Below are 57,671 nucleotides of genomic sequence, written 5' to 3' on the forward strand. Positions count from 1 at the left end.
CTGTATCTAAATTGTTACCTTGATCATCGCCGTTAACCGTACCACCGTCACCCAAAAAATGTTTAACTGTACTTATCACACGATTATCCGCTAAAAAGTCTTCCCCTGCTTTACCTTGTAACCCATGCACAATAGCTTTTGCATAGCTTTTCACAATTTCAGGATCTTCAGAATATCCTTCATAAGTTCGCCCCCAACGATCATCTCTCACCGTGGCAACAGTTGGTGCAAACACCCAATCAATACCTGTTACCATCACTTCTGTAGCGGTAATTTGGGCAATTTTTTCAATCAATTCTGGGTTGTTTGCCGCTCCTAAACCTATGTTGTGCGGAAATAGAGTTGCGCCAATAACATTATTGTGACCATGTACCGCATCCGTTCCCCACATAGTTGGAATAGTGCTGCCATCGAGACTGTCATCAATCGAGGCTTGATACATTTGCTCGGCTAAATTAATCCAATCTTGCGGGGTTGAGTGTTTATTGTTATTTGGAAAAGCACCGCCACCATTGAGGTATGATCCAAAACCATATTTACGCATATCCTCTGGGGTGATATCACGAATTTCAGGCTGTATCATTTGCGCAACTTTTTGCGCTAAGGTCATGGTTGACATTATTTCTTTAATCTTTAGCTCAACTTCAGCCTCTTTTTTGACATCAAAGTTTAAGGCAGGCCAAGTATCCGCCATCGCTTTATCAAGTTGTGAAGTTGTTTCTGAATTTTCATCTGTACGGTTTTCAGACTGCATACAGCCAAACATCGCGATGGGTAAAAGTAGCACTGATAGTGCTTTTACTGAATTGTTTAAGTATTTCATTATGATCTCGCTTCTAAACAGTCCGTTGGTAACCTGCTACCTTTAATGCCATAAAAAGCGATATATAAGTAACAAAATAAAGGTAATATAAAGGCTAGTTGAACACCCAGCCAATCGGCTAAAACACCTTGTAATAAAGGCACTATAGCGCCGCCCACTATAGCTAAACATAAAATACCAGCACCTTGACTGGTATGCTTCCCAAGGCCGTTCAACGCTAAGCTGAAAATGGTTGGAAACATAATAGAGTTACACAAGCCGACGAGAAGAATACTCCACATAGCTAAACTGCCCGAGCTCACAACAGCAATGCTAATAAGTACAACGGCCATAATTGCATTGAAACCTAACACTTTTCCAGCATCAAACTTTTGCATAACAGCCGCACCAATAAAACGTCCAACCATAGCGCCACCCCAAAAATAAGTTAAGTACTTCGCCGCATCTGATTCAGCTAACCCTGCAATATGTTCTTCACCTATAAAGTTAACTAAAAAACTGCCAATGGAAACCTCTGCGCCTACGTAAACAAATATTCCCAAAGCCCCTAAAACTAAATGACTATATTGCCAAGCTGAGCCCTCAATAACTTCATCTTCCTTAGGCTCAGCACTGGCTATTTTAGGTAACTTTAATACCGCAAAAATTGCCGCTAATATTAGTAACATTGCTGTTAACGCTAAGTACGGCATTTTTACGCTGTCTGCTGAAGCCGATGCAGACATTGAATGAGCAGCTTCATTAAGAATAAATAATGCACCTAGATATGGGGCCACAGTTGTGCCTAAAGCATTAAAAGCTTGAGTTAAGGTGAGCCTTGATGATGCTGTTTCACTTGAACCTAACAAGGTCACATAGGGATTTGCCGACACTTGTAATACCGTAATACCACTAGCTAAAACAAAAAGTGCCGCAAGAAAAAAGTTATAGCTATGATAACTTGCTGCCGGATAAAACATTAAACAGCCTAGTGCTGAAACCACCAAACCAATAACGATACCCTTTTGATAAGAGACTTTTTTAACTAAACGCCCAGCAGGTAAAGACACTAAAAAGTAAGCGCCAAAAAAACAAAATTGCACCAACATTGATTGTGTATAAGTTAAGTCAAAAATAGCCTTTAAATGTGGGATCAAAATGTCATTTAAACAGGTAATAAACCCCCACATGAAAAATAATGAAGTCAGTGAAACAAGGGCAAAAGTATTTGCATTATCTTGCTTAGTTCCTTGACTGCTTGGTTGCTCTAAAATAATCGAAGTACCAGCCATGCGGTATACTCCTAGTGTGCTAATTTGGGTAAAACAAAGCATGTGAATGACAAAAAATAATCAAGTCAGCCACATAATCTTAAACGGGAGAAAGTGAATACTTCACAACGCATGAAGTACTCACTTTTAATGCTAAGTATTAAAAACTATAACGACCACCTAAGGTGTAACGAGGGCCATATTGTCGAGCATATAAGAATTGCTCTTCATAACGACCAAACCCTTGCTCTGTTTCATCATTAAGGTTAATGCCCTCAAAGAAAACAGTGAAATTGTCTGTGATGTCGTAGTTAACACTCATGTCTATTTGACCAAACTCTTTGGCAAACTGCGGCGGATTATCCGAAGAGCCTTGTGACTGACCAACACCTATTAAGTATTCATCACGCCATGCATAAGTTAACTTAACTGACAAACCATGCTTCTCGTAAAACAATTGAAGGTTAGCCGAATCACTCAAGCCTGTTAATGGCGTTTGCTGATCTAAACTGTCTACGTCAAACTCAACATCACCATCAACAACCGTTGCATTGACGCCAACACCAAAGCCACTTTCACCAAATACGTGTTGTAATGCGACCTCAAAACCATCCACCGTTTTTTCATCCGGCGCGTTGAACGGTCGAGTAATGTCCCAAATCATCAGCGGATCATCAGCAGTAGGCTCTAAATAACCTTGTTCGTTTAACGCTGAGCCATTCGCTTGAATTTGTGCAAAAATTGCATCGTTAGTAGCCTGATCACCGCGTGCTTCAATATCAGCTACAGCTTGGTTCCAACGAGGACCTAAGTACATATCATGGAAACCATCGATGGTTGTCGACGTAATCTGGCTACCGATGAAATTTTTTACATCCTTTCTGAAGTAACCGACAGAGGCATAACTCGATTCGCCGTAGTAATACTCAATACTGAAATCAAAGTTCGTTGACTCGTAGGGCAGTAAGTTTGTATTCCCTTCACTACCATTTCTTGAGCCAATGCGTGGGCTACCAGACAAGCTTCTGCCACCCGCTAAATTCCCTAAAGGCGCACGAGAGATAGTTTTACCCCAAGAAAGGCGCGTCACTAAATCATCGGTAATATCAACTTTAATATCGACCATAGGCAATAACACATCGTGCTCACCTGTCATTTCAAGAAAGTTATTATCTCCGGGTAAATACTGGGTATGCCATTCACTACCGCCTTGCCACCAAACTTCGGTAGGCACAGGCTGCAATACTTCACTCGTAACATCTGTTTGCTCATACCTAACACCAAGATTCATTTGTACTGGGAAGTCGTAAACATCAAACTCCAATGAACCTTGCAAATAAATACTGGTAGTATCTTCTTTTACTGAACCCGCCGATTGAGTGCCCATATCGTGATAGGCTGTGGTAGCAAAATAATCATCGCCCCCTAGCACTTCATTAGTTAAAAAGGCTTCCGATCTTGCCACCAATTCATCAAAATCAAAGGTGTAATAATAGTGAGGATTTAAATCGCTACCGCCACCGTCAAAAGCATCTAAAAAGTCACTGGTATCATGGCGCGTAAACATACCATCAGGTAGCATGGCGGTAAAATTAGGGTTAAATAAGAAGCCACCAATTAAGCCACTCCATGCACTAGAACCACTCATGGTTTGCTCTGTTCTAGCAATACCAAATTTAATATCCACAAGCGGGATATCAAAAGCATCATTTTCCCAAGTGCCATCAATTTGCACTTGTTCAACTTCTGATTTGCCCGGTGAGTGAATAAACTGACTAAAATGCGAATCAATTTCGCTTGTCGCTAATTCATTAGTACCATTATTCCAAATAATCTCTCCATGAGGAATTTCACCAGTACGGTAATCATAAATTTTGGTATTGAGTTGATCTGACCCTAGCACTAACGAGCCAAAGCTATCCATTCCTTTGTCTTTACCATTATCCGCTTCGTTAGTGGAGTTATGGTAATCAACGCTAAAGTACAAGGTGTCGGTTGCAATCCAATCAATATTGAAACCTATAGACTCTGCATCTACTTCCGTAGTGCCACGGTTGGCACTGAATGATCCATCATTGCCACTGATATCAGCATAAATAACCGTACCATTTTCATCTATTTCATAACCATTGATGTTGCCACCATAATCATTCCACATGCCCCAACCAATAGCATTACTACCTGTTACCGCTTTTGAGGCGGTGTAATCAACAGTAAAGATTAGATCGTCAATTGGCGCATATTGAAAAACTACATAACCATTGGTTCTTTCTCTTTGTATATCAGAAAAACCATAGTTCATGTCTCTTGGAAAGAAGTGATTACCAATTCGATTTCCTTCTTCGTCAAGCGGTCTTGGATCAACCACCATGTCTTCATCAAGGTTATCAGGTAAAGCAACATTGGCTTGCCAGCCTTGAATATTAGCACTTTGCTGTTGAAAATCTCGTCGTTGATGATTAACAGAGAATGAAAAACCTAAGCTTTCATCTGCAAAAGTATTTGAATATAACGCAGAAAACTCTGGCGTTATATCATCACCCGCAACATTTGAACTGTCATGTATCGCCTTAGCAGATACTGACATTTTTTGTCCTGGGCTTGATAAAGGCTTAGTGGTAACAATATTTACTGTTGCCCCTAAACCACCTGTTGGCTTGTCAGCGCGCGCTGTTTTATAAACTTCTAACGCTGAAACGCCATCTGAGGCTAAGTTTTCAAAATTATATGAACGACTATTACCTGTACCTGGCATTTGTCTGCCATTTAAAGTAACAAGGTTAAAGTCTGGACCAAAACCACGGACAGTAATTTGGCTACCTTCACCATTACTACGGCTTACCGATACACCAGTAATACGCTGTAATGATTCCGCTAAATTACTGTCTGGAAATTTACCCATTTCTTCAGATGAAATAGCGTCCACCACACCAGACATATCACGTTTAATATTCATCGCTCGCGTTAAGCTTCCACGAATACCTTGTACTTCAATAACTTCGATTTCTTTTTCATTTGCTTCCAGTGCAGCTTCTTCTGCCATAACACTGGTATTTAAACCTGCAGTAATCGCTGCAGAAATATAAACGGCTAAGCGTTTTTTTGAGAATTTTGAATGTTTCATGATTACCCTACTTTCTTAAATTAGTTTTAATAACGCTGACTACTTAAAGCGAACGTTGTCAATTTGCGCAATAAAGCCGTTCATATTTCCCCATGTTGGGAAAAATGCTAACGGGGTATTCACAATGCTTAAATCTAATACCGAACCATCGTTTGAGACTAAATCTGCTAGCGGAATGCTATAAGATGTCCAAACACCCTGAGCTGGTTTGGCTACGGGGAAATCACCTGAACTACAAGGGTGTACGCAGTCCATTTTAATAATAAAATCTGCAGCGCCATTATCGTTAACAACAAAGATGTCAAACTCAAGCGTACTGTGGCTACTAGCATCAACCGTGTCAGCACTTTGGAAATAAGCTAGGCCTTCATCAGTGTTAAAGGTAAATTGTTTCACAGCGCCATTATCGCCACCAACATCTACGTCTTCGATAGCAATGTCACCACTGGCAGCCCAAAAACCTGCCGCGAAATCAGTGTCTACGTCAGTGAAAACATCGATTTCAGGTACTACAGCTGGCGCGGTAAAACGCACATTATCAATTTGCGCAACAAAGCCATTCATATTTCCCCACGTTGGGAAAAAGGCTAACGGGGTATTTACTATACTTAAATCAAGCGCTGAGCCGTCATTGCCGACTAAATCAGCTAATGGAATACTATAAGATGTCCAAACACCAGCTGCAGGTTTCGCTATAGGGAAGTCGCCCGAACTACAAGGGTGTACACAATCCATTTTAATAATGAAATCTTCTGCACCATTATCATTAACAACAAACACATCAAACTCTAGGCTAGTGAAACCACTAACATCGGTAGTATCCGTGCTTTGAAAGTAACCCAAGCCTTCGTCAGTGTTAAAGGTAAATTGCTTCACTGTGCCGTGTTCGTCACCAATAACAACATCTTCAATAGTAATATCACCACTAGCTGCCCAAAAACCTGCTAGAAAGTCTGTATCAGTATCGATATAAACATCTAATTCAGAAACGGTAGCCGGTGTCGTAAAACGAACATTGTCAATTTGCGCAACAAAGCCATTCATATTTCCCCAAGTCGGGAAAAAGACTAAAGGTGTATTAACCAAGCTTAAATCTAATACTGAACCATCATTACCCACTAAGTCTGCTAACGGTATTTTATACGATGTCCAAACACCTGCCGCCGGCTTAGCAACCGGGAAATCACCTGAGCTACACGGGTTGATACAGTCCATTTTGATAATAAAATCTTCGGCGCCATTATCATTGACGACAAACACATCAAACTCTAGGCTAGTGTAACCACTCACATCGGTTGTATCGTTGCCACTTTGAAAATAAGCAACCGCCTCATCCGTATTAAAGGTAAATTGTTTGGTAATACCGTGATCACCGCCAACATCAACATCTTCAATAGTTACGTCACCATTGGCAGCCCAATGACCTGCAACAAATTCAGTATCGGCATTTTCGAAAACGATTAAATCTGGTAAACCGCCTACAGGTGGTAAAGTCGCTACAGGAGGATTTGGAGCACCACCAATGACTAATCCACCAGTGGGAAATTCTTCACTGGCTTCAATATCGTAACCTGCACGAACTGTTTCACAGCCTCTGCCTGTTTCAAAGTTTTGGCTACATTGATAAACACGTACATAATCGATTTCAAACTTGTTATCCGCATGAAAGGCTGTTTCATCAATGCCTGTTTCATTAACATTTTCTGACCAATCCCCACCTACAGCAAAGTTCAAGATCATGAAGAATTTTCTATCAAATGGTGCACTATCCCAATGCACGGTAAGTTCTCCGGTTACTTGATCATAATATTCAGTGTACCAACCTCTATGCTCTAACGCGGTAACTTCACCTTTACTGTTATAACGAAGTTCAGATTGGCGTTGCGTGGCAAATAAGTAATCATCCATATACCAACGAATTTCACCTTCTTGCCACTCTATGGCGTAAGTATGAAAATCATCAGCTGGATTAACCCCTTCTTGTCGATAAGCTTGACCAGAGTGTGCTTTATTGTTGGTGCTTTCACCGTAATGTAAGGTACCGTAAACATGGTTTTCCGCTGTACCATCATCTCTGGCAACACCCAAGTTGACAGTTTCAAGAATATCTAATTCACCAGAGCGAGGCCAAATACCATATTCACTATCAGTGGGCATCATCCAAAAAGCAGGGTGACTACCTTGACCTGAAGGCAACTTAGCGCGTAATTCCATACGGCCATATTTAAAGTCTGCTTTATATTGAGTGATCATCCGTGCAGAAGTATAAGGCAATGTAGCGCCTTCTTCGGCAGGTAAGGCTACAATATTTAAGATGCCATTTTCTATGTATGAGTTCTCAGCACTATCGGTGTAACACTGCTTCTCATCATTACCGCCTCCCCAACAATTGACTTCATGAGTCCATTTATTGTCATCAATTTTTTCACCATCAAACTCATCACTCCACACTAACTGCCAGTCACTCACCGGTTGTTGCGGGTCAATTTTGCTTGAGTCTGTATTTGTTGCAACATCGCCGCCACATCCGGCAAGTGACATTGCTGAAACCAACACAGCAAGCTGTGTGATTTTGTTCGTCAATTTTTTCATGTTTTGAATCCCAATTACCTGTTTAGGCTTCACTTATGTTTTATAGTTTTTGTACATGAAGTAAAGCAAAGGATAATTAAATAGCTAAACACGCGTTACCTTGTATATAAGCTATCCCCTAGCTTCATAGTGTGTCAGTGACGACAGGGTTACAATTGAAATGCGGCATCAGGTGTCATTAACGCGGCATGCGAATTATTTGTTAAGACAATACGATAAAGCGAAACAAAACCACGTCAACCGGTTATAACTGCTTAGATTCGAGCAACGTTTGGATAGCTGAGCTGAAATTACGGCTGACTTTTAACTGAATATCGTCACCTAATTCCACAATACTTTCACTGTTTCGCAACGCGCGAATACTTTTAATGCAGTTGATATTCACCAAAGTAGACTTATGTATCCGCTTAAAGACTCGCTCATCAAGTTGGGTCTCAAGTTTCTTCATAGTTATACGCACAATATGGGTTTCTTTTTCAGTATGAACACACATATAGTCACCCGCAGCATCAATCCATTTAATGGTATTGACGGGTAAGAAAACTTTTTCGTTATCGCTATTTTTTATGATTAACTCTTGGCAAAAAGAGGTCGGTAGTGGTTTGTCAGATTCAAGCCAGTTTTCTAACTCAGAAATAGAAATACCTGACGTTTCACCAAGGGCATGTAATAACTTAAATTTATCCTTTCCTTTATCAGCTTGTTCATGACTGTGCTTTTGTATTAATCGTTCTACCGTTTTTTTTAAGCGGCCTAAATTAGCCGGCTTTAATACATAATCTATAGCATTTAACTCAAAGGCATCAATGGCATATTCACCATATGCACTAACAAAAACAACCATAGGCAATATATCGGTTTGTAAGGTTTGTACAACTTCAATGCCGTTTAAGCCGGGTAATTGTAAATCTAAAAATAAAACATCAGGGCTGAGCTCTTGGCATAACGCGATTGCTTGATCACCATCACTGCCTTCAGCAATTACATCAATCTCAGGAATTTTTTCCAAGCGTAACCTTAAACCTTCAAGGGCAAGGGGTTCATCATCAACAATAACAGCCGTTAATACTTTTTTATTCATGATAATTTCTCAAAGGGAACAGAAATAGACACTGTGGTACCTTTTAATTGATTTTCAGTAATCTGAATTTCAAAATCGCCATTAAACATAGCATCTAATCGTGCTTTAGTGTTACTCATACCAATGCCAAAGCCAGCACTGACGGCTTCATTTTGTCCATCACCGTTATCTAAAACATCAATAATTAAACGCTCTCCTTGCTTGGCGGCTTTAATGATAATATTGCCACCTACCTTCCTCGGCTCAATGGCGTATTTAATTGAATTCTCCACTAATGGCTGCAATAGCATACTCGGCACTTGGCACGTTAATACTTCAGAACTAATATCAATATCTACCGTTAACCTATCAGCAAAACGTACTTTCTCTATCGATAAATACAGTTCTAATAGCTGTAATTCTTTATCTAAACTGGTCTTGTTTTTAGCGTTATTATCAAGGGAGTAGCGGAAAAATTCACATAATTTGTCCAACATTTCATTGGCAGTTTCATTGTCATTTTTATAAATTAACGTTGAAATAGCATTGATGGTATTAAACATAAAATGTGGATTAAGTTGGTATCGGAGCATTTGCAATTGCGCATCTTTAGCCGACGTTTGGGCTCTCAATAACATTTCATGCTCTTTTTGCAGCTTGGTGTTATATAGCATAATAAAAAAGATAGACGTCCAAGCAAACATGGTGGTGAGAGAAAACAATAGCCAGCCACCAAATTCCAACATGTTCCAGGCATGATTCCATTGCTGTTCGTGTACTATCACTTTAAAAGCACTCAATTTAATCATGTTATAAAGCAAGCCAAGTACGACAGCGAATGAAAAACTTAAGAACAGCATTTTTTTCAGTGGTAAGTGAATAATGCGTCGAATAAACAGCCACTGCGAATAAGATAATAAAAAGCCACTTACCGTTTCAACGATAAGGTTGATTATTTGTCCAGACAAATTAAAGTTTGGATCTACAAATTGCGGCCGGATAATAGCGATAAAGACGAAAAACGCATAGCCGAGCCAACCGGCAATTTGTAACGTCCAAAATTGATGGCTTTGCTTTGAGAATGCTTGCGGCTCTAATTCAAGAGAGCTTTCACTGTGGTATTCTTCCATTATATTAATCATAGCAACCTAAAAGGCAGTTATCACCAGTATTGATTATATTGTGCGTTAGTGTCTATAAAACATTTTTGCGACAAGGCGTGCCAAAGTTGAGACAACTCATTCACATCTAAGTAACGTTACCGCAATGAACCACTTTCACCAACAGCACTAGTGGTTGTGTAATATCCACAATACTTATGTTCAATTTAGACGATTTATTCTATAGTTAAAAAACTGACGTTGTTTTTATCTGAGCTATTTTGAAATTGAAAATACGCATTAACAGCGTTTTCAACAATGTAGAAATAAAAAACGAGTACACTCAATTTGTAGAGGAAACCGCCATGATAAAATCAATATCTCCCTTATTGATACTTATCCGCGCAATATATATTACTGCAGTAATAGTAATACTGTTATCTAGTAAGAGCTGGGCTAAAGACATTATCATCATGAATGAAGGTGAGTCTAATGAAATAGATAAACGCACCGAACATAAAACTGAAGTCGTATTACGTGCCCTCGACTTAACCATACCTGAATTTGGTCCCTACGAATTTACCACTCTAAAAAACTCAATGAACCGCAAAAGAGCCCTTCCAGAAATAGTTCGCGGCACTAACATCAATATTTATGTTTCTGCTGCCACTGATGAGTGGGATAAAAAAACCATCGCGATTAAAATCCCTATTAGACGAGGCTTGTTAAATTATCGCTTACTGTTAATACACAAAGATGTTGCCGAGCAATTTGCCCAAGTCAAAACCCTCGAAGATTTAAAGCTATTTACAGCTGGACTTAGAAATGGTTGGGCCACAACAGATGTTTTTGAAAAGCATGATATGAAAATGCAAAAAATACAAAATTTCGAAGGTTTATTCCCTTTACTCAATAACCATAGATTTGACTATATCCCCCGTGGTAGCTACGAGATTTTTGATGAACTAGAAGCTCGTAAACATTATTTAGACAATATAATTATTGAACCTACCCTCGCCCTACACCTACCAATGCCAACCTATGTTTATGTCTCACCAACAGCTCCTCGTATTGCACAGCGGATAGAAACTGGTTTGAAGCTCATGATAAAAAGTGGTGAATTAGAGCAAATATTAAATAAATATTATGCTGATGATATCCAACGAGCCAAACTTAATGAAAGAAGATTGATTAAAATGGATAACCCTAATTATTCTGATAGCTCCTTGTTAAATAATAAAACGCTATGGTTTCAACTTGACTAAATAGCAATATATCTCAAATTTACTGCAAGACAACTTCATATACGCTATACCAACGAGTGTCATTACATAGAAGCAAACGCGCTTCATGTGATAGGTACTTCGAATCATATTAACCAATACACAGTAAACAGGATCAGGTTATGACAAAAAATACTATAATTAACTCATGCATTTTAGCGTTTAGTTGTTGTGTTTCTTTTACTGGTTTTAGTAAAAATACCAGCAATGGATTTATAGACGATAGCGCCAATGCACAAGGTAAAGCATTAGTAGAGCAACACTGTATCGCCTGTCACCGTGCCAATTTAATCACTAGAAGCTCAGGCTATAGTTATGAAGATTGGAAAGCATTAACGCAAACCATGATTGATTTATCAAAGACACCTGATATTCAACAACAAATATTGAGCTACCTTGCTAGTAATTATGCGCCCAATACTCATCGAGCAGCAAAACTTATAGAGGGTGACAGTAAAATCAGTTTTACTCAATGGCAACCACCTACACTCGGGCAACGCCCTCGCGACCCAATAGAAGGTCATGATGGTGCAATTTGGTGGGCAGGACAACGCGCTAATCTTATAGGTAGACTTGATCCTAAATCAGGGGTGATGACAGAATACATACTGCCCCCAAATGCTATGCCACATACCGTTACAACCGATAAAATGGGCAATATTTGGTATACGGGAAATAAAAATGGCAGTGTCGGAAAATTAGACATTAACACTAAGAAAATTACCGAATATAAAATGCCCGACAAGCAAGCTAAAGACCCTCACAGCGCTATTTTCGACAATAATGGCATACTCTGGTTCACCCTCCAGCACAGCAATATGATTGGTCGTTTAGATCCCACAAACGGTGACATAAAACTAGTCACTATGAATGCACCACGTTCTAAGCCTTACGGCATAAAAATCGATGATAATGGGGTTCCTTGGGTTGCTTGTAATGGCAGAAATTGCCTCGTCAAAGTTAACCCCGACACCATGGAGTTAACCGATATTATGCTCCCTGAAAAAAACAGTAGAGTACGCCGCCTTGATATTGCCGATGACGGTATGATTTGGTTTGTGAATTCGGCTTTAGGGCGGATAGGAAAATACGATCCAAGTACAGGCAAAATAAAAGAGTGGTCCTCACCAAGTGGCAGTAAATCACACCCTTATGCAATCGCCGTGGTTGACGGTGTCGTTTGGTATAATGAATCAGGCATGAGACCTGATCCGCTCGTGCGATTTGATCCAAAAACCGAAACATTTCAAAGTTGGGCAATCCCTTCAGGTGACGTTTTTGCAGGAATAATCAGGCACATGCGCCCCACACGTGACGGTGATTTACTAATTCACCAAAGTAGCAGCAACAAAGTGCTCAGGGTAAATATTCATTAGTAACTAACTTTGCTCCCCAACCGCCTCGTTAATAACCAAGGGGAGCGCTAAATTACTCAGATGAAATAAAGAACTATGGCTATATGGTTTTACTTGAATACTGAAGTAAGGCTTTCACCGCAGGTAAATCCACCACTTTATCGTCAACCTTTAAATAGGCAATAATTTGACTAGTGTCGATAGCGTTTTCAACACCGCCATCTTGTACTAATGTGGCTTCGATGACTCCAGGCATATTGATTAATAATTCAGCCACTTCATCCGCTTTTGCTTCATTCTCGATATTGGTCGCAAAACTAAAACTTTTAGATTTTTTCAGTTGTTGCATGCCAAAACTCAGCCCTAACCAGATAAGACAAATTATAGCCATGGTTAAGAAAATAGCTTTTTCGCCATGTTGACTAGCAATATAGCCGCCAATAAGACCACCTACAAAAGCCCCTAAAAACTGACTACTTGAAAAAATCCCCATCACACTGCCTTTAACGCCAGCAGGCGCTATACGGGATAAAATTGATGGCATAGTGGCTTCTAAATAATTAAAAGCGGTGAAAAATAACACCACAGAAAACACCAAACTCCAAAAGCCCGTAGGTAATAACCAAAGCAAAAGTAATGCAATGGTCAGTAAAGCCACAGCGCCACTAAACATAGGTTTTTCTTTTTGCTTTTTCATGGCAAAAATCATGAAAGGCACCATTAAAAAGAAAGAGCCTAATAAGGTAGGTAAATAAATTTGCCAGTGATCTTCAAGCGCTAAACCGCTAGCGACAAACTGTTTAGGTAAGGTTACAAAACAAGCAGTTAACGCCATATGCAGAATAAACACACCCCAATTTAATCGTGACAATTGTGGATGACGAATCAGCTTACCTATTTGCTCAGGCAAGGCAACACTATCTCCTCGTGGCGCTTTATTTACTGAGTAAGGCACCATGAATTGAATCAACAACATAGCCACAATGGTTAACAGTCCAGTAAACCAAAACAAGCCACTTAAACCAAAGGCATCAGCAACAATAGGTCCTAGAATCATGGCAAACGTAAAAGACAGGCCAATGAACATACCAATAGTTGCCATAACTTTAGGTCGTTGTTCTTCTCGTGTTAAATCCGCAGCTAATGCTAATATGGCACTCGCTATAGCACCCATACCTTGCAAGGCTCGCCCGATAACGACACCGTAAATACTGGTGGAAAGTGCTGCCACCACACTACCAATTAAAAACACCACTAAACCCGCCATAATGACTGGCTTTCGGCCGTATTTATCAGATAAGATCCCCATAGGAATTTGCAATAACGCTTGCGTTAAACCATAAGCGCCAATCGCTACCCCTAACCATAATGGGTTATAGCCAGTTAGTTGTTCACCATAAATAGCAAACACGGGCAAAATCATAAATAGCCCTAACATTCGCACACCAAAAACACTGGCGAGAGAAAATGCGGCTTTTTTCTCGATACGGTTTAAACCTGAAACACTCATTGAATCCTGCACTTAAGAGTTATGAAAATCAAAAAAATCGCGCTAGTTTACCATGCAATTTAAAACAACAACATAAACTAGAACAATAAAGCTGCTACGCAAGCAATAACAACAGCAAAAACTAAATTGAGCACTAAGCCTGCTTGCATCATTTTCTTTTGTGGTACAAGTCCCGATGAAAAAACAATAACTTTTGCGAACCATAAACGAGCACCTAAACTTTTAGTCATGTATTTAACGTTAAACTACCTTCAAATAACAATAAAAATCCCTAGTTGGCTTTACTGACAAACTAATCACTACGTATATTAATAATTCAACTGCAATCGAATTTTAGTTCTTATATAACGCCTTTATTGATAAGCTCTTTTGAAGAACCTAATTAAAAAGGATGATAATAAATGCTCTTTTCAAAGTTTACACGCCACATTAAGTCTCAAAACTGGCTAGGTGTTTTATTAGACTTTTTAGTGGTGGTGATAGGAATTTTTGTTGGGTTACAAGCAGCAGATTGGAATCAATCTCGTCTTGATCGTAAAGAAGAAAACTATCAATTGCAGTTTTTGTATGAAGAGCTAGTCAATAATAGAAACACCCACCAAGTAGAGCTAAAAGAATACCAAGACATATTAGAAAAAAGCTTTGTAGTCAGCACGTTATTAACCAAAAACAACTGGAGTCATGAAGAAAGAAAGGCCTTTGAACAAAATATTTTTTCACTATTTAGTTTTTGGGGCGCGTCTTTTCGTCCTGTGTCTCTAAGGCGATTAATTGACGATGGAAAATTAGATCTAATTAAATCAAAGCCGTTACAAAAAGCTATTCTTCAATTTGAAAATGCTTACCTCGAAGCTATCGAACAAACAAAATACTCAGATGGAAATTCGATGGTTGTCACACCCAAAATCACTGCATCAATAAAATTTGTTGGCAGAGATATTGTCAGTACAGATGATGAATTGCTTAATCATGAAATACTTCGTGGTGTAGTACGAGATAAAGCTATACTCCAACGCATACAAATAGATACCTTGGTTGAATTACAGAATGAACGACAAAAGTTAATTGACACGCTAGAAAAGCTAATAAAATAACGAAGCAATTTCAATGTCTAGGTCAATCACCTTTTAGCTGTTCAAATGAATAAAATAAAAGCATTTATAACACTGAACATCACGCTTAACTATGACATAATACACGGCTGTGATTTTGCTTATGTTGTGGATTAAGAAAGAATGAAGAATATAGAAGTCAGAGGGGCGCGTACCCATAACCTTAAAGATATTAGTTTAGAGATCCCTCGAGATAAATTAATTGTTATTACAGGGTTATCTGGCTCAGGTAAATCATCGCTAGCTTTTGATACCCTTTATGCTGAAGGTCAACGTCGATACGTTGAGTCGCTTTCGGCCTATGCACGTCAATTTTTATCTTTAATGGAAAAGCCCGATGTCGATCACATTGAAGGCTTATCCCCAGCTATATCTATCGAACAAAAATCCACATCACATAACCCGCGTTCAACCGTTGGCACCATCACAGAAATTTATGATTATTTGCGTTTACTATACGCACGTGTAGGCGAGCCACGCTGCCCAACTCACAAACAACCATTAGCAGCACAAACAGTCTCTCAGATGGTTGATAAAGTATTAGAGCTTGAAGAAGGCACGAAAGTCATGCTTCTTGCGCCCGTGCTACAAAATCGTAAGGGTGAACATATCAAGTTACTTGATAACTTAGCCGCGCAAGGCTTCATTCGCGCTCGTATTGATGGCGAAGTATGTGATTTATCAGATCCACCAACATTAGAGTTACATAAAAAACACACCATTGAGGTAGTGGTTGACCGCTTAAAAGTGCGTGATGATATTCAATTACGTTTATCTGAATCTTTTGAAACAGCACTCGGTTTAACAGCAGGCACAGCTAAAGTTGCCTTTATGGATGAACCTGACAAAGAAGAGCTATTATTCTCTGCTAATTTTGCATGCCCACATTGTGGTTACAGCATGCAAGAGTTAGAGCCAAGGTTATTTTCATTCAATAACCCTGCAGGTGCTTGTCAAACCTGTGATGGCTTAGGTATCGAGCAATTCTTTGACAGTAACCGCATTATCGCTAATGACGAGTTAAGCCTTTCTGGCGGCGCAATTCGTGGTTGGGACAAACGTAATTTTTATTATTTTCAAATGCTGCAAGCCTTAGCTGAACACTATGGTTTTGCCATTGACAAACCCTTTAAAGATTTGACAGAAGAAGCGCGTCAAGTTGTGCTTTATGGTAGTGGCGATCAAGAAATTGAATTTAAGTACATGAATGATCGCGGCGATGTGGTCTTTCGAAAACACCCTTTCGAAGGGATTATCAACAACATGCAACGCCGTTACAAAGAAACTGAATCAAACGCTGTGCGTGATGAGCTTTCCAAATACTTAAATAGTCAGCATTGCCCTGATTGTAATGGTAGTCGTTTGCGCCTAGAAGCACGTAATGTCTTTATTAGTGATACACCACTGCCCATTGTTGCTGAATACTCTATCGCTGATGCCCTTGAATTCTTCCTAGGCTTGAACTTAACTGGCCAAAAAGCGCAAGTAGCTGAAAAAATACTCAAAGAAATTAATGAGCGCTTAGGCTTTTTAGTGAATGTTGGTCTTAATTACTTAAACTTATCACGCGGCGCAAACACACTTTCAGGTGGAGAAGCACAACGTATTCGCTTAGCCAGTCAAATAGGTGCTGGCCTAGTGGGCGTAATGTATGTATTAGATGAGCCATCAATTGGTTTACATCAACGTGATAATGAACGTTTACTTAATACACTTATTCACCTGAGAGATTTAGGTAATACCGTAATAGTTGTTGAGCATGATGAAGATGCCATCAGAGCCGCAGACTTTGTTATTGATATTGGCCCAGGAGCTGGCGTACATGGTGGTGAAATTATTGCCCAAGGTACAGTAAAAGACATATTAAAAAGTAAAGACTCACTAACGGGTAAATACCTATCAGGTGAAGAGTGCATTGAAATACCCAATAAACGCTACCCGTTTGACAAAAAGAAAGTTGTCGAGTTAACAGGGGCTAATGGCAATAATTTAAAAGATGTGGATTTAGTTATTCCAAACGGTTTAATGACCTGTATTACCGGTGTTTCGGGCTCAGGAAAATCAACCTTAATCAACGACACTTTATATAAACTAGCGCACATTGAACTGAACGGTGCCACCGTGGATGAACCTGCGCCTTACAAGTCCATTACTGGCTTAGAGCATTTAGATAAAGTCATCGATATTGATCAAAGCCCTATTGGAAGAACACCCCGTTCAAATCCTGCCACCTATACAGGAATATTCACAGCTATTCGTGATATTTTTGCTGCTACACAAGAAGCACGCTCTCGCGGATATAAACCGGGACGCTTTAGTTTTAATGTGAAAGGTGGCCGTTGTGAAGCCTGTCAGGGTGACGGTTTAATTAAAGTAGAAATGCATTTTTTACCTGACGTCTATGTACCTTGTGATGTTTGTAAATCTAAGCGTTATAACCGAGAAACCCTAGAAGTGTTATACAAGGGTAAGAATATTCATGAAACCTTGGATATGACTATTGAAGATGCGTTTGAATTTTTCAGCGCTATCCCAGCAGTTAAGCGTAAACTACAAACCTTACTTGATGTTGGCTTAGGCTATATTAAGTTAGGTCAATCAGCGACAACCCTTTCAGGGGGTGAAGCACAACGGGTTAAACTCTCAAAAGAGCTATCAAAGCGCGATACTGGCAAAACTTTATATATTTTAGATGAGCCCACTACAGGCTTACATTTTCATGATATTAAACAGCTACTTCAGGTTATTCATCGTCTGCGTGACCACGGTAATACCATTGTCGTGATCGAGCATAATTTAGATGTGATCAAAACAGCAGACTGGATTGTTGATTTAGGTCCTGAAGGCGGCTCAGGCGGAGGACAAATATTAGTCACAGGTACACCTGAACAAGTCGCAGAGCATAAAACCTCTCATACCGCTCGCTTTTTAAAGCCATTGTTAAGTAAGTAAGGTTAAGGGATATCATATGGTTATCGTAAAAGATTCCGCAAGGTTAACCTTTCGTCTAATGAGTGAAGCAGATGCCCATGCGCTTTGGCAATTAGATCAAGATCCTGAGGTAATGCAGTTTATTAATGGCGGTAAGCCTAATAGTATGGAAACCATTAACACGGTTTTCATCCCACGAATGCTCTCTTATTTGAATGCTGAAAAAGGCTGGGGCATTTGGCAAGCCTCAGATAAAAGCAATCAAGAATATTTAGGTTGGGTGCTGGCTAGGCCAATGGCATTTTTTACTGACTCACCTAAATTTAATGATATTGAATTAGGCTGGCGATTTTTTAAAAAGTCTTGGGGCAAAGGCTATGCAACAGAAGCCGCTACCGCAATAAAAGATGCCATAGAAAAGCAAACCCATATTGACTATTTTTCAGCGTTAGCTATAGAAGATAACCTTGGCTCTATTGGTGTCATGAAAAATATCGGTATGCACTTTGTGAAGCAATACCTTCATCAAGATCCCATAGGTAACTTTAACGCTGTACACTACCAAATGTCAGTAAAATAGCTTACTCTGAACATTGCATTTATCAACAAAATAACTAAACCACTGAAAGATATGAAAAATACTCAACACTACCCCAATATCCTTATTTATTTACTTGCCTTTACTAGCGGCTTTAGCATCATGGGTATTGAATTATTAGGCGGTAGAATACTCGCGCCATTTTTTGGTAGCTCAGTACATATTTGGGGCAGTATCATTACTGTTTTTATGCTCAGCTTATCATTAGGCTATTTATTAGGAGGAAAACTGTCAACACGCTCCCCCTCTCTAACAATCTATGGCATTATATTTCTTCTTGCTGCAATTACATTGTTACCAATCGCCTTGGTTAGCCAGGGTATCATGGAAGCTATTTTTCTTAATATAGAAGACTCTCGTTATGGCTCATTATTAGCCTCTATGGCTTTGTTTTTCATCCCAACAGTTATCTTAGGTATGCTGTCACCTTATTCAGTACGTTTATTGGTGAAAAGCTCTGATGAAAGTGGTCAAGTGGCTGGCAAACTTTACTTTGTATCGACACTCGGTAGCGCTTTAGGGACTATATTTACCTCATTCTATTTTATTTTATGGTTTGATATTAATAATATTGTCTTTGCTTATTGCGCGATTCTAGCCTGTTTAGGTGTACTCGCCATTGTGATTAATAAGCTTGGCCATTCACGTCAAATGGAGTTAAGCCATGTTTAAGTACATCACACTCTTCATATTCATTTTATTTCTCACTTCGTCTTTTGCAGACGCTAAAATAGTACATAAAGAACGCTCGCTGTATCGCAATATATTAGTCGAAGATAAAGGCGATTTGCGTTGTCTTAAGTTCAATGTCAAAAGTACTAAAACCCAACAAAGCTGCTTTTTGAAAAGCCAACCGGAAAAGCTGGTTTTTAATTACACGAAATTATTAATGTCTAGCTTATTGTTAAATCCTGAGCCAAAGCGCATTTTAATTATAGGTTTAGGAGGCGGCACTATGTCTAACACCCTGACTGAGCTCTACCCCAACAGTAAAATTGATAATATTGAAATTGATGACGCTGTAATTAAGGTCGCTCGTGAGTATTTTGGTTTTGTTGAAAATGACAATATAAAAACGTATAGCCAAGATGGTCGCATTTTTATAAAACGCGCCCTGCTGAAGAAGCAAAGCTACGACTGGATTATTTTAGACGCTTTTAACGGCGACTATATTCCTGAGCACTTATTAACAAAAGAGTTTTTACAAGAAACCAAGTCGCTACTTAGCGAAGATGGCATTCTTAGCGCAAACACCTTTTCACTCAGTGAACTGTATGCGCATGAGTCAGCAACATATCATGCCGTTTTTGGTGACTTCATTCAGGTTTCCAACCAAAAGAATTCCAACCGCATTATCTTAACGGGTAAAAAGCCATTCACTAAACAGAGTATCAATGCTGAACTTATTACACAGCTTAATGAACGTTTAGCGCCTTATAATGTTGATATCGAATCACTTTATAACAATATGGAAAACACCAGAGATCATCAGGATTGGCCAAGTGACACACGCATATTGACCGATCAGTTTTCACCAGCTAATTTATTAAATAGCAATTAATGCCTAAAAATCAGTTACAAACCAAGGGCTAGCCTAAAGTCTAATAGCAATAAGTTGTCGACATTTTATACTAATTTCATAAAATTATTATAAGTGAGGCAGCCCATGGGATTTTTAGAACAACAGCAGAAAGCTAACAACAACACTGAATTGTATTGGAAAGAGCAAGCAGAGCTTGTTTCTTGGTATAAAGCTCCTAACAAAATATTGTCGACAAATTCCGAGGGTTGGCATGACTGGTTTGCTGATGGGGAGCTGAACACTTGTTACCTCGCTTTAGATCTTCACATTGAACAAGGGCGTGGCGATCAAACTGCGCTCATCTATGATTCTCCGGTAACCAATAGCCAACAAACATTTTCTTACTACCAGTTAACAGACTTGGTGGCTAAATTTGCTCACGTTTTACAAAGCCAAGGGGTAACGAAAGGCGATCGTGTGCTCATTTATATGCCAATGATCCCTCAAGCTGTGATAGCCATGTTAGCAACTGCCCGCCTAGGCGCTGTCCACTCGGTTGTTTTTGGTGGCTTTGCTGCCAAAGAACTCGCGGTGCGTATTAACGATGCCGAGCCAAAAGTTATTATCAGTGCCAGTTGTGGTATTGAAATTGAGAAAATAATTCCCTATAAGCCTTTATTAGATCAAGCTATCGACATGGCGGAACATAAGCCAAGCAGTTGCATTATTTATCAGCGAGAGCAATTAACAGCTTCACTAGCCACTGGCTTAGATTTCGATTGGCAAACACTGATGGCTAATGCCAAAGAAGTCGCTCCTGTGCCAGTTAAAAGCACCGACCCTCTTTATATTTTATATACCTCTGGCACCACAGGTAAACCTAAAGGCGTCGTGAGAGATAATGGTGGACATGCAGTAGCTATGCTCTCTAGTATGAAAACAGTGTACGGAATGAATACTGGCGATACCTTTTGGGCAGCCTCTGATGTCGGCTGGGTTGTGGGCCATTCTTATATAGTATATGCACCATTAATGGCAGGCTGTACTAGCATTTTATATGAAGGAAAACCCATTAAAACACCTGATGCTGGCGCTTTTTGGCGGGTATGTGAGCAATATCAGGTCAATGCGCTTTTTAGTGCTCCAACAGCATTTAGAGCCATAGCCAAAGAAGATCCTGATGGTGCCCTACTTAAAGATTACGATTTGTCTCACTTAAGGCGTTTATACCTTGCCGGAGAGCGTTTAGATCCTGCAACTTATCACTGGTTAAAAGAAAAAACACAACTGCCTGTGATTGACCATTGGTGGCAAACAGAAACAGGTTGGGCAATTGCCAGCACACCATTTACTGATGAGAGTTGTGAAGAATTACTGGCAACAAAAGCTGGTTCTGCTGGCTTCCCTGTGCCAGGTTTTAATGTTGAAATACTAGATGCTTTTGGTAAAGCATTACCTGCCAACCAACAAGGAACAGTGGCGATAAAACTGCCTATGCCACCAGGTTGTTTAGCCACTATTTATAAAGATGCTGAACGCTTCAAAGCAAGTTACTTGTCGACACATGAAGGTTACTATATTACCGGTGATGGGGGGTATATTGATGATGAAGGCTATTTATTTATCATGGGAAGAACAGATGATGTCATCAATGTGGCAGGTCATCGCTTATCCACAGGTGAAATGGAAGAAGTGTTATCAAGCCATTATGCGGTAGCTGAATGCGCTGTGATTGGCATTCAATGTCCTTTAAAAGGACAGGTTCCTTTTGGGCTTGTCGTCATTAAAAATGGCATTGAGGAAAGTGATGAAATATTAACTAGCGCCTTAAAAAATAAAGTACGCGCTGAGATTGGTGCTATTGCGGCGTTAAAAGATGTCATTATTGCTGAGCGTTTACCTAAAACTCGCTCAGGCAAGATATTACGCAAAACCCTCAGGCAAATGATAGATGGTCAAGAGGTTGATATTCCCTCAACCATTGATGATCCACAAGTGTTAGATGAGCTTTCTCCGAGATTATCAGAAGTAAGCGTCAGCTGAGTTCAGCGTTTAAGTGCCTAATTGATATTTAAAGCGGTCATTGGGCATTAGCCATTGACCGCGTATCTGATTGGGGTGAAATACTTATGTGACTTGCTATAAGGTTTATTGCTTTTTCTTGAAAGTTAACTTGCTTCGAGTAGCCTTGTTATTGGTTTTATTTTCAGCCTTATTAACATGAATAGTTTGCTTAGGTTTTTTGTGACTTACCGCATTTTCTGGTGCTACCTTACTTGAGGTAGCAACAGCTAGGTTGATTTCAGTCATTTCTGCTTTCGTTAAATCACGCCATTGCCCTGGTTTTAATTGCCCAAGTTCCACATTCATGATGCGTGAACGCTTTAATTTTTTCACTTCATAACCTAAAAATTCACACATACGACGAATTTGTCGATTTAACCCTTGGGTTAAGATAATGGTGAACACAAAACGGCTCTTTACTCTCACGATACACGGCTTAGTAATCGTGCCTAAAATTGGCACACCACGAGACATACGCTCGACAAAACGCTCACTTAATGGCTTATCTACCGTGACAATATATTCTTTATCGTGGGCATTTTCAGCCCGCAAAATTTTATTAACAATATCACCATCGCTGGTCAAAAAAATTAAACCTTCTGAAGGTTTATCTAAACGGCCAATAGGAAATATTCGTTCTTTATGACCAATAGCATCAACAATATTGCCACGTACATGCTTTTCAGTGGTACAGGTAATACCGATAGGTTTGTTATAAGCAATATAAATACGATCAGACTTATTTTTTGCACTTGCTGCAATCGCTTTACCATCAACTTTTACTACATCACCGGGCAAAACCTTAGTGCCTAATTCAGGCAGTTTGCCATTTATAGTAACGCGCTCTTCTTCGATGAGCTTATCGGCACCACGACGTGAGCAAAATCCAGATTCACTAATATATTTATTTAAACGTTTGGCATTAACTGCATTATCAGACATGAAATTTTTATGCGTACTTTAAAGTTTTTAGCAGTATACTAAAAACCATGATTAATGTATCAAACATCTGTGATCGCTATGTTAATTTTTGCCCATCGTGGTGCTAGCGGCGTTGAGCCAGAAAATACGCTACGTGCTATTAAATCAGCATTACAGGCTGATGTTGACGGAATTGAAGTAGATATTCACCAAGTAGATAATACGCTTTTTGTGATTCATGATCGCTGGTTACACCGAACGACAACAGGTAACGGCCAATTATCCCATCATAGTTATGAACAGCTACGAACTTTAGATGCTGGCTTAGGTGAAGCCATTCCCACATTAGATGAAGTACTCACACTGGTGGCTGGCAAATGTACCATTAACCTTGAGATAAAAAGTATTAATAATATTGAGCTATTATTTTCTTATATTGATGATGCCATTGAAAATACCGAAATGTCTGTGAATGACATACTAATTTCATCCTTTAATCATCGTTTACTGTTTAATATTCACCATCAAAGATCAGAGTTTGCTATTGGTGCACTCACCGCCTGTTACCCACTAGAATATGCAAAATTCGCTGAGCAACTCAATGCTTACGCTGTTCACCTTGATGTTGACTTTATAAGTAAAGATTTTGTGCAAGATGCTCACAACCGCGGCTTAAAAGTCTTTGTTTATACGGTTGATGAGTTAGATGATATTAATGCTATGAAGGCACTGGGCGTTGATGGTATTTTCTCTAATTTCCCAACCAGAGCAAAAAGTCATGTTGCGCACTTAAAAGAAGTATCTTCCTGCTAATTGCCATTGTTTTTCAGTTAAATCGACAGGATCATGCTCGTAATAACGTGCAGGTCTATGACTATCAATATAGTTAAATTCTGCCGATAAAAACCAATGTTTAGTTAAACGGTAGCTATGATTTAGGGTGAGCGCTTGGCCATCTTCATTATTATTATCACCCCAAGTATTATCGTTATCAGTAACTGAGAAGTCTTCTACACGTACCGTGGTTTTATGCTTTTTGTTACCAATGACACTTTGCCAATTATAAGTAATAGCTACAAAGCCACTATCATAGTCATTATTAACCATATCAACCAGTTGCGGAGATTGCATTAAGGTACTGCCCGATAAGTATTGTGCAATGAATGAAACATTTTTTGACAAACGCCAGCTAGCACCTAAATGGAAAAATTCAGTTGCCCACCCGTACTGACCATTTTGTACTTTATAAGGAGTAGCATTATTATCATAATAGCCAACGGATAGCTTTCCTTTACCATGCAAAGCCCACTCACCGCGAACATGATAACCAAGGTTATGATCAACTTCTAAAAATGGTTTAGATTTACGGGCTTGGCCAGCAAGTGGCGCGCCCTCTGCAAGCGCTGGAAACCAAGGAAATTCTCGTGCTTCACCCCAAAGTGTTTGTCGACTACTCATAGTCCAGCCATGCCAAGCCAATAATGCACCAGCAGGGTCATTATTTAAAAACGTACTAGCCGAGAATGATAAATCAAAGTTGTTGCCATTCATTCGCCCTAAACGAGTGACTTTTAACTCTGCACCTAAACCTCGAATTTCTTCACCAATCCAAGTATTTAAGGTTGATGAATTCAATGTATCTTTACTTGCCCAAGCAAAAGCATTATTTTCTAACGAAATTTCGGGGTAAAAAATTCCCCCTTTAACTTGAAAGCGATAACCAGCAGAGTTTGGTAGCGACTTATACTTTACATAACCTTCTGTTAGCCCGAGTGCGCTATCTTCTTTATCAAGATAAGCGTTAAATACACCTTCAACACTTAAGCCATTATCCCATTCTGCGCCTAACTCAAGACCCGCTTGGGCAATAGAGAGTTGCTTGCCATCACTTAAGGCAAACTTCCCTTGCCCGCCCGCAATATACCCCTTATCTAAAGAGTCGATACTGCTGGCTCTAACATCTAAAATACCATGCGCTTTATAATCGACTCCTTTACTAGCTGAGGTAAAAAGCAATAACACTAGAGTAATTAAATAAACAAAAGCAGACTGTCTAATTATCACGTACGTTCCTCAGTGGTATTTTATAATTTAGGCATTTAGTTGTTCTAATAACCAAGACGTTAACTCACTTGCAGGTTTTGGTCTACTAATATAATAGCCTTGTGCTAATTCACAACCATGTTCAGCTAACCATGTCAGTGAAAATTCATCTTCAATACCTTCCGCCACAACATGTAACCCCATGTTATGGGCAAGTTCAATAGTAGAGCGTACAATAATTTGATCATCTTCATCTTGCTCTAAGCGTTGCACAAAAGATTTATCAATTTTTAATTCATGCACGGGTAATTGTTTTAACTGAGCTAAAGAGGAGTAACCGGTACCATAATCATCAATTGAAATTTTCATACCATGATTTTTAAAAGCACTTAATAGCTTAATTGCAGATTCAGGGTCTTCAACCACAGAGCTCTCTGTAACTTCTAAAGTAACCTTTTCTGGTGGTACATTTGCACTTGATAATGATTGAAAAATAAAATGATGAAAGTCAGCTTCTTTTAAATTTTCGGCGGAAATATTTACAGCAATATTGACGTTAATGCCTTGTGTTTGCCAAGTATTAAATTGTGCTAAGGCTGTAGTAAAAACCCAGCGAGTTAAGGCTTTAATTTGCCCTGTTTGTTCGGCAATATGAATAAAGTCATCGGGTGGTACCATACCTAAGGTTGGATGCTGCCATCTCACTAGTGCTTCAACATGCGTAACAATACGGGATTTCAGACATAATTTAGGTTGAAAGTGCAATTCAAGTTCGCCATCAGGTATGGCTTGTTTTAAATCATTTATCATACTTAAACGTTCAACAGAATTAACATCTAAATCTGATTGATAAACTTGTAACAACTTGCCTGTATCTCGAGTGTGGTGAAGGGCAGTATCCGCCATCTGTACTAAAGTTTTCGCGTTACTTGAATGCTCAGGTGAAATTGCTAAGCCCATACGTACTTGTAACTGTAAGCTAATTCCTTGATAGTCAAACATAGGCTCTAGCTTTGCTTGTATTTGGGCAACAATCTCATCTACTTCAAGGTCTTGTATTATTAAAACAAATTCATCCGCCCCTAAATGCACCAGTTGTTTAAAATAAGTGCCTTCGCATAGCAAAGTTAAACGACGAGCTAGCTCTTTAATGACATCATCACCAACATCATGGCCTAGCGTGTCATTCACGTCTTTTAAACGACTTAAGTTTAAATGTAATAATACAAAGCACTGCTGTTGCTGAGTGTAACTTTCCAGCAGTTTATTAAGGGCATTACGGTTAGGTAAATCTGTTAATGGATCATGGTTACCAAAATGAGTAATCGCTTTTTCGCGTTGCAGTACCGCCGCCTGCATTTGGTTAAATTCATCAGCTAATTGACCAATTTCATTTTTATCTGTCAAAGTCACTGTTTGTTGATAATCACCACTAGCAATTACTTTAGCTTGTGCAACCAAACGCTTAATTGGTTTGCTTATTGAGCCAGCAATTAAATAAGCACTTGTGAGGGACACAAACAAGGTTAATATTGCTAACATTAAAAATCGCCACCATTGCTCTTGTAACAGGGCAACAAAATTGGCTCGTAATCCATACATGATCACGCCAAGTTCTTGCTCATCATATTCAGTAATCAATGAATGAGTCGCAATATATTGCTCAGGAATCACACCTTGAAGTACTGCTTGAGCAAAAGCTAACTCTTGCGTTGGCATGCTATTTTCGTCGGAAGTGGCGACTAAACGCCATGAGTCATCATATTTGATGATAAAATCTGTATTTAAGTTGGTAATATTGGTAAATTCTCGCGCTAAGCGTTGGTCTATTTGAAAACCAAAGGCTATCCAACCTAGGGTTTTAGTACCAACGCTCACTGGCGATAAACTTAATTGATAAATATCTTCATCGATAATATATAGATGCGAAGATTGCCCAGACTCTAACCAATCAGTAAAACGAAAGGCAGTATCACGCTCTGAACCTTGTTTTATCTTACTGCGTGAATCATTGAGAAAATAACGTTGTAGCTGACCAATAATGACACCATCGGCAGAAATTGCCATGGCCAAATCAGCATCAATACGTTTTCTGTGGTTGTTTAAGGCAACTAATAAGCTGCGGGTGTCATCATTAAATACTTCTTTTAAACCATAATCTTTCGCTGCCGTTTCAGCGAAGGCCGCTAAATAATCTAAACGACGATCAAATAGCTCAGTAAAAATGGTTTTGGCTGTAGTTAACCGGTTATTTATTTCCGCGGCTTCTTGGTTTTTATTACCACTATATAAAGTCCAAAAAGCAATGGCTTGTACTATCAATAATAGTAAAACAAAAAATAAAAAAATCTTGTTTTGTAAGCGCTTCATGGACGTTTCCTTGCTATTTAACTACTCATAATCTGACAAGAAATCAAAATCATCATCACTTTCTTGAGAGGGAATATCAGCTAATTGCTCTGTTAATGCAATAGTAAAAGTCGAATTAGTGTTAATAACTTTTTCTTGGATGATGCGATTATTATCTGTTTGCATTTGTGGGTGCCATACCACAATCCTATATTGACCAAGCCTTTTCAGTTCGAAACTCACCTGACCTTGCTCATCAGTTTTATCAAAATAAGGAGTGTTTACAATTAATAAGTTGCCACTCATCCAGTCATGAATATTACAACCCATTGCAACTGCGCTTTCTTGATCGAATTGAGCTAATGAGTTTGTTTGTCCTGCACGGATTTTAAATGAAAAATTATTGTCACTGCCAGCAGAATAAATATGGTGAGTAATATCATCTTGATTGACAAAATCAACCGTTGCCCCCACTTGACTGACACTAATATAAGGGGAAAAAGTTTTATCTAATTGACCAATAGTAACTTTCTTTGTCGACTTTTCGAGTGTTTGCCCGCCAAGTGGCTCAAGAAAGACTACCATATCAGCTAATGCTTGCTGAGTATTACTTTTAACAACAACTTGCACACAAATAGTATTTGTAGATGTTTCATCACACATATTTGCGCCTAACACTTCAACACTGACCAAATTCAGCATTAAAATCGTAAGCACTGTAATAATCTTATTATTCAAGGAAATATTCATCTCTAACATAGTTTAACCAATCTAATTAAGTGTATATCAAATTTCAATAAAAAGAGCACTTAACTAAGCTTAATTTTTAACGCTTATAAAGCACTAACTATTAGAACAGGAATATATGCTTAGTATTTCATTTATTCGACAGTTAATTGATTAAATAACTTGTTTGCCATTTTGAATTAACATTTTGAGCGGGTTAACGCCAAACTGATAACACAGCTCTGCAGGCTGAGTGATATCCCATAATGCCAAATCAGCATCAAAACCAAGCTTGATCTGCCCTTTCGTTGTTGACAAACCTAATGCTTTTGCTGCATTAGAAGTCACTCCAGATAAGGCTTCACTAGGCGTTAACCTAAATAATGTACAAGCCATATTAAGCATAAGTTGTAACGAACAAATGGGTGATGAGCCTGGGTTAGCATCTGTTGCAATAGCCATAGTTACACCATGTTGACGTAATAATTTTATGGGTGGTAACTGTGTTTCTCGAAGAAAATAAAAGGCACCTGGTAATAAAACAGCACACATATTGGCGTCACTCATTGCTTTAATACCTTGTTCAGATAAAAACTCAACATGATCACTTGAAAGCGCTTGGTAGCCTGCCGCCAATTCAGTACCACCTAGATCAGACAACTGCTCAGCATGCACTTTTATCGCTAAGTTATGTTGCTTTGCCGCGTTAAATACTCGCTCAGTTTGAGCAAGATTAAAGCCGATATTTTCACAAAACACATCCACGGTATCAGCAAGTTTCTGCTGAGCAATGACAGGCATCATCTCGTTACACACTAGATCGATATAACCATCCGCATCATCTTGAAACTCTGTGGGTATTGCATGCGCTCCCAAAAAAGTACGCTTTATGGTCATAGGCAGTTCTTTAGCTAGTTCACCTGCTACCTTAAGCATTTTAATTTCATTCTCGACATCTAAACCATAACCAGACTTTATTTCGACAGTGGTAACGCCTTGTTGATGCAGGGCCGATAATCGGGGTAAAGCACTCGTGAGTAATTCAGCTTCAGTGGCTGCTCTTGTCGCTGCAACCGTAGAGACGATACCGCCACCTGCTTCTGCAATTTCTTGATAACTTTTTCCCTGTAGGCGCATTTCAAATTCATTAGCACGGTTACCGCCATAAACTAAGTGAGTATGACAATCGATTAAACCAGGCGTTAACCATTTTTTCTGCCCGTCTATCACCTTAATCTGCTCTTTATCATAACCAGGTAATTCACTTTCTTTACCTAACCATGCGATTTTCCCGTCACTGATGGCGACTGCGGCATCAGATATTTCACCATAATTATCAGCATCATTTGCCATGGTTGCGACATTGACATTCACGATTAATGTTTGCCAATGCTGACTAGTGTTCTGTGATTGATTTAAATTTGTCATGGGTAAGTAACCGAAATAGAGAGGTAGAGGGATAACTTTAGCTGAGAATGAAAAATTTAGCAATAGTTGTATATACAACTATTGCATTCGTTATAATTTTGTGAGATTGTATATACAACTTAAACTCACAAAAGCATGTTGGCAACCTCATGAGCGCTTCAAAATCTAACGAAAAAACCGCTAAGTACCTTGTTATCAAACAACATATATGCCAGAAAATAGAATCAGGTCAATGGCCTCAACATTATAAGGTACCCTCTGAAAATGAGCTAACCCTACAATTTAATGTTAGCAGAATGACAGCACGTCGTGCACTACAAGAATTAACCGAGCAAGGTATTCTTGTTCGCTCTCAAGGTTCAGGTACTTTTGTCGCGACTTTTAAGTCACAATCTTCAATATTAGAAATTCGTAATATCAGTGAAGAAATTCAAGAACGAGGCCATAAACATCACGCCAAACAACTCATGCTCAAATCGATCGCCGTCACTGAAGAAGTCGCGATTTTACTAAACCTAAAAAATAATGAACATGTGTATTTTTCGCAAGTATTACATTTTGAAAATGATCTGCCCATACAATTAGAGCAGCGATACGTGAACGCCGCTTTAGTACCCGAATATTTACTGCAAGACTATACTGAAATAACCCCGCATGAGTATTTATCTGATGTAGCACCGTTAACGGAAGCGACTCATGAAATTGAAGCAGTGCTTGCTGACGATGACATATGCCAATTACTCAACATAAACAACAGTGACCCTTGCCTACAGGTTAAACGTCGTACTTGGTCGCGAAAAGGGGTGGTCAGTTTAGCAATATTAACAGCACCGGGCAGTAAATACCGCTTAGGTAGCCATTTAGTTTTTTAATTTAGGAGCATGACTATGACATTTAAATACGGTATTGACCGCCTTAATCTTGATATTGTAAATGGTATTGCTGATGGCAGTATTAAAGCAGAGCTTTGCCAAGAAGCGATAAATAAAATTAATACCAGTCGCCAAAGAGTTGAAAAAATGGCTGCTTCTGATGAAGCGGTATACGGTATTAACACAGGTTTTGGCCCCTTATGCGATACACAAATTTCACCTGAAGATACTAATTTATTACAGAAAAACCTACTAATTACCCATGCCGTAGGTGTTGGTGAGCCAATAGATAAAGCCATTTCAAAGCTGATGTTAATCACTAAAGTGCATGCATTAAGTCAAGGCTTCTCAGGCATTCGCCTTGAGGTTGTAGAACGTATGTTAACGTTTATCGAGCTCGACTTGATACCTGTAGTGCCAGAGCAAGGCTCAGTAGGCGCATCAGGTGATTTAGCGCCGCTTTCTCATTTATTCTTACCTTTACTGGGTGAAGGTGAATTTTGGGACAGTAATGACAAAACAGTCGCTGCAGCACCGTTATTGAAAAAACATGGTTTAAAAGTCATAGAGCTGCAAGCAAAAGAAGGCTTGGCGTTAATTAACGGTACACAATTTATTTTATCTCATACCATCACAGCACTCACTAAAATGCGTTATTTATTAGACTTAGCCGATATGACTGGTGCCATGAGTATCGAAGGTATGCAAGGTAGTGAATCACCATTTAAAGATGAGCTACACCAAACACGTGCCTTTAAAGGTAACCTTGAAGTAGCTACGCGCATGAGAAGCTTCTTTAAAAACTCACAAAACATGGCGGATCATGAAGAATGTGACCGCGTACAAGATCCTTATTCATTGCGATGTATTCCTCAAGTACATGGTGCTTCACGTAACGCCTATTATCATTTAGAAGAATTAGCTGAAATTGAAATGAATTCAGTCACTGATAACCCCATTGTTATCAGTAGCGAAGAAGCTATTTCAGGTGGTAGTTTCCACGGGCAACCTTTAGCAATGGTGCTTGATTATGCCTCTATTGCGGCGGCTGAATTAGGTAATATTGCTGATCGTCGTTGCTACTTGTTATTGGAAGGCTTACACGGTTTACCGAGATTATTGACCACAGCAGGAGGATTAAATTCAGGCATGATGATTCCTCAATACGCTACGGCAGCCTTAGTAACTGAAAACAAATCACTTTGTTTCCCACCATCAGCTGATAGTGTACCAACCTCTATGGGCCAAGAAGATCATGTTTCGATGGGAAGTATTTCAAGCAGAAAGCTAAACCAAATCTTAGGCAATTTAGAAAAAATTCTAGCTATCGAATTAATGTATGCGGCACAAGCTATCGAATTTAGGCGTCCTAATAAGTGCTCAGATATTATTGAACTCAATCATCAAGTGATTAGAGAAAAAGTGTCTAAATTGGAAGAAGACAGACTATTGAAACCAGATATTGATGCCATGATCGCGCTAGTAAGATCACAAGCGTTCACCGTTAATTTTAATCATTAATAAAGGAGCATTACTATGACAACAGCAATGACTTTCCAAGAAGAAATTAAGCAAGGTATTCCAAGTGAATTACCGCAAGCCAAGCCTTACCCAGCAAATGCTAACCGTGCCCCCAAACGTAAAGACATTTTAACCGCTGATGAGAAACAGCTAGCCGTAAGAAACGCTTTACGTTATTTCCCAAAAGAGTGGCACCAAGAACTAGCCACTGAATTCGCGCAAGAGTTAAAAGACTTTGGCCGTATTTACATGTACCGCTTTAAACCTAGCTATCATTTAAAAGCACATTCAGTAGCTGATTACCCGGCAAAATGTCAGCAAGCTGCAGCTATAATGTTGATGATTGATAACAACCTAGATCCTGAAGTAGCACAACATCCTGAAGAGTTAATCACTTACGGTGGTAATGGTGCAGTCTTCCAGAACTGGGCGCAATACCTGTTAGCGATGAAATACTTAAGTGAGATGGAAAACGATCAAACTTTACACTTATATTCAGGTCACCCAATGGGGCTATTTCCTTCATCAGAAGATGCGCCACGTGTTGTCGTTACCAACGGTATGATGATACCTAACTACTCTCAGCCAGATGACTGGGAGAAGTTTAACGCTTTAGGTGTAACGCAATACGGCCAAATGACGGCTGGTTCATTTATGTATATTGGCCCACAAGGCATTGTGCACGGTACGACAATAACTGTAATGAATGCCTTTAGAAAAGTATTGAGCAAAGGTGAAAACCCACAAGGTAAAATATTCCTAACTGCTGGTTTAGGTGGCATGAGTGGTGCTCAACCCAAAGCAGGTAACATAGCAAACTGTATTACAGTTTGTGCAGAGGTCAATCCAAATGCAGCAGTTAAGCGGCATCAACAAGGTTGGGTTGATGAATTAATTGATAATATGGATGACCTTATTGCTCGTGTAAACACAGCGAAAGCAAACGAGGAAGTGGTATCAATTGCTTATATTGGCAACATCGTTGATGTTTGGGAAGCGTTTTATGAGCAGAACATTTATGTGCACTTAGGCTCAGATCAAACCTCACTACACAATCCTTGGTCAGGCGGTTACTACCCTGTTGATATTAGTTACGAAGAGTCAAATCGTTTGATTCGCGAAGAGCCTGAAGTATTTAAAGCTAAAGTTCAAGCGACATTAAAGCGTCACGCTGACGCTGTTAATAAGCATACGACTCGCGGTACCTATTTCTTCGATTACGGTAATGCTTTCTTGCTTGAAGCATCTCGCGCCGGCGGTGATGTTATGGCGGAAAATGGTATTGATTTTAAATATCCATCTTACGTACAAGATATTTTAGGGCCTATGTGCTTTGATTATGGTTTTGGGCCATTCCGTTGGGTTTGTGCATCAGGTAAGCCTGAAGATTTAGATAAAACTGATGCCATCGCAGCACGTGTCCTGAAAAAGATCATGGCTGATTCACCTGAAGAAATTCAACAACAAATGCAAGATAACATCACCTGGATTGAAGACGCGAAACAAAACAAGTTAGTCGTTGGCTCACAAGCACGTATTCTTTACGCTGATGCGCAAGGTCGTATGGAAATTGCTAAAGCCTTTAATGATGCAATTAACGAAGGTGAAATAGGCCCTGTGGTGCTTGGTCGTGACCATCATGATGTCTCAGGTACTGACTCACCATATCGTGAAACTTCAAATATTTATGATGGTAGCCGTTTTACTGCCGACATGGCTATTCACAATGTAATTGGTGATAGTTTCCGCGGTGCTACTTGGGTTTCAATCCATAACGGTGGTGGCGTTGGTTGGGGTGAAGTAACTAACGGTGGATTTGGTATGTTACTTGATGGCTCCACAGCAGCAGAGCGTCGTTTAAAATCAATGTTATTATTTGATGTCAATAATGGTATTGCTCGTCGCAGTTGGGCACGTAACTCTGAAGCTAATTTTGCCATTAAGCGTGAAATGGCGCGCACACCTAAGCTAAAAGTTACATTAGCAAATGTAGTTGAAGACGACATTTTAAACAACTTGTCACTATAGAATTAATACTAAGTCTATAATTTTTCAACATCAAAGCTTATCAAAGCAGCTCAAATGAGCTGCTTTTTATTGAGCTATGTTGCAATAACTTCCCATCGAGCAGTTACTTTTAAAAGCTCACCTTTATATACAAAATAGCAAGTTATGATATTGATTGTATACCGCTATATTTACTGAAGGTATTTAAAGATGATCTCTGATCGCCTCTGCTGTTTTCAAGGTACGAATTTCCTGAAACAAGTCATCAGCTTCACGGTATTGTATCTTCAAATATTTAAGCCATTGTTTAATACGGTTGGGGTAGTATTTACTCTTATCGCCATAGGTTTCACAGTCACTGTATTTCAACAATAAGGTTTGCACTGTTGACCATAACATGGGCATTTCCGTTTGCTTTATCACCTGCGCTAAATTAGGTAACATCAGCGCCCCTCTCCCCACCATAATATCTTTACACGTAGACACTTCACGGCACTTTTGGGCATCATGCTGACTAAAAATATCGCCATTGGCAATCACGGGTAAAGCGATATTTTCTTTGATTTTCGCTATCCATTGCCAATGAGCTGGTGGTTTATAACCTTCAACTTTTGTTCTGGCATGAACCGTAAGCTCATTAGCGCCAGCAGCTTCAATGGCTTGTGCATTTTCAATCGCCAGACTTTTATCTTCATAACCTAAACGAATTTTAGCACTAACAATCGCCTCTGCAGGCACAGCGTTTTTAACGGCACTGACAATTTGGTAAAGGTTTTCAGGATCTTTTAATAACACCGCACCACCACGGTTTTTATTCACCATTTTGGCAGGACAACCAAAATTGATATCAACTCCATAAGAGCCCAGCTCAATAACTTTAGCGGCATTGTCTGCCATACAATGAGGATTTTGACCCAGTAATTGTACGCGAACTGGCGTGCCAGCTTCAGTAGTACAGCCATAAACGTTGGCATTTTTTAACTCAGGACAGGCGCGGAAATAAGCCCTATCTGAAAGTAGCTGATCAACCACTCGGACAAATTCAGTAACACATAAATCGTAACCACCAATTTGGGTGAGTAAATCACGCATCAAATGATCTAACACACCTTCCATCGGCGCTAAAACAACGCGCATAACTAACGACCTTTTCGTTGCAGTTTTGACAATAAACGACTCATTAACCAATAAAATAATGTCGTCATTAAAGCAATGAGCAAGTGTACGGTTATCGTCAGTAGTTGACTATTTTCTTGCCACAAAAACACAGGACCATGATAGGTGAAATAAAATAAATCTAACAAGGATACATGCAACCAAATCAGGACAAATATCAGTTTAATTTTGTGACGGGCAAGAAACTTTTTAGACAGTAAATTCAAAGGAAGAGACCATGAAACATTGGAGTTTACATTATAACCAAGCAAGTAAGTCGGGGTAAATAAATGAATGTGTTAATGTTTGCTTGGCTTTTTCGCCACTCACAACACGCGCTTCATTCATATCACCATGCTTAGAAAATTTTGGTACGGGTAATGACAACACGTTAGCTGCTTGCTGATAGTAAGATTTTTTAGTGGCGTGATTATCACTCACACCATTGAAAATGCCATTCGGGGCTTTGATGGCTAATAATGAGACAATCAAACCAACGGCATCTTCTTGGTGAATCAAGTTAATTTTTCCGTCAGCATTATTCAGCACTTTTTTGGCTAATAAAAATTTACCTGGATGTCGGTTTGGGCCAACCAAACCCGATAGTCTTAATACGCATGCTCGAGGAGAAAAAGCTAATACTGCCTGCTCAGCCTCATTCAGAATAGCAACCTTTTCCACTGATAAATCCAAAACACAATCTTCATTGACAACCCCTGATAGGCCTGTATAGATGGCACTGCTTGATAATAAAATAATACGCTGCACTATTCCCCGCTGCCGAGCTGCTTCAACTAATTGCTTAACTTTGTCAGCATAATCCCTTCTCCCTTGTTTAAATTGAGGAGGAATCGCTATCACTAGCGTTTGTTGTGTGAAAATATCATGATGACTCAACTGCTGTTCACCAAAAGGCAAACTTAGTTGTTGGGCATTAATACCCTGGGCATTAAGCTTTTCTACATTTTCAAGGGTTCTACTGGTAGCCAAGATGGAAATGTCACGCTTTAATAACGTTAATGCTAATGGTGTTCCTAACCAGCCACAACCAATAATACCCACAGAGCATTGCACTGGTAATTTTGTCACAAGATCATTCATTGCTGCTGCTCATATTGTTTTATCATTTCAACCACTTGTGAGGTGGCTTCATTGGGTACGAGGAATGCTAAATTATATTGACTGATTTTCCAGCCTTGATGCGTTTTTACTAACACACCTGAGCCTCGGCAAAGGCCATATTTTTTGTTCACCAGTACCTCATCAAAGAAAGCGACTGATTCACCCGCTAACAAGCTGATATTTCTCTCTTTTGGTAGATAAGACCAGCCTTTACCTTGCTTAAAGTAGGGGAGAACAAATTCAGAAAATTGCGTTTTACTCCAGCGTTCACTAGCATCAGTCCCTAGAAAGATAGCGTCTTTCGTGAGTGAATTAAGATATTGCTCGGCATCAGCCTTCGCTGCTGACTGGTGAAATAAATCAAGCGCTTGGTTTATTGATTGTACTTCTGAACTTTGAGATGCTGAAGCAAATGCAATGTTCGTTATAAACAGTAACAGGATCACAATAGAATACTTCATAGCCATTAGCCTTTGATTAGTTTAGGCAAAACGGCATAACTGCCGGTGAATGTTGCCGCAATATTTTCACCACAAAAAATATGTGCAGTTAGATTAATTCGCGCCTTTTTGCCCATTGTTAATGACTCAAGCTGCCCAGAAACATCCGTATTGACAACTTTCCCATACACTAAACCTTTGATAGGGCGATGGTAGCGGATATTAGCATCAGCTAGAACAATATCACCTTGTAAACTCTCTTGATAATCCTCTAAGGCAAGATATACCCAACCCCAGCCTGTTAATGTCGCTAGGGTATAGATACTACCTGCAAACATCGTATTGTGAAGATTTTTATTGAATTCATTATCACAGCGAGTAAGTAATTGCTCACCATCATAATAACTAATGCATAAGCCCATGGCTTTGCTCATCGGAATAGTTTCATGCCAAATGGCTTGTAGTGCTTGTGACTGTTGTTGTCTATGTTGAGGGTGATTTGCTAACGGTTTCGTCATGCGAAAGTGAGTTATCTCATCAAATAAGACATGGGAAATTTCATGCAGTTGATAACCTAATTTTTGGTAAAAACTCACAGCAGCTTCACGAGCATTTAATACCATCTCGGTCATCCCTATTTTACTGGCCTCTAACTCTAACTCAGCAATAACCTTCAGCCCTAACCCTTGTTTTTGTGCTGCCTCAGCAACCGCCATATAACGAATTTGCCCTTGTTTAGAATTCACTTGCTCTAAACGCCCGACAGCGAGGACTTCCTGTTTTTCATTAACAAGCATGCGATGAATACTTTGCTCTTCACGCCCATCTTGTTCACTGCCTAAAGCCTGTTGCCAAGGTTTTCTTAGAATTTGCCAGCGTAAGTGATAGTATTGAGCAAATTCTTCAGAGGATTTTGGGGCTCGCAACGTATTCATTATCTATCCTTATTAGTATTAACCCAATTAATTGGTATTACTCACGAATTATGCAACTAACAAAACACTTGAAGCAAGGAAAGCTTCTGTATTTAAAACAAGGTAAAGAAGCGATATCTGTCAGTGAAAATGAACATTATCGCTGGTTAGCATTTGCCAACGACAATAATGAGCAAATAATTCAAAGTGTGATGCATAAACGTAAACCATTTCAACTGACCTTACCTCATCAAACGGCTTTACTGTTGCCATTGTTATTTTCTCGCCCCACAACCGTGATAGAGCTAGGCTTAGGTGGAGGGAATATAAATCGCTTCTTAACTCACCTTACAGACACTATTAACATACAAAGCATTGAGCAAAGTAAAACTGTGATTGATTGTTTTAATCAATACTTTAACCCTCATGATGCTGATATTAATATTCAAAACAATAATAGTATGCAGTGGCTAGGCATGGAGCATAAAAATATTCCTGACTGGCTAATTTGTGATATTTACCAAACTAAACAAGTGAGTATTATTGAGGCCAATGAGCAACTAAGCACCTTAATTGATAATATGCATAACAACAGTTGCTTATCAATAAACCTACCTGATGCAAGTGATAACGACGTCAATTTATATTTAACCGTTTTACAACAGTTACAAAGCCATCATGATATTTACTACTTTCATATTCCTCATTATCTAAATATTGTCATTCAACTGATTCCCAAACACTGGCCTATTGATAAATTATTAACGCGAGAGCACAACAGTTATTTGTCCAAGCGTATTTTTTTACAATGGCGAAAATTTTGGCAGCATGGCAATAAAGTTACTGCTATAGAAAAACTTATTTAGCTCACAGTTTTATATGGTTAAAGTAAAAGTGACAGGGCCGTCATTGAGTAGCTGTACCTTCATATCTGCAGCAAATTCACCGGTAGGAACAGAAAACCCTTGGCTACGTAATTGCTGACAAAAATACTGATACAAAGCATTACTAAACTCAGGTTTAGCCGCAGAAGTGAAACTTGGCCGCATACCACTTGAAGTGTCCGCAGCTAAGGTAAATTGCGAGACCACTAATATTTCACCGTCGATCTGCTTCACACTCAAATTCATTTTACCTTGTTCATCATTAAAAACACGGTAACCGGCAACACGCTCAGCAAGACGTTTAGCTTTAGCTTCGGTATCTTGTGGCTCTACAGCTAAAAACACCAATAAGCCTTGTGCTATTTCCCCTATTATTTCGTTATTAACAGTCACACTCGCTGATGTTACACGTTGAATTAACGCTATCATTCTTGTTCCTTTTCTAACTCATAATCTTGTAGTGAAACAGTGATCACAGCGCCGCCTAATACGATCACCCATGATAAATACACCCACAAAAATAAAATAGGAATTATTGCCAACGCACCATATATCGCTTGGTATGATGGAAATGCAGTTAAATAAGCTGCGAAGATTTTTTTTGCTAACTCAAAACAGATGGCTGCAAGTAATGCCCCTATAAAAGCATACTTAAATGGTACACTTCTATTAGGCACTAACATATATAACAGCATAAATGCTGCTAGAGAAGATAATAACGGTAAAAACCTAAAAAACATGTTGGTAAAAGCAACGCTTTCTTCAATACCTAAAGTCACTAAAGAAACTAGGTAAGAAGTAATAGCGATACTTCCGCCAACGAGCACTGGCCCCAAGGTTAATATCATCCAATACATTGAGAACGACGTGATAGTACGGCGCTTTTCTGTGACCTGCCAAATATTATTAAAGGCTTTATCAATAGCAGAGATAAGTAATAACGCAGTCACAAATAAAAATGAAATAGCCACCGCCGACATTTTAGAGGCATTATCCACAAACGCGGATAAATATTCTTGTACTACATCACTTGCTGTCGGTACAAAATTGTCATAAACAAACTGCTCTACGCTTTCATGAATATCGGCGAAAATAGGAAAGGCTGTGGCGATAGATAAGGCAACGACTAACAAAGGCACTAAAGAGACCAAACTAACATAAGACAGATAGCCGGCAACTACTTGTAGCTGTTCATGTTGAATGCGTCGTTTCAAAAAATGAAAAAATGAGAGGTAATGGCGCCATGGCAATGAGTGACGCATGGCTCGGTATATAGTTCGCATATAGCTCATCATATTTGCTAACAATTCATTATTTTATCTCTGGATATGATTATATTATGATAGCAACCAAGTATTTACTAGTTTATTAAAATATTGAGAGTTTTATGTCTGGCTCAGGCTCTACTGGCAATGTAATAGCAGCAATATGCAACGTGTTTTTCCCTGGATTAGGACAGCTGGTACAAGGCAGACTTGGCGCAGCAATTATCTTTGCCATTATCTGTGTGGCTGGTTATGCCTTATGGTGGCTAATAATTCCTGCCATTATTGGTGGTGTATTTCACTTATGGTCGATACTAGATGCTGCAACATACAAAAACTATAATAACCTAGGCTAAAACTTATAACCCTTATACCATTACCTAGATTACCATTAAACAGGTCTAGGCTCTGAGATAAAGTTTTCGTAATATTCTTCTCTAACTTGATTAATTTGTGCTAATAATTCTGAGAGCTCTTTTATTTTCTCTGGATTAGCCTTACCTTGACTAAAAATGATGCTGAGCTCTTGTAGTCTCTTTTGTTGTTCAGGGGACATGATGCAACTCCTTTTGCTAATAATAAAATCTGCACAGTCAATTTGAAAAGTTGACCGTCAGGTTAAGTTTAACAGCAAATTAAATATTTGCGCAACTTTTCGTAAGAAAGACGTAACAATATATGTATGGAGTATTGGATCTAGGCCAGTTAGTTTAAAGAAGACAATAATACCAATTTGATTAAATTTCTTCCCTACTCAGAGCTATGCTCGATGTTCAATAACAAGACAAATTTGTTTAGGTCTAGTCATTCTAAATCAAATAAATTTAACGAAGTTAGTGGGCATCGAGTAAGCTCCCAAAGGGCGAGTTTAAAAGGCTTACATGCTGCGTTATTGATTTTGACAAGGACGCTACATGGATGTAGCTTATTAGAGAATGCAGGAGCATATTCTCCTGAATAACCATTCTCTTCAATCAATGCCTTGTCTCTAAGCCTTTTAATTCTCGCTGAGTGGGAAAGAACTTAATCAACTTGGTATAACTTATTCACAAGCCTTGAAAACAAAAAAACGGCATAAAAAAACCGCTTAACCCGATAATCTTAACAAGAGATAAAGGTAAGCGGTTTTCGATCAATTAGAAGTAAGGTTTATTTGCGCTACTTAGCAGCACGCCCTTCTCGTTTTCGGTCACTTTCTTTTAAGAACTTCTTACGAATACGAATACTCTCAGGAGTTACCTCAACTAATTCATCATTATCAATAAATTCTAATGCTTGCTCTAATGTCATCATAATAGGTGGCGTTAAAACTTGTGCTTCATCAGTACCAGAAGAACGTACGTTAGTTAGTTGCTTACCTTTTAGTGCATTAACCGTTAAATCATTGTCACGACTATGAATACCAATGATTTGACCTTCATAAATTTCTACACCATGACCAATCATCATACGACCACGCGATTGTAAATTAAATAAAGCATTCGTTAGCGCTTTACCCGTGGCATTTGCAATCATTACACCGTTTAAGCGCTGACCAAGATCACCACCTTTATGAGGTCCGTATTCAAAGAAAGTATGATAAATCAAACCTGAGCCAGATGTTAAAGTCATAAACTCTGTTTGGAAACCAATTAAACCACGGCTTGGCATAATGAAGTCCATACGAATACGACCAGTACCGTCAGGTGCCATGTCAGTTAATTCTGCTTTACGAAGACCCATTTTTTCCATAATGGCGCCTTGATGTTGTTCTTCAACATCGATCGTAACAGTTTCATACGGTTCTTGTAATTCACCATTAATCTCACGCTCAATCACTTCTGGGCGAGAAACCGCAAGCTCGAAACCTTCACGACGCATATTTTCAATCAAAATACCTAAGTGCAATTCACCACGACCCGATACTTTAAATTTATCAGGATCATCAAGTTGCTCAACGCGTAAAGCCACGTTATGTACTAACTCTTTCTCTAAGCGATCTTTAATATTACGTGAAGTTACAAACTTACCTTCTTTACCACAAAACGGCGAAGTGTTTACTTGGAAAGTCATGTTAACTGTTGGCTCATCAACAGATAATGCAGGTAAACCTTCCACTTCTGACGGACAACAAATAGTATCTGAAATCTTTAACTCACCTAAACCGGTAATAGCAATGATATCACCCGCCTTCGCTTCTTCAGTTTCATGGCGATCAAGGCCTAAGTAACCAAAAACTTTGCCGACTTTACCATTATGAACATTACCAGCAGCACATTGTACCGTGACTTGCTGGTTTGGTTTAACAGAGCCACGAGTAATACGACCAACACCAATTACGCCCAAGTATGAGCTGTAATCAAGTTGAGAAATTTGCATTTGAAATGCACCTTCAGGATCGGCATCTGGCGCTGGTACTTCATCTACAATAGTTTCAAATAAAGGCATCATATCAGTGCCTTCTTCACCTTCTTCAAGTGATGCCCAACCATTAATCGCTGAGGCATAAACCACTTTAAAGTCTAACTGTTCATCAGTAGCACCAAGGTTATCAAACAACTCAAAAACTTGATCCATAACCCAATCAGGACGAGAACCTGGCTTATCAATTTTATTGATAACTAAGATAGGCTTTAAGCCTTGAGCAAAAGCTTTTTGCGTAACAAAACGCGTTTGCGGCATAGGGCCTTCTTGAGCATCAACAATTAATAATACAGAATCAACCATAGACATCACGCGCTCAACTTCACCACCGAAGTCAGCATGGCCTGGAGTATCAACGATATTGATACGATAATCGTTCCAGTTAACAGCGGTATTTTTCGCTAAGATAGTGATACCACGTTCTTTTTCGATATCATTTGAGTCCATCACGCGCTCGTCATGATCACTACGCGAATCTAAAGTACCTGATTGCTCAAGTAATTTATCAACAAGGGTGGTTTTTCCGTGGTCAACGTGGGCAATAATTGCGACGTTACGTAATTTATCTAACACAGGCGTTACTCGCTGTTACTTTCATTAACCGAGCCGTAAAAGCGCGATAAATGAATAAGGCTATAATTGGGCGCGCATTATACAGGAGCTTTGCTTAAAAAGATATTAAATATCGAGGCAGGGCCAAGACAAGCCAGTAAATTAAAATATCCATTAACCAATAACAAATAATCACTTCAAAAGTAAATTAATTACAGGCAAAGATATAAAAATGATTTATAGTAATTCTTAAACAATCAACCCATTGCACCAAAAGAATCAAAAGAGCACAAAATTGGTGCACACAAATTGTTTTAAAATATCTAAGCAACTGTTTATAAACGACTTTATTATTGGCATATTTTTAGCTTGTATGCCTAACACAAAATTCGTATCAAGAAACTTATAATATTAACCCCACTGGAGAGAGAATATGTCACAAGCAGTATTCGATTTAATTAAAGAACACGATGTCAAATTTGTTGACCTTCGTTTTACTGATTCAAAAGGTAAAGAACAACACGTTTCACTACCTCACCACCAAATTGACGAAGACTTCTTCGAAGATGGAAAAATGTTTGACGGTTCATCAATCGAAGGCTGGAAAGGCATTAATGAATCTGACATGGTATTGATGCCTGACGCTTCAACTGCTGTTTTAGACCCTTTCACAGAAGCTGTTACATTAAACCTTCGTTGTGATATCGTTGAACCTGCTACTATGCAAGGTTACAGCCGTGACCCTCGTTCAGTTGCTAACCGCGCTGAAGAATACATGCGTTCAACAGGTATCGCTGATACTATATTATTTGGCCCAGAGCCAGAGTTCTTCGTTTTTGATGACGTGAAATTCCACACAGATATGGCTGGTTCTTTCTACAAGATTGATGACAAAGAAGCGGTTTGGAACTCAGGTACTTCATATGAAGAAGGTAACATGGGTCACCGTCCAGGCGTAAAAGGTGGTTACTTCCCAGTTGCTCCTGTTGATTCGTCACAAGACTTACGTTCAGCTATGTGTTTAGTAATGGAAGAAATGGGCTTAGTTGTTGAAGCGCATCACCATGAAGTTGCAACTTGTGGTCAAAACGAAATCGCTTGTCGTTTTAACACTATGGTTAAGAAAGCTGATGAAGTTCAAATCTACAAGTATGTTGTTCACAACGTAGCACACGCTTACGGTAAAACAGCTACTTTCATGCCTAAGCCATTAGTTGGTGATAACGGTACTGGTATGCACTGTCACCAATCTTTAGCAAAAGATGGTGTTAACTTATTCTCTGGCGACAAGTACGGCGGATTATCAGAAACAGCTTTATACTACATTGGTGGTATCATCAAGCATGCTAAAGCATTAAACGCTTTCACTAACGCTTCTACTAACTCATACAAGCGTTTAGTTCCAGGTTTTGAAGCACCAGTTATGTTAGCTTACTCAGCTCGTAACCGTTCAGCGTCAATTCGTATTCCAATTGTACCTACGCCAAAAGCGACTCGTATCGAAGTACGTTTCCCTGATCCAACTGCTAACCCTTACTTAGCATTCTCTGCAATGTTAATGGCTGGCCTTGACGGTATCAAAAACAAGATCCACCCTGGCGATGCAATGGATAAAGATTTATACGACTTACCAGCCGAAGAAGCTGCAGCTATTCCACAAGTTGCTGCATCTTTTGAAGAAGCTTTAGATGCATTAGAAGCAGATAAAGAATTCTTAACAGCTGGTGGTGTAATGGATAATGATATGATCGATGCATACATTGGCCTTAAGCGTGAAGAAGTTGAATTATTAAACTCAACGACTCACCCAGTTGAGTTCGACATGTACTACAGCGTATAATTTCTCTATAGTTTATAGAAAATTGAAAAGCTCACTTCGGTGAGCTTTTTTGTGAATGTAAATTAATCGCAAAAGAATCCAGTTTTCAGTGGTAAACCTCTACATTTTTGTATAAATTATAAATACCTATGTTCGCGCTTTGCTGTATCTAATGGAAGAAGATATACTTAATTGATTATGATTAAAATTTTATTGCTAACATTGCTGATTCTATCAATTGCCACCCCTGTGAATGCAAGCTCAGCTAAAATTTATGTCTGGCGTAATGAAAAAGGTGAACTAGTTTATTCTGATACGCCGAGACCTGGCGCAGAAGAAATGAAAACCCAACCAGGTAATGTCATAAAATCTTCAACCAATGTTGATACACAAGTACTCGATATTAAAACTAAAAAGATTGAAGACGATTATCAAGTTGTTATCAATCACCCCAAAGATAACGCAACAATTCGAGACAATACTGGCTCTGTTTATGTGAGCGGTAGTATCAAACCAATTTTCAAACGCGGGTTAAAAATTCAACTCATCTTAGATAATAAACCCTACTTAGAAGCACAAACCCACACCATGTTTTCCCTTAGAAATATTGATCGCGGAGAACATCAAATAAAAATGCAACTGCTTAATGAAAAGGGCAAGGTTATTGCATTATCTAAGGCAATAACGTTTTATATGCATAGAGCCTCGGTAAACTAGAAAAATAGCACCAAATAGTAGCATTTAGGCAGCATATATCACTTTTTTCCAATATACTAACAAATGACGCACCACTTTGGTGCTTCCGTTATTTAGGTATGAAGCTTTATGTTGCACAGTAGACAAGAAACTCAAGAGCTTAAATTAAGGTATCAACAAAAACTTGCTAATCAGCTCGTCACCGCTGTTTTGATTCTAGATAGTGATTTAAATATTTGTTATCTCAATCTTGCTGCCGAAGCGCTACTTGTTAAAAGCATGTATAAGCTTTACGGGTGCTCTTTTGATGTAATATTTAAAAAAACGTCTATTAGCAAAGGCCGTTTGAAGCAATTACTCGCCACAGGGCAGGAGTTCACAGATAGCGATATTGTGCTCGAACTTAAAAAGAACCACCGCTTTACTGCTGAAATTACCGCTTCTGCGGTTGAATTTGATCGTAGCCCTCATGTGTTATTAGAATTCAAGCAAATAGATCAGCAAAAGCAAATTAGTTTAGAAGTATTTCAACAACAACAATGGATAGCAGCACGTGACTTAATCAAAGGTTTAGCCCACGAGATTAAAAATCCATTGGGGGGTTTACGAGGTGCAGCGCAATTACTTAATAGAGAACTCAATGAGGAACAACAAGAATATACTGAAATGATCATTGAGCAAGCAGATAGGTTAACCAACCTCGTTGATCGCTTACTCGGGCCAAATCAACTACCTGAAATTCAAAAGCACAATATTCACTCGGTGCTTGAGAAGGTCTATCAGGTTGTAAGCTACTCAGACGAGCAGAATATTAAGTTACGCCGAGATTATGATCCATCCATTCCAAATGTTGAATGTGACCAAGAAAAAATACAACAAGCCGTGTTAAATATCGTCAACAATGCCATTCAAGCGATAGGAACTGATAATACCATCACCCTAAAGACACGCATTGCTAGTAACAAAACAATTAATGGTAAGCGGATAAAACTTGCTGCACAAATTAGCATTATTGACGATGGGCCAGGTATACCCGACCACATCCAAGACACGTTATTTTACCCTATGGTATCAGGGCGCTCTAATGGAACCGGACTAGGCCTATCAATCGCGCAGACTTTAGTAAACCAACATCAAGGTAAGTTATCTTGCCTGAGCACACCAGGTCATACTGAATTTAGAATTTTATTACCGCTAACACCAGAAAAGAATGATTAGCGCTATGAATAACTTACTTATGATGAAAATTTTTCAATTAGATATTACTCAAGAGAATAACCATGATCACTGAACAAGTTTGGATTGTTGATGACGATAGCTCAATTCGTTGGGTTTTAGAAAAAGCATTTGCTAGCGCCAATATAAGCAGCGCTTCATTTGAAAGTGCTAAAAATGTCTTAATTGCTTTAGATCATGATCAGCCTGAAGTGATTATTTCAGATATTAGAATGCCTGATATGGACGGCATGACTCTACTCAATTCAATTAGCAAAGCACACCCAAATATCCCCGTAATTATTATGACTGCACACTCTGACTTAGACAGTGCGGTGAATGCTTATCAGGGGGGGGCTTTTGAATATCTTCCTAAGCCATTTGATATGGACGAAGCCGTAAACCTAGCTAAACGTGCCCTAACCCACTCTCGAGAACAAAATGCTAAAAATCAGCAAAAGGAGAGTGCACCGCTTTCGGCAGGGCTTATCGGTGAGGCACCAGCAATGCAAGAAGTATTTCGCGCTATTGGTCGCTTATCCCGTTCAAGTATTAGTGTGTTAATTAATGGTGAGTCAGGCACGGGTAAAGAGTTAGTCGCACATGCGCTACATTCTCATAGCCCGCGCACTCAAGCACCTTTTATTCCACTGAATATGGCGGCCATTCCAAAAGACTTAATTGAATCTGAGTTATTTGGTCATGAAAAGGGCGCATTTACGGGAGCAAACTCTGTACGCCAAGGTCGCTTCGAACAAGCCCATGGTGGAACATTATTTCTTGATGAAATCGGTGATATGCCACTGGAAATTCAAACACGGCTATTACGTGTACTTTCTGACGGACAATTTTACCGTGTCGGCGGCCACTCTCCCGTACAGGTAGATGTGCGTATCATTGCAGCCACCCATCAAAATTTAGAAGATAGAGTTAAAAAAGGAGAATTTCGAGAAGATTTATTTCATCGACTCAATGTAATTCGCATACAACTTCCTAGCCTTAGAGAACGCAAGGAAGATATTATTCAACTCAGTGAGCATTTCCTTAAACAAGCCGCCAATGAATTAAGTGTTGAGCCTAAAACATTAAGTAAGAAAGCCGCTACTTTTTTACAACAATGCCAATGGCCAGGTAACGTCCGTCAGCTTGAAAACATCTGTAGGTTTCTCACTGTAATGGCAAGTGGCCAAGAGATATTGCTAGAAGATTTACCCAGTGAATTAACAGAGCGAACTGCACAAATAACCCCACAATCTTCATCTTGGCAAGCCGCTTTAAGCGACTGGATGGATCAGCAATTAGCGCTAGGTAGTAGTGCAATTCTTGATACCGCCATGCCTGAGTTTGAAAAAATAATGTTAGAGCGTGCTTTGTTATTTACCCAAGGACACAAGCAAGATGCTGCTAAAAAGCTTGGCTGGGGCAGAAATACGTTAACGAGAAAGTTAAAAGAATTGAATATTAGCTAAACGTAGCATTTATACTTAGTGAGATAAATATTACTAGGTGACGACAATTTATTTATGAGCAGGTTGAGTTTTCTCTTATTCCACCTGCTCTAATTATTAATTAAAATAGAACAGACAAGAAATTTAGGATAGAGAATTAAGAACTACAAACCTCTTCATCACACTGCTTACAGCTATTACAAAGCTTAATATTGATAAAGTGTGCGGCTACTATCAAGCTAGCACCGCCAAGAATAAAATACATTTCTAACGCTTCAGAGAAATCATGCTTCATCCAATAAATTGCCACACCTAGATACAATAAATAAAAAGGATATAAACGCTTATGATAACGTTTGAAGCCTGAAAATAATGCCACAGTGCCGAGTACTGCAGTCATAAGTAGAAAGATATGCTCCCATGTGTGATCCGCTAAGAAGCTTAACCCCACTAAAGGCAGTACAGGTAATAATATAGGCAACAATATGCAATGTAATGCACATAACGATGTTGCTGTAATACCTATTCTATCTAACATAAGAATCTAAAACCAAACTGAAAGTAAAAAATAAGAAACCACTTGCCATCACCTTACTCAACTTAATAAAACGGTAGAAGCAGCTTTCCTTTTTGAGCTGATATGCTTTCAACCTTAGGATGAAAGCACTGAATGTAATAATATCACAATTGAGATATTATAACATTATTAAAATCTGCATAATTTAACAAAATTTAACTTTGACTGATCGGAAAACTTAATACTTGCTCAATATGTTCGGCATTTAATGCCAACATAATCAAACGATCAATTCCAAGCGCGACACCAGAGCATTGTGGTAATCCATGATTTAATGCTGCAATAAAATTATCATCAACGGGCTTTTCAGCCATAGATAAACTACGTCTTTGCGTATTATCTTGCTGAAATCTTGATGATTGTTGCTCAACATTAGTAAGTTCATTAAAGCCATTAACTAGCTCAATACCCCGATAATAACACTCGAACCTTTGAGCAACTCTATTATCTTTTGGGCAAATTTTAGCAAGTGAAGCTTGAGACTTGGGAAAGTTATATACGAAACATGGTTTGTCTTTACCAATATTTATTTCAATTATTTCACTAAAAATAAACTGTAATAAAATATCAACATTAAACTCTCTCGTTAACCAATCACTCAATTTATCATGTTCCTTTATTACCGAAAGTAACTGCTCTTGAGTGGCCGTTAGCGGGTCTATTCCGGTATGATTTATGAATACTTGCTGATAAGTTATTTGGCTTGCTTCTCCGCAGCCTAATACCGTTTTTAATAAAGCCGAAACTTCCTGCATTAAATCAAAATGATCAAATCCTAATCGATACCATTCTAGTAGCGTAAATTCAGGGTTATGAAACCTTCCAGCCTCTTCATGGCGAAACGCTTTAGCTATTTGAAAAATGCATCCGTATCCCGAAGCAAGCAGTCGCTTCATATGAAATTCAGGTGAAGTTTGTAAATACAAGGTTGTAGATTCAGAAATTGAGCTATCATTAAGGAAGTGATAACGGCACGATAACGCTTCTAAATGCACGTCTGTCACCGTCCCTAAAGACAATGCAGGTGTTTCAACTTCAGTTACCTTACGCTCTGCAAAAAACTGTCGAATTTGCTGAATTATTTGCGCGCGTTTTTGCGCATTTTGCCAACTTAGCGTAGGTTGCCAAGACATAATTTCCCCGAGTCATATTTATACCAATTTGATTAAATTTCTTCCCTACTCAGAGCTATGCTCGATGTTCAATAACAAGGCAAATTTGTTTAGGTCTAGTCATTCTAAATCAAATAAATTTAACGAAGTTAGTGGGCATCGAGCAAGCTCCCAAAGGGCGAGTTTAAAAGGCTTATATGCTGCGTTATTGATTTTGACAAGGGAATAACCATTCTCTTCAATCAATTCCTTGCCTCTAAGCCTTTTAATTCTCGCTGAGTGGGAAAGAACTTAATCAACTTGGTATTATATTAAATTCTGCAGAAACAAACCTGCATAAACCACTGTCATTTAACAGCATCAACAAAAAAGGCCGTTTCTTTTTCAAGAAAACGACCTTTCAGTCAATCTATTAACAATTCTAATTGTATGTCATTCGAAGTATTAACGCGGCGTGGACACGGAATTGACGCTAGTCAATGAGTATCCACAACAAAGTTAATACAAGAATAACAGCAATTAAATGCTAATTAGTCGATAATCTTAGATACAACACCTGCACCTACTGTACGACCACCTTCACGAATCGCGAAGCGTAAACCTTCGTCCATCGCTACTGGGTTGATTAACTCTACTACAAATTTCAAGTTATCACCTGGCATTACCATTTCTACACCTTCAGGAAGCTCTACTGCACCTGTGATATCCGTTGTACGGAAGTAGAATTGTGGACGGTAACCTTTGAAGAATGGTGTATGACGACCACCTTCATCTTTTGAAAGTACGTATACTTCTGACTCAAACTTCGTGTGAGGTGAAATTGAACCTGGCTCACATAATACTTGACCACGCTCTACGTCTTCACGCTTAAGACCACGTAATAATACACCACAGTTCTCACCTGCACGACCTTCGTCAAGCAACTTACGGAACATCTCTACACCTGTACAAGTAGATTTTTGAGTATCACGAATACCTACTACTTCTACTTCATCACCTACTTTGATGATACCACGCTCTACACGACCTGTTACTACTGTACCACGACCTGAGATTGAGAAAACGTCTTCGATTGGCATGATGAATGCACCATCAATTGCACGCTCTGGCTCTGGAATGTATGAATCTAAAGCGTCTGCTAATTCAATTACTTTCTCTTCCCATTGAGCTTCACCGTTTAGTGCGCCTAATGCTGAGCCTTGGATAATTGGTAAATCATCACCTGGGAATTCGTATTCGCTAAGAAGTTCACGAACTTCCATTTCTACTAATTCTAATAATTCTTCGTCATCTACCATGTCACATTTGTTCATGAATACGATGATGAAAGGTACACCAACCTGACGTGATAATAAGATGTGCTCACGTGTTTGTGGCATTGGACCATCTGTCGCTGCAACTACTAAGATCGCGCCGTCCATTTGTGCTGCACCGGTAATCATGTTTTTGATGTAATCGGCGTGACCTGGACAGTCTACGTGTGCGTAGTGACGAGTTTCTGTATCATACTCAATGTGAGATGTATTGATTGTGATACCACGATCACGCTCTTCTGGTGCGTTATCGATTTGTGAGAAGTCTTTAACTTCACCACCGTGTACTTTAGTAAGTACCGCAGAGATAGCAGCTGTTAAAGTTGTTTTACCGTGATCAACGTGACCGATTGTACCAACGTTTACATGCGGTTTCGTACGTTCAAATTTTTCTTTAGCCATTTTTCAATTACCTTAAAGTTTATTTAACTATAAAAAATAATAGCAACAGTCAAAGTGACCGCGCTTGTTGTAAATAATTTATGTCGCTCTAACGAGTTTCCATAATTTTTTGTGCTACCAATTTCGGTGCTTCATTATACTGATGAAACTCCATAGAGTAAGATGCACGGCCTTGTGTAGCACTACGCAAGTCGGTAGCATAACCAAACATTTCGGCTAGGGGTACCAATGCATTTACAATTTTCAAACCTGCTGGGCCTTCTTCCATACCGTCGATCATACCTCGACGACGATTTAAGTCACCTACAACATCACCCATGTTAGCTTCTGGTGTAGATACTTCGACTTTCATCATTGGCTCTAATATAACAGGATCTGCTTCTAGCGCACCATTTTTAAAACCAATTGAAGCTGCCACTTTAAATGCCATCTCATTCGAGTCAACATCATGAAAAGAACCATCAAAAAGCGTCACTTTAATATCTAGTAATGGGAAGCCAGCTAATACACCACTTTCCATTTGCTCTTTACAGCCTTTTTCAACTGCAGGAATATATTCTTTAGGTACTGCGCCGCCAACAACTTCGTTAACAAACTCAAAACCTGAGCCTTCTTCTAAAGGCTCCATCTTCAACCAAACGTGACCATATTGGCCCTTACCACCCGATTGACGAACAAATTTTCCTTCCACTTCAACACTTTTACGTATTGTTTCACGGTAAGACACTTGCGGGTTACCCACATTACATTCTACGCCAAATTCACGTTTCATACGTTCAACGAGAATGTCTAAGTGTAGCTCACCCATACCAGAAATGATGGTTTGACCTGTTTCATCGTCGGTATGTACTCTAAACGAAGGATCTTCAGCCGCAAGCTTTCCTAACGCAATTGCCATTTTCTCTTGTGCTGCGATTGTTTTAGGTTCAACAGCAACGGATATTACAGGCTCTGGAAATTCCATTCTTTCTAAGGTTATCACTTTATTAGCATCACAAAGTGTATCACCCGTTGTCACTTCTTTTAAGCCTATTGCCGCAGCAATATCGCCTGCACGAACTTCTTTGATCTCTTGTCTGTCATTAGCATGCATTTGTACAATACGGCCAAAGCGCTCTTTTTTACCTTTAACTGGGTTATAAACACTATCACCCGTTTTAACAACACCCGAGTAAACACGGAAAAAGGTCAGTGTCCCAACGAAAGGGTCAGTTGCAATTTTAAATGCTAGCGCAGCAAAAGGTTCATTATCATCGGCAGGTCTAGTACCTTCCGTTTCATCTTTATCGTCATTGATACCGGTAATCGCTGCAACTTCAGTTGGTGACGGTAAATATTCAATAACAGCATCAAGTACGGCTTGTACCCCTTTATTTTTAAAGGCGCTACCACAGCTACATAATATAATTTCATTCGCTAATGTACGTTGACGAAGACCTGATTTAATTTCTGCCTCGGATAATTCACCTTCTTCAAGGTATTTTTCCATTAAATCATCATCTGCCTCAGCAGCTTCAGATACTAGGTTTTCATGCCATTTTTCTGCTTCTGCTTGCATATCAGCAGGAATGTTTTCATAGGTGAAAGTCATGCCTTGATCATCTTCTGACCAATTTATCGCCTTCATTTTGACGAGATCAACAACACCCTTAAAATCTTCTTCAGCGCCGATAGCCAAGTGCATAGGAACGGCATTAGCACCTAATCTATCTTTTAGTTGTTCAACAACAGATAAATAGTCTGCCCCTGCGCGGTCCATTTTATTGACGAAAACCATACGCGGCACAGCGTATTTTTCCATTTGACGCCAGACTGTTTCAGTTTGAGGCTGTACACCTGAAGAGGCACATAGCACCAGTACGGCACCATCAAGCACACGTAAAGAACGCTCTACTTCAATGGTAAAATCAACGTGTCCAGGCGTATCGATGATATTAATTCGATGATCTTCAAATTGACCTTCCATGCCTTTCCAGAAACAAGTTGTAGCCGCTGAGGTAATAGTAATTCCTCGCTCTTGCTCTTGTTCCATCCAATCCATGGTCGCAGCGCCATCATGCACTTCACCAATCTTATGAGAGAGGCCAGTGTAGAATAATACGCGCTCTGTAGTGGTGGTTTTACCCGCGTCTACATGCGCACAAATACCAATATTACGGTAGCGCTCTATAGGAGTGGTACGTGCCAATTTGAATTCCTCTTCAATCGTATTTAGATGTGAATCAACTCACACTTAATACTAACTTCAATTAAATTAAGTAAACCAATCTACTTGGAATATTGCCAATTAAGCTTAGTTAATTTAACTGTTAAAAACACTTCTTTATAAAACAAGTATGGCTAGCAAGAGAAACCCTTGCTAGCCATGTGCTTACTTTAAGGCATATGCCCTAAAGCAGGCAATACATTCAAACAATACTGCTATCTTACCAGCGGTAGTGAGCGAACGCTTTGTTTGCTTCAGCCATACGGTGAACGTCTTCACGCTTCTTAACCGCTGAACCTTTGCTGTCAGACGCATCTAACATTTCGTTAGCTAGGCGCTGAGCCATTGATTTTTCACCACGTTTACGAGCTGCTTCAACTAACCAACGCATGGCTAGTGCATTACGACGTACTGGACGTACTTCAACTGGAACTTGGTAAGTAGAACCACCAACACGACGTGATTTAACTTCCACTTGTGGGCGGATGTTATCTAACGCTTCTTCAAATAACTCTAAATGAGTTTTTTCAGAATTTTTCTCAGTTAAAATATCTAGTGCACCGTATACAATTTTTTCGGCAGTAGATTTCTTACCATCAACCATAAGGATGTTGATGAATTTTGCTAAAAGTTCGTTATGGAACTTAGGATCTGGCAATATTTTACGTTGCCCTACGACGCGTCTTCTTGGCATCTTAATTCTCCGTGTTATTCAGGTTTTACCCAAAATATATAAATTTTAAAAATTTTTAATTTGGCCTTACTTAACGTGTTTCATCTCTAAATAGAGAATAAGAAACGGTTAAGACTTAGGTCGTTTAGCGCCGTACTTAGAACGGCCCTGTCTTCTATCGCTTACACCAGAACAATCTAGTGCGCCACGAACGGTGTGATAACGCACACCTGGTAAATCTTTAACACGACCACCACGGATTAAAATCACGCTATGCTCTTGTAAGTTATGACCTTCACCACCAATATAAGATGTTACTTCGTAGCCGTTAGTTAAACGAACACGAGCAACCTTACGTAATGCTGAGTTAGGTTTTTTAGGTGTAGTTGTATACACACGAGTACATACGCCACGACGTTGTGGGCAGGCTTGTAACGCTGGAACGTTACTTTTTTGAACCTGCTTGACACGTGGTTTACGTACCAATTGGTTAATAGTTGCCATTATAGCTCCTGATTAGTTAAAACATTGGGTAATCTTATTGACTAAGTTTGCCAAATTACCCGCTTATAAACGTGAAAAATCTAATACCAAATGGACTAATTTATTACACAATTTAGAATTACATTAGCGGGCTTAGAACAAACAAAATTACTTAAGCATAGTCATTCTATGTTTTATTCATTTTGTGCTGTTCTTAGTTTGCTAATGAATTCCCGAAGGGCGAGTTTAAAAGGCTTATATGCGGCGTTATTGATTTTAATAATGAAATAACCATTATCTTCAATCAATGCCTTGCCTCTAAGCCTTTTAATTCTCGCTAAATGGGTAATAAATTAATCCACTTGGTATACCCTTAAAATCCAGTGTCTACTAGGTACAGAATATAAGGTCGCGAAATTCTATAGGTCAATGGTTATGCTGTCAAGTTATTCGTGGTTATTACGCTATATTTTCATGACTATTAAGTCATAAAAAAACCGTACCCTTTACAGAGTACGGTTTTTATTTCGACTATCTGGTGCGAAACTACTTTCAAAAAGTAACTTGGTTTACACCAACGAGTTATTCACTCGCTGCATCTCCACCTAAATCAGCACTTAATGCGTCAGCTAATGCTTGTTCTGCTTCATCTGCAGATACTGTGGTATCTTCATGAGCATCAAAAGCAGCTTTTGCTTTAGCGCGTTCTTGGTGATAGGCATAACCAGTACCAGCTGGAATTAATCGACCAACGATAACGTTCTCTTTCAAGCCTCGTAAACCATCTTTCTTACCAGCTACTGCAGCTTCAGTAAGTACACGAGTGGTTTCTTGGAAAGATGCCGCTGAAATAAATGACTCAGTTGCTAATGATGCTTTAGTAATACCCATCATTTGCATTTCGTATTCAGCAGGTTGCTTACCAGCGGCTTCAAGTTCACGGTTTGCGATATTAACGCGAGCCACTTCAACTTGTTCACCTTTAAGGAACTCTGAATCACCTGCATCAAGAATTTCACACTTACGGATCATTTGACGAACAATAACTTCAATGTGCTTATCGTTAATCTTAACACCCTGTAGGCGGTAAACTTCTTGTACTTCGTTAACAATGTAGTTAGCAACTGGTGCTACACCACGTAAACGAAGAATATCATGTGGAGACTCTGGACCATCGGCGATAACTTCACCTTTTGCCACTGATTCACCTTCAAACACGTTTAATTGACGTGTTTTAGGGATCATCTCTTCATATACTTCCCCACTAGGCTGAGTGATCAATAAGCGAACTTTACCTTTAGTTTCTTTACCGAAACCGATAATACCTGTTTTCTCAGCAAGGATAGCTGGAAGTTTAGGCTTACGAGCTTCAAATAAATCAGCAACACGTGGTAGACCACCGGTAATATCACGAGTTTTAGAACTTTCTTGAGGTATACGTGCTAATGCATCACCAATGTTTACTTCAGCACCATCTTCTAAGTTTACTATCGCGTTACCCGGTAGATAATAAAGTGCAGGAATATCAGTTCCAGCAATCATTATGTCTTTACCCTTTGCATCAACTAATTTCAATGCTGGGCGCATTTCTTTACCTGAAGCACTACGCTGTGCCGCTTCAGTAATTACAATGCTTGATAAGCCCGTTAACTCATCAGTTTGACGAACCATAGTTACGCCATCGATTAAATCAACGAATTGTGCTTTACCTTTTACTTCCGTAATAATTGGATGCGTATGCGGATCCCAATTAGCGATAGTATCGCCAGCACTAACTGCTTCACCATCGTTTTTAGAAAGTACTGCACCGTATGGTACTTTGTAGTTTTCAGTAACACGACCCATTTCATCAATAACCGTAAGCTCTGATGAACGTGAAGTGATAACAATGTGCTTGTCTGAGTTTGTTACAAATTTAGCATTTTGTAACTTCAATGTACCTGAGTTGTTCACTTGTACACTGTTCTCTGCTGATGCACGAGATGCCGCACCACCAATATGGAACGTACGCATGGTAAGCTGTGTACCCGGTTCACCAATTGATTGTGCTGCTACAACACCAATTGCTTCACCCTGGTTGATCATATGGCCACGAGCCAAATCACGTCCATAACAATGTGCACAAATACCAAAGTCAGTTTGACAAGTTATAATTGAACGAACTTTGATTTGATCTACTGAGTTTGCTTCAATCACATCACAAAGAGTTTCATCAATTAAGGTATTACGCGGAAGTAAAACTTCTTCAGTACCTGGAATTAATACATCTTCACAAACAACACGACCTAGTACACGTTCGCGAAGTGGCTCTACAACATCACCACCTTCGATCAATGGTGCCATTAATAAGCCATCTTCTGTTTCACAATCATGCTCTGTTACAACTAAATCTTGTGCAACATCAACTAGACGACGAGTTAAGTAACCCGAGTTAGCTGTTTTCAATGCCGTATCAGCAAGACCTTTACGCGCACCGTGAGTAGAGATGAAGTATTGTAATACGTTAAGACCTTCACGGAAGTTAGCCGTAATTGGCGTTTCAATGATTGAACCATCTGGTTTAGCCATTAAGCCACGCATACCCGCTAATTGACGAATCTGAGCGGCACTACCACGAGCACCCGAGTCAGCCATCATAAAGATAGAGTTGAACGAGTCTTGCTCTTCCATCTCACCATCGCGGTTTTTAATTTGCTCTTTCGATAAGTTGTCCATCATCGCTTTTGATACTTTTTCGTTCGCAGACGACCAAATATCAATAACTTTGTTGTACTTCTCACCAGCAGTTACAAGACCTTGGT

At 39.2% G+C, this 57,671-nt stretch carries 47 protein-coding genes (2 of these 47 running past the window's edge); 18 read left to right on the plus strand and 29 right to left on the minus strand.

The window, feature by feature from the left end; genetic code table 11:
* From AC27GZ_RS13540 to AC27GZ_RS13565, 6 genes are all read right to left on the minus strand, one after another.
* A protein-coding gene (locus AC27GZ_RS13540) for a glycoside hydrolase family 3 protein (RefSeq protein ID WP_487095767.1) crosses the window boundary here: on the minus strand, positions 1 to 823 show its beginning. It extends 1,757 nt beyond the left edge of the window; the window shows 823 of its 2,580 coding nt (coding positions 1-823); the start codon lies at positions 821 to 823; the stop codon falls past the left edge of the window.
* Positions 823 to 2,094: a sugar MFS transporter gene (locus AC27GZ_RS13545; protein WP_487095768.1), complete on the minus strand. Its 1,272-nt coding sequence runs from the start codon at positions 2,092 to 2,094 to the stop codon at positions 823 to 825. Before AC27GZ_RS13545 ends, AC27GZ_RS13540 begins: the two co-directional genes overlap by 1 nt.
* A gap of 139 nt (positions 2,095 to 2,233) precedes the next feature.
* Positions 2,234 to 5,197, minus strand: coding sequence for a TonB-dependent receptor (locus AC27GZ_RS13550; protein WP_487095769.1), 2,964 nt, complete (start codon positions 5,195 to 5,197; stop codon positions 2,234 to 2,236).
* Positions 5,198 to 5,236: 39 nt separating this feature from the next.
* Complete coding sequence (locus AC27GZ_RS13555) at positions 5,237 to 7,789, minus strand: family 16 glycosylhydrolase (RefSeq protein WP_487095771.1); 2,553 nt, start codon at positions 7,787 to 7,789, stop codon at positions 5,237 to 5,239.
* Positions 7,790 to 8,033: 244 nt separating this feature from the next.
* On the minus strand, positions 8,034 to 8,870 hold the full coding sequence (locus AC27GZ_RS13560) for a LytR/AlgR family response regulator transcription factor (RefSeq protein ID WP_487095772.1): 837 nt from the start codon (positions 8,868 to 8,870) through the stop codon (positions 8,034 to 8,036).
* Positions 8,867 to 9,979, minus strand: coding sequence for a sensor histidine kinase (locus AC27GZ_RS13565; RefSeq protein ID WP_487095773.1), 1,113 nt, complete (start codon positions 9,977 to 9,979; stop codon positions 8,867 to 8,869). Before AC27GZ_RS13565 ends, AC27GZ_RS13560 begins: the two co-directional genes overlap by 4 nt.
* A 335-nt stretch (positions 9,980 to 10,314) precedes the next feature.
* On the opposite strand from AC27GZ_RS13565, the gene AC27GZ_RS13570 reads away from it, so the two are divergent.
* Both AC27GZ_RS13570 and AC27GZ_RS13575 read left to right on the plus strand, forming a co-directional pair.
* Entirely contained in the window at positions 10,315 to 11,214 is a 900-nt protein-coding gene (locus AC27GZ_RS13570) for a hypothetical protein (protein WP_487095774.1), read from the plus strand.
* Between the two features lie 140 nt (positions 11,215 to 11,354).
* Positions 11,355 to 12,608: a Vgb family protein gene (locus AC27GZ_RS13575; RefSeq protein ID WP_487095775.1), complete on the plus strand. Its 1,254-nt coding sequence runs from the start codon at positions 11,355 to 11,357 to the stop codon at positions 12,606 to 12,608.
* A gap of 79 nt (positions 12,609 to 12,687) precedes the next feature.
* Here the strand turns inward: AC27GZ_RS13575 and AC27GZ_RS13580 are convergent, their stop codons facing one another.
* Together AC27GZ_RS13580 and AC27GZ_RS13585 are read right to left on the minus strand one after the other, a co-directional pair.
* Positions 12,688 to 14,097 carry an MFS transporter gene (locus AC27GZ_RS13580; RefSeq protein ID WP_487095776.1) on the minus strand — a complete coding sequence of 470 codons (1,410 nt, stop codon included), beginning with the start codon at positions 14,095 to 14,097 and terminating at the stop codon, positions 12,688 to 12,690.
* A 77-nt stretch (positions 14,098 to 14,174) separates the two neighbouring features.
* Positions 14,175 to 14,327, minus strand: coding sequence for a hypothetical protein (locus AC27GZ_RS13585; RefSeq protein ID WP_487095778.1), 153 nt, complete (start codon positions 14,325 to 14,327; stop codon positions 14,175 to 14,177).
* 171 nt (positions 14,328 to 14,498) lie between these two features.
* Here AC27GZ_RS13585 and AC27GZ_RS13590 point away from each other — a divergent pair, with 171 nt between their 5' ends.
* From AC27GZ_RS13590 to AC27GZ_RS13615, 6 genes are all read left to right on the plus strand, one after another.
* Positions 14,499 to 15,191: a hypothetical protein gene (locus AC27GZ_RS13590; RefSeq protein WP_487095779.1), complete on the plus strand. Its 693-nt coding sequence runs from the start codon at positions 14,499 to 14,501 to the stop codon at positions 15,189 to 15,191.
* A gap of 141 nt (positions 15,192 to 15,332) precedes the next feature.
* The gene (gene uvrA, locus AC27GZ_RS13595; protein ID WP_487095780.1) at positions 15,333 to 18,161 is read left to right on the plus strand and encodes an excinuclease ABC subunit UvrA; all 2,829 of its coding nucleotides are present in this window, start codon (positions 15,333 to 15,335) and stop codon (positions 18,159 to 18,161) included.
* 16 nt (positions 18,162 to 18,177) lie between these two features.
* A complete protein-coding gene (locus AC27GZ_RS13600; RefSeq protein WP_487095781.1) occupies positions 18,178 to 18,720 on the plus strand; it encodes a GNAT family N-acetyltransferase in 543 nt (180 codons plus the stop codon).
* A 51-nt stretch (positions 18,721 to 18,771) separates the two neighbouring features.
* A complete protein-coding gene (locus AC27GZ_RS13605; RefSeq protein WP_487095782.1) occupies positions 18,772 to 19,410 on the plus strand; it encodes a fused MFS/spermidine synthase in 639 nt (212 codons plus the stop codon).
* Positions 19,403 to 20,299, plus strand: a complete 897-nt coding sequence (locus tag AC27GZ_RS13610) for a spermidine synthase (RefSeq protein WP_487095783.1) — start codon at positions 19,403 to 19,405, stop codon at positions 20,297 to 20,299. The genes AC27GZ_RS13605 and AC27GZ_RS13610 overlap by 8 nt, the downstream gene beginning before the upstream one ends.
* Before the next feature lie 105 nt (positions 20,300 to 20,404).
* Positions 20,405 to 22,303: a propionyl-CoA synthetase gene (locus AC27GZ_RS13615; RefSeq protein WP_487095784.1), complete on the plus strand. Its 1,899-nt coding sequence runs from the start codon at positions 20,405 to 20,407 to the stop codon at positions 22,301 to 22,303.
* 105 nt (positions 22,304 to 22,408) lie between these two features.
* On the opposite strand, the gene rluF is transcribed toward AC27GZ_RS13615, so the two are convergent.
* Positions 22,409 to 23,266, minus strand: a complete 858-nt coding sequence (gene rluF / locus AC27GZ_RS13620) for a 23S rRNA pseudouridine(2604) synthase RluF (RefSeq protein WP_487095785.1) — start codon at positions 23,264 to 23,266, stop codon at positions 22,409 to 22,411.
* A 54-nt stretch (positions 23,267 to 23,320) separates the two neighbouring features.
* On the opposite strand from rluF, the gene AC27GZ_RS13625 reads away from it, so the two are divergent.
* Positions 23,321 to 24,058, plus strand: a complete 738-nt coding sequence (locus AC27GZ_RS13625; protein ID WP_487095787.1) for a glycerophosphodiester phosphodiesterase — start codon at positions 23,321 to 23,323, stop codon at positions 24,056 to 24,058.
* Here AC27GZ_RS13625 and AC27GZ_RS13630 read toward each other — a convergent pair.
* From AC27GZ_RS13630 to hutI, 4 genes are all read right to left on the minus strand, one after another.
* On the minus strand, positions 24,035 to 25,309 hold the full coding sequence (locus AC27GZ_RS13630; RefSeq protein ID WP_487095789.1) for a hypothetical protein: 1,275 nt from the start codon (positions 25,307 to 25,309) through the stop codon (positions 24,035 to 24,037). The genes AC27GZ_RS13625 and AC27GZ_RS13630 overlap by 24 nt on opposite strands.
* A 27-nt stretch (positions 25,310 to 25,336) precedes the next feature.
* Complete coding sequence (locus tag AC27GZ_RS13635) at positions 25,337 to 27,658, minus strand: bifunctional diguanylate cyclase/phosphodiesterase (protein ID WP_487095791.1); 2,322 nt, start codon at positions 27,656 to 27,658, stop codon at positions 25,337 to 25,339.
* 21 nt (positions 27,659 to 27,679) lie between these two features.
* A complete protein-coding gene (locus tag AC27GZ_RS13640; protein ID WP_487095793.1) occupies positions 27,680 to 28,354 on the minus strand; it encodes a cupredoxin domain-containing protein in 675 nt (224 codons plus the stop codon).
* A gap of 183 nt (positions 28,355 to 28,537) precedes the next feature.
* A complete protein-coding gene (hutI, locus tag AC27GZ_RS13645; protein WP_487095794.1) occupies positions 28,538 to 29,791 on the minus strand; it encodes an imidazolonepropionase in 1,254 nt (417 codons plus the stop codon).
* 149 nt (positions 29,792 to 29,940) lie between these two features.
* On the opposite strand from hutI, the gene hutC reads away from it, so the two are divergent.
* Genes hutC through hutU form a run of 3 tightly spaced genes read left to right on the plus strand, consistent with a single transcriptional unit; the run spans position 29,941 to position 34,212 of the window.
* The gene (gene hutC / locus AC27GZ_RS13650) at positions 29,941 to 30,663 is read left to right on the plus strand and encodes a histidine utilization transcriptional repressor HutC (RefSeq protein ID WP_487095795.1); all 723 of its coding nucleotides are present in this window, start codon (positions 29,941 to 29,943) and stop codon (positions 30,661 to 30,663) included.
* Positions 30,664 to 30,678: 15 nt separating this feature from the next.
* Positions 30,679 to 32,184, plus strand: a complete 1,506-nt coding sequence (gene hutH / locus AC27GZ_RS13655) for a histidine ammonia-lyase (protein WP_487095796.1) — start codon at positions 30,679 to 30,681, stop codon at positions 32,182 to 32,184.
* A gap of 15 nt (positions 32,185 to 32,199) precedes the next feature.
* A complete protein-coding gene (gene hutU, locus AC27GZ_RS13660) occupies positions 32,200 to 34,212 on the plus strand; it encodes a urocanate hydratase (RefSeq protein ID WP_487095797.1) in 2,013 nt (670 codons plus the stop codon).
* Positions 34,213 to 34,395: 183 nt separating this feature from the next.
* Here the strand turns inward: hutU and AC27GZ_RS13665 are convergent, their stop codons facing one another.
* The 5 genes from AC27GZ_RS13665 to AC27GZ_RS13685 are packed head-to-tail and all read right to left on the minus strand — an operon-like array spanning position 34,396 to position 37,843.
* Positions 34,396 to 35,328: a tRNA-dihydrouridine synthase gene (locus AC27GZ_RS13665; RefSeq protein ID WP_487095799.1), complete on the minus strand. Its 933-nt coding sequence runs from the start codon at positions 35,326 to 35,328 to the stop codon at positions 34,396 to 34,398.
* A 2-nt stretch (positions 35,329 to 35,330) separates the two neighbouring features.
* Entirely contained in the window at positions 35,331 to 35,573 is a 243-nt protein-coding gene (locus AC27GZ_RS13670; RefSeq protein WP_487095801.1) for a hypothetical protein, read from the minus strand.
* 31 nt (positions 35,574 to 35,604) lie between these two features.
* Entirely contained in the window at positions 35,605 to 36,447 is an 843-nt protein-coding gene (locus AC27GZ_RS13675; RefSeq protein ID WP_487095803.1) for an SDR family oxidoreductase, read from the minus strand.
* Positions 36,444 to 36,929 carry a nuclear transport factor 2 family protein gene (locus tag AC27GZ_RS13680; RefSeq protein WP_487095805.1) on the minus strand — a complete coding sequence of 162 codons (486 nt, stop codon included), beginning with the start codon at positions 36,927 to 36,929 and terminating at the stop codon, positions 36,444 to 36,446. Before AC27GZ_RS13680 ends, AC27GZ_RS13675 begins: the two co-directional genes overlap by 4 nt.
* Before the next feature lie 5 nt (positions 36,930 to 36,934).
* On the minus strand, positions 36,935 to 37,843 hold the full coding sequence (locus AC27GZ_RS13685; RefSeq protein ID WP_487095806.1) for a bifunctional GNAT family N-acetyltransferase/hotdog fold thioesterase: 909 nt from the start codon (positions 37,841 to 37,843) through the stop codon (positions 36,935 to 36,937).
* Positions 37,844 to 37,893: 50 nt separating this feature from the next.
* Here AC27GZ_RS13685 and AC27GZ_RS13690 point away from each other — a divergent pair, with 50 nt between their 5' ends.
* Positions 37,894 to 38,688, plus strand: a complete 795-nt coding sequence (locus AC27GZ_RS13690) for a class I SAM-dependent methyltransferase (protein ID WP_487095808.1) — start codon at positions 37,894 to 37,896, stop codon at positions 38,686 to 38,688.
* Between the two features lie 9 nt (positions 38,689 to 38,697).
* On the opposite strand, the gene dtd is transcribed toward AC27GZ_RS13690, so the two are convergent.
* Both dtd and AC27GZ_RS13700 read right to left on the minus strand, forming a co-directional pair.
* The gene (gene dtd, locus AC27GZ_RS13695; RefSeq protein ID WP_487095810.1) at positions 38,698 to 39,135 is read right to left on the minus strand and encodes a D-aminoacyl-tRNA deacylase; all 438 of its coding nucleotides are present in this window, start codon (positions 39,133 to 39,135) and stop codon (positions 38,698 to 38,700) included.
* Positions 39,132 to 39,989: a virulence factor BrkB family protein gene (locus tag AC27GZ_RS13700; RefSeq protein WP_487095811.1), complete on the minus strand. Its 858-nt coding sequence runs from the start codon at positions 39,987 to 39,989 to the stop codon at positions 39,132 to 39,134. The genes dtd and AC27GZ_RS13700 overlap by 4 nt, the downstream gene beginning before the upstream one ends.
* A 104-nt stretch (positions 39,990 to 40,093) precedes the next feature.
* Here AC27GZ_RS13700 and AC27GZ_RS13705 point away from each other — a divergent pair, with 104 nt between their 5' ends.
* A complete protein-coding gene (locus AC27GZ_RS13705; RefSeq protein WP_487095812.1) occupies positions 40,094 to 40,327 on the plus strand; it encodes a hypothetical protein in 234 nt (77 codons plus the stop codon).
* A gap of 35 nt (positions 40,328 to 40,362) precedes the next feature.
* On the opposite strand, the gene AC27GZ_RS13710 is transcribed toward AC27GZ_RS13705, so the two are convergent.
* Together AC27GZ_RS13710 and typA are read right to left on the minus strand one after the other, a co-directional pair.
* Positions 40,363 to 40,527 (minus strand): hypothetical protein, encoded by a 165-nt coding sequence (locus AC27GZ_RS13710; RefSeq protein ID WP_487095814.1) that lies wholly within the window; start codon positions 40,525 to 40,527, stop codon positions 40,363 to 40,365.
* Between the two features lie 602 nt (positions 40,528 to 41,129).
* On the minus strand, positions 41,130 to 42,947 hold the full coding sequence (gene typA, locus AC27GZ_RS13715; protein WP_487095815.1) for a translational GTPase TypA: 1,818 nt from the start codon (positions 42,945 to 42,947) through the stop codon (positions 41,130 to 41,132).
* Positions 42,948 to 43,359: 412 nt separating this feature from the next.
* Between typA and glnA the strand changes: the two genes are divergently transcribed.
* The 4 genes from glnA (at position 43,360) to glnG (ending at position 48,125) form a co-directional block, all read left to right on the plus strand.
* A complete protein-coding gene (gene glnA / locus AC27GZ_RS13720) occupies positions 43,360 to 44,766 on the plus strand; it encodes a glutamate--ammonia ligase (RefSeq protein ID WP_487095816.1) in 1,407 nt (468 codons plus the stop codon).
* Between the two features lie 177 nt (positions 44,767 to 44,943).
* On the plus strand, positions 44,944 to 45,462 hold the full coding sequence (locus AC27GZ_RS13725) for a DUF4124 domain-containing protein (protein WP_487095817.1): 519 nt from the start codon (positions 44,944 to 44,946) through the stop codon (positions 45,460 to 45,462).
* A gap of 108 nt (positions 45,463 to 45,570) precedes the next feature.
* Positions 45,571 to 46,659, plus strand: coding sequence for a nitrogen regulation protein NR(II) (gene glnL, locus AC27GZ_RS13730; RefSeq protein WP_487095818.1), 1,089 nt, complete (start codon positions 45,571 to 45,573; stop codon positions 46,657 to 46,659).
* Between the two features lie 62 nt (positions 46,660 to 46,721).
* A complete protein-coding gene (gene glnG / locus AC27GZ_RS13735) occupies positions 46,722 to 48,125 on the plus strand; it encodes a nitrogen regulation protein NR(I) (protein ID WP_487095819.1) in 1,404 nt (467 codons plus the stop codon).
* 136 nt (positions 48,126 to 48,261) lie between these two features.
* On the opposite strand, the gene AC27GZ_RS13740 is transcribed toward glnG, so the two are convergent.
* The 7 genes from AC27GZ_RS13740 to rpoC all read right to left on the minus strand — a co-directional run.
* Entirely contained in the window at positions 48,262 to 48,642 is a 381-nt protein-coding gene (locus AC27GZ_RS13740; protein WP_487095820.1) for a MerC domain-containing protein, read from the minus strand.
* Positions 48,643 to 48,836: 194 nt separating this feature from the next.
* Entirely contained in the window at positions 48,837 to 49,814 is a 978-nt protein-coding gene (gene epmA, locus AC27GZ_RS13745) for an elongation factor P--(R)-beta-lysine ligase (RefSeq protein ID WP_487095822.1), read from the minus strand.
* Positions 49,815 to 50,323: 509 nt separating this feature from the next.
* The gene (gene tuf / locus AC27GZ_RS13750; protein ID WP_487095823.1) at positions 50,324 to 51,508 is read right to left on the minus strand and encodes an elongation factor Tu; all 1,185 of its coding nucleotides are present in this window, start codon (positions 51,506 to 51,508) and stop codon (positions 50,324 to 50,326) included.
* An 88-nt stretch (positions 51,509 to 51,596) separates the two neighbouring features.
* On the minus strand, positions 51,597 to 53,696 hold the full coding sequence (gene fusA / locus AC27GZ_RS13755; protein ID WP_487095825.1) for an elongation factor G: 2,100 nt from the start codon (positions 53,694 to 53,696) through the stop codon (positions 51,597 to 51,599).
* A gap of 238 nt (positions 53,697 to 53,934) precedes the next feature.
* Positions 53,935 to 54,408 (minus strand): 30S ribosomal protein S7, encoded by a 474-nt coding sequence (gene rpsG / locus AC27GZ_RS13760; RefSeq protein ID WP_184426790.1) that lies wholly within the window; start codon positions 54,406 to 54,408, stop codon positions 53,935 to 53,937.
* 108 nt (positions 54,409 to 54,516) lie between these two features.
* Positions 54,517 to 54,891 (minus strand): 30S ribosomal protein S12, encoded by a 375-nt coding sequence (rpsL, locus tag AC27GZ_RS13765; protein WP_487095827.1) that lies wholly within the window; start codon positions 54,889 to 54,891, stop codon positions 54,517 to 54,519.
* A 561-nt stretch (positions 54,892 to 55,452) separates the two neighbouring features.
* On the minus strand, positions 55,453 to 57,671 hold the 3' portion of the coding sequence (rpoC, locus tag AC27GZ_RS13770; protein ID WP_487095829.1) for a DNA-directed RNA polymerase subunit beta'. The gene runs 2,005 nt beyond the window's last position; 2,219 of the gene's 4,224 nt are visible here — the last part of the coding sequence; its start codon lies off the right edge, out of view; the stop codon is at positions 55,453 to 55,455.

This window comes from Colwellia sp. SU-HH00943 (assembly GCF_057546125.1).

Coding starts and splice junctions, on each gene's coding strand:
- hutI (WP_487095794.1), bottom strand. CDS start 29,791: ATGACAAATTTAAATCAATCACAGAACACTAGTCAGCATTGGCAAACA.
- AC27GZ_RS13570 (WP_487095774.1), top strand. CDS start 10,315: ATGATAAAATCAATATCTCCCTTATTGATACTTATCCGCGCAATATAT.
- rluF (WP_487095785.1), bottom strand. CDS start 23,266: ATGTCTGATAATGCAGTTAATGCCAAACGTTTAAATAAATATATTAGT.
- epmA (WP_487095822.1), bottom strand. CDS start 49,814: ATGTCTTGGCAACCTACGCTAAGTTGGCAAAATGCGCAAAAACGCGCG.
- AC27GZ_RS13585 (WP_487095778.1), bottom strand. CDS start 14,327: ATGACTAAAAGTTTAGGTGCTCGTTTATGGTTCGCAAAAGTTATTGTT.
- AC27GZ_RS13600 (WP_487095781.1), top strand. CDS start 18,178: ATGGTTATCGTAAAAGATTCCGCAAGGTTAACCTTTCGTCTAATGAGT.
- AC27GZ_RS13545 (WP_487095768.1), bottom strand. CDS start 2,094: ATGGCTGGTACTTCGATTATTTTAGAGCAACCAAGCAGTCAAGGAACT.
- AC27GZ_RS13575 (WP_487095775.1), top strand. CDS start 11,355: ATGACAAAAAATACTATAATTAACTCATGCATTTTAGCGTTTAGTTGT.
- AC27GZ_RS13580 (WP_487095776.1), bottom strand. CDS start 14,097: ATGAGTGTTTCAGGTTTAAACCGTATCGAGAAAAAAGCCGCATTTTCT.
- AC27GZ_RS13680 (WP_487095805.1), bottom strand. CDS start 36,929: ATGAAGTATTCTATTGTGATCCTGTTACTGTTTATAACGAACATTGCA.
- AC27GZ_RS13700 (WP_487095811.1), bottom strand. CDS start 39,989: ATGCGAACTATATACCGAGCCATGCGTCACTCATTGCCATGGCGCCAT.
- AC27GZ_RS13710 (WP_487095814.1), bottom strand. CDS start 40,527: ATGTCCCCTGAACAACAAAAGAGACTACAAGAGCTCAGCATCATTTTT.
- glnA (WP_487095816.1), top strand. CDS start 43,360: ATGTCACAAGCAGTATTCGATTTAATTAAAGAACACGATGTCAAATTT.
- rpsL (WP_487095827.1), bottom strand. CDS start 54,891: ATGGCAACTATTAACCAATTGGTACGTAAACCACGTGTCAAGCAGGTT.
- AC27GZ_RS13685 (WP_487095806.1), bottom strand. CDS start 37,843: ATGAATACGTTGCGAGCCCCAAAATCCTCTGAAGAATTTGCTCAATAC.
- AC27GZ_RS13675 (WP_487095803.1), bottom strand. CDS start 36,447: ATGAATGATCTTGTGACAAAATTACCAGTGCAATGCTCTGTGGGTATT.
- AC27GZ_RS13615 (WP_487095784.1), top strand. CDS start 20,405: ATGGGATTTTTAGAACAACAGCAGAAAGCTAACAACAACACTGAATTG.
- hutC (WP_487095795.1), top strand. CDS start 29,941: ATGAGCGCTTCAAAATCTAACGAAAAAACCGCTAAGTACCTTGTTATC.
- glnG (WP_487095819.1), top strand. CDS start 46,722: ATGATCACTGAACAAGTTTGGATTGTTGATGACGATAGCTCAATTCGT.
- AC27GZ_RS13690 (WP_487095808.1), top strand. CDS start 37,894: ATGCAACTAACAAAACACTTGAAGCAAGGAAAGCTTCTGTATTTAAAA.
- AC27GZ_RS13665 (WP_487095799.1), bottom strand. CDS start 35,328: ATGCGCGTTGTTTTAGCGCCGATGGAAGGTGTGTTAGATCATTTGATG.
- AC27GZ_RS13605 (WP_487095782.1), top strand. CDS start 18,772: ATGAAAAATACTCAACACTACCCCAATATCCTTATTTATTTACTTGCC.
- AC27GZ_RS13725 (WP_487095817.1), top strand. CDS start 44,944: ATGATTAAAATTTTATTGCTAACATTGCTGATTCTATCAATTGCCACC.
- AC27GZ_RS13740 (WP_487095820.1), bottom strand. CDS start 48,642: ATGTTAGATAGAATAGGTATTACAGCAACATCGTTATGTGCATTACAT.
- uvrA (WP_487095780.1), top strand. CDS start 15,333: ATGAAGAATATAGAAGTCAGAGGGGCGCGTACCCATAACCTTAAAGAT.
- AC27GZ_RS13610 (WP_487095783.1), top strand. CDS start 19,403: ATGTTTAAGTACATCACACTCTTCATATTCATTTTATTTCTCACTTCG.
- AC27GZ_RS13565 (WP_487095773.1), bottom strand. CDS start 9,979: ATGGAAGAATACCACAGTGAAAGCTCTCTTGAATTAGAGCCGCAAGCA.
- hutH (WP_487095796.1), top strand. CDS start 30,679: ATGACATTTAAATACGGTATTGACCGCCTTAATCTTGATATTGTAAAT.
- tuf (WP_487095823.1), bottom strand. CDS start 51,508: ATGGCTAAAGAAAAATTTGAACGTACGAAACCGCATGTAAACGTTGGT.
- hutU (WP_487095797.1), top strand. CDS start 32,200: ATGACAACAGCAATGACTTTCCAAGAAGAAATTAAGCAAGGTATTCCA.
- AC27GZ_RS13590 (WP_487095779.1), top strand. CDS start 14,499: ATGCTCTTTTCAAAGTTTACACGCCACATTAAGTCTCAAAACTGGCTA.
- glnL (WP_487095818.1), top strand. CDS start 45,571: ATGTTGCACAGTAGACAAGAAACTCAAGAGCTTAAATTAAGGTATCAA.
- AC27GZ_RS13555 (WP_487095771.1), bottom strand. CDS start 7,789: ATGAAAAAATTGACGAACAAAATCACACAGCTTGCTGTGTTGGTTTCA.
- AC27GZ_RS13550 (WP_487095769.1), bottom strand. CDS start 5,197: ATGAAACATTCAAAATTCTCAAAAAAACGCTTAGCCGTTTATATTTCT.
- AC27GZ_RS13560 (WP_487095772.1), bottom strand. CDS start 8,870: ATGAATAAAAAAGTATTAACGGCTGTTATTGTTGATGATGAACCCCTT.
- AC27GZ_RS13635 (WP_487095791.1), bottom strand. CDS start 27,658: ATGAAGCGCTTACAAAACAAGATTTTTTTATTTTTTGTTTTACTATTA.
- dtd (WP_487095810.1), bottom strand. CDS start 39,135: ATGATAGCGTTAATTCAACGTGTAACATCAGCGAGTGTGACTGTTAAT.
- AC27GZ_RS13705 (WP_487095812.1), top strand. CDS start 40,094: ATGTCTGGCTCAGGCTCTACTGGCAATGTAATAGCAGCAATATGCAAC.
- rpsG (WP_184426790.1), bottom strand. CDS start 54,408: ATGCCAAGAAGACGCGTCGTAGGGCAACGTAAAATATTGCCAGATCCT.
- AC27GZ_RS13625 (WP_487095787.1), top strand. CDS start 23,321: ATGTATCAAACATCTGTGATCGCTATGTTAATTTTTGCCCATCGTGGT.